Genomic DNA, 45,549 nt, shown 5'->3' with positions numbered 1-45,549 from the left:
CCACACCATTATACCGCATTCCCTTTCCTTATACGAGAAAAAGACCACCGATAGGTGGCCTTTTTCGACAGGCTGAGGCCCCCGCGGGAAATATCCCGCGAGGGCCTTTTTTGTCTGATGAACCTTTTACTGAACGCGGCGGCGCAGCAGGCTGTAAGCAGGCAGCGCAGTTTCGCAGGGGATGGTGTATTTCATGGTGGCGTGGGGCGTGCTCTCCACCTCTTCACCCAGCTCATTTTTGATCCATTCCGGGGTCAGGGTGACGCGTTCGCCCAGCGGGGTGAGCGCTTCGATGGTATCGCCCAGGCAGAACTTGCCCCGCTGGCTGCACTGAGCCACGCCGTCCTGCCAGCTTTCCACCACGCCGATAAACTCCCAGTGGCGCAGGTAACCGCCGTTTCTGGTCTCCTGCTTGGCCTGTTGGCGGCCGAAGTAGAAGCCCGGCGAGTAGGGCCGGTGGCTGGTGCGATCCAGCTCTTCAAACACATCGTCCGGGCAGGTGTATTCCTCGGCGGTGGGGTCCTGCAGGAAGGCGTCCAATGCCTTGCGGTAGGCGCTGGTCACGCTGGCCACATAATAGGCGGTCTTGGCCCGGCCCTCGATCTTCAGACTGTCCACACCGGCCTGGCAGATCAGGTCGATGAAGGGGGCGGTGCACATATCGTTGGCGTTCAGGATATAGCTGCCCTCTTCGGTCTCACCGATTTCCATAAACTGGCCGGGGCGGGATTCCTCCACCAGATGATACTTCCAGCGGCAGGGCTGGGCACACTGGCCCCGGTTGGCGTCCCGCCCGGTCATGTACTGGCTGAGCAGGCACCGGCCGGACACGCTCATGCACATGGCGCCGTGCACGAAGGCTTCCAGCTCCAGATCGTCGGGCACATGGGCGCGGATCTCGGCAATGGCCCGCAGATCCAGCTCCCGGGCCAGCACCACCCGCTTGGCTCCCAGATCATAGGCAGCCTTGGCGGCGGCCCAGTTGGTGATGCCCGCCTGGGTGGAGAGGTGAATTTCGGTGTTCGGGGCATACTGCTTGACCATGGCCAGCACGCCCAGATCGGCCACGATGAAGGCATCCACACCGGCGGCTACCGCATTCTGGATGGCTTCAGGGATGCGCTCCAGCTCCTCGTTGGTGGGCAGGGTATTCATGGTCAGATAGATCTTCTTACCCCGGGCGTGGGCGAAGGCGGCACCTTCGGCCAGCTGCTCCGGGGTGAAGTTGCCGGGCGCGGCACGCATGCCGAACTCGGTCAGACCACAGTACACCGCATCCGCGCCGTAGCGGATGGCATATTGCAGTCGCTCCAGATCCCCCGCGGGGGCCAGTAATTCCGGAATGGGAAGCATAATCGTTTTCCTTTCTCGTTTTCACAGCCGGGGGGGGGCGCAGAGAGATTTTCTCCCGCGCCCCCGCCGCTTTGTTTCCTTGTTTATTTTACGCTGAATGCCTTGGACACATTGGCATCGTGCTCGGCTTTGGTCTTGGCATAGTAGTACACGCCGTTTTTATCGGTCACGAAGAAGTAGTACTTGCCGTCCAGATACTCTGCATCCGGGTAGAGGGCTGCCTGGATGGCATCAATGCCCGGGTTGGAGATGGGGCCTGCGGGCAGGCCGTTCAGCTCATAGGTATTGTAGGCATTGTAGATATTTTCGGGGATGTTGTCCCAGCCACCATAGTAGGGGGCAATCCAGTTGTAGATGTAGTTGTTGTCATCCGGATTCTGCACATAGCTGCTGGCATTGCTCTCCAGCCGGGGATAGGGGGAATCCTCCGCCAGCCGGTTATGGAACACTGCGGACACCCGCGCATCCTCAGAATTGCCGGCCTCCTCCTGTACAAAGCTGGCCAGGGTGACAACCTCTTCCAGCGTCATGCCCAGCTCGCTGGCCCGCTGGCGCATCTCCGGGGTAACCTTTGCGTCGAACTCGGCATAGAGCTTGTCCACATAGTTATAGACCGTATCGTCCACAAAGAATTCGTAGGTATCCGGGAACAGGTAGCCCTCGCACTTCATGAAGCGGTTGGGATCCTCCGGAATCTCGTTCCAGAACTCATACTGGCTGAAATCGCCGTTGTTGGCCACATCCAGGAATTCCTCAGCGGTGCACAGGCCGGCTTCCTCCATCAGCTGGGCAAACCGCTGGGCGGTGATGCCCTCCGGGAAGGTGACACTCACGGTTTCCCTCTTGGCATACTGGCTCATGGTCTCAATGATGGAATCGTAGCTCTGGCCCTGCACCAGTGTGAAGTCGCCGTATTGCAGATTGGCGCTCTTGCCGGTGTACTTCAGGTAGTAACGGAAGATGTTGGGATATTTGATGACGCCTGCATCCTTCAGGCTGCGGGCAATGGACGCGCTGTTTTCGCCCTGCTGCACGGTGACCAGAACCTCATCGCCAAGCTGGTCGCGGCCGTTCACATCCTGCATGATGCTGAAGGCCCCAAAAGCGGCCGCAGCCAGCAGCACAACAACCAGCACAACCAGCACGAGGCAGCCTTTGTGGCCGCGTTTGGGGGGCTGATCCGGGTTTTGGTAGGTTTCACGACGGTATTTAGCCATAGTAACTTCCCTGCACTTTCTTATTCCCTGAGCGGCGCGGGGTGCGCCGCCCTCTGATTCACTCCATGTCCAGCATCAGGCGCATATAGCCTTCCTGCACGTCAAAGGGCCGATCAAAAAACTGGATCATGCCGTAATCCCGGGCCACGCCCTCACCCAAAAACAGATTCTGCTGGACGCCCAGGGTAATGTGGGCCTGTTCCGCGCCGGTTTTATCCCGTGCGGCTTCCATCAGTTTTTCCGCGGCCCGGTCGCCCTCCGCAAACAGCTCCACAAAATCCAGCGTCTGATCGTCCTTTTTAAAATAAATGCCGTAGCCGTCCTCACTGGACACAATGGTTCCACCCAAGGTGTAAAGATCGGTGAGCACCAGAATATAGCCCGCATTGTTCAAAAAGACCGCATCCGGCGCAAAGCGGCGGCGCAGCGCCTCCAGCCCCTTGGCGGTGACGGAATCAAAATCCGCCTGGGCCCACAGATTGCGGCGGATGGGGCGGGTGAATTCCCGCAGCCCGAACGCCTTCTGAAAGCCCCGCTGGGCATAAAAATCAAACAGGCTGGCACCGGCGGGGATGAGCACCGCGAAGCTCCATCCGCGCAGCAGCAGCTGGCTTCGGGCGTAGTCCATCAGTTCGGTCATCACACCCTTGCCCCGCTGCTCCGGCCGGGTGCACACGCCGTAGTAGTAGGCGCCTTTCCGGCCCTGCAGCGTGACGGGCACTGCGCACAGGCTGGCAATGACCTGGCCCTCTTCTTCCGCCAGAAAAACGTTTTCATACCCGGCAAACTTTTCAAAAATATTGGCGGCAACCGGTTCCGGATCCCCGAACACCGCCGAAAACAGCCCGGTCAGCTGGGCTGCATCGCTTTTCTCTGCCACACGAAACATGGCTTCTTTTCCCTCCCCCTGGCCGCATGCGCGGCGAAGGTCATTTATTCAGTACCGCCCGGTACTTGGGCTCGATGATAATGGGATTGTAGGACAATTTTGCCTTGCGCAGGCCTTCCGAACCCACATCGTCCTCCCGGTTGATCATCTCATAACCGGCGCAGACCTGACGGGCCATTTCCCGGTTAATAATATTGTACGCGCCGTTTACCTCATACAGTGCCTTCTCCACGTTGGTGTCGAAGATGCGGTCGTTGATGGCGCTGCCGAAGGAGTAGGCCACAATGCGCCCACCGGCGGTGATATAACCGCCCTCAATGGGCAGCTCGGTGTAATGGTCGAATACCATTTCGATGGCCTCGTGCTCCATCTGGATGCCCGGGTCATCCTTATTGTCGGCCAAAGCGGCCCACTCCCGGTTGAACTGCCGCACCAGAGGCAGCGATTCCTCGGTGATGGCATGGAACTCCCAGTCCGGGTTTTCCCGGATAAAGCGGGACACATGGTTGCGCTTTTTCTGGAACTTTTTGCCCGGCAGATCGGCCAGCTCGGACCGGTCATAGATGTATTCGTAGTCGTCGCGGACCGCTTCAATGGTGAACAGGCCCGGGTACCACTGCTCCAGCCGCTGTTTTGCCTCCACTGAAACGCCGTAAAGCCAGGCGGGCTCGCTCTGGGCTCTGGCATCCGCGATGATGGCATCCACGGTGGCTTTTTCGTCACCGTGGCCGGAGGGGTACAGATAATGGAAAATACCGCCCCGGTGGCTGCGTGCGATCACATGATCGCCAAAGCGGGCCACCTGGGTGTCGTACGCCCTGCTCCACAGATAGAGGGTCACAAAGGCGTAGGTACTGGTCATATAACCACTGGCATGCAGCAGCGGGGTCACCCACTGGGCATCCTGCGGTTCGATGGGTTTGAATGTCAGCATAAAATCTCCTTGGTCGCACACAGCACATCCTCATGAATCTGCTGGATGGTGCGCATCCCGCCTGCCTCACAGCAGGCAACGGTCACCCAGCCCAGCGCGGCGGCGCAATGCTTGGCCGCCCGCTGGCTGCGTGCCAGATACTCGGTATCCTTTTCGTGTATGTCTTTCTTTGCTTCGTCGCCCTGATAGCGACCGGTCATCAGCGCCTGGCTCACCGCCGGGTCCACTTCCAGATAGATCACCCGATCCGGGGCGGGAATTCCGATTTTATTATACTCAAAATCGAACAGCCAATCCAGAAACGCCTGCCACTGCTCCGGCGGCAGCTTGGAGCACTGGTGCACCGCATTGCTGGTGGTGTAGCGGTCGGCGATCACAATGCCGCCTTCGCGGTAGAACTCGCCCCACTTCATCTTGTAGCTGGCGAACCGGTCTACCGAATAGAAGGCGGAGGCCGCGTAGGCGTTTACATCGTCCGGATGGCTGCCGAACTGCCCGCCCAGATACATCCGGACCAGAGCAGAGGAATCGCTGGCATAGTCCGGAAAGGTGATCTGCATCACGTTTCTGCCCTGGGCCTGAAGGGCTTCGGCCAGCGCCCGGGCCTGGGTGGCCTTGCCGCTGCCGTCCAGCCCTTCGATCACGATCAGCTTGCCGTTCAACGCTCCAGCGCCTCCTTTTTCAGCGCGGCGTACTTTTCCCGCATGGCCAGAGTTTCGCCGCAGCTCATGGCGCCTTCCGGGCAGGCACCCTTCACGCAGCCGGGGCCGGACATCTGGAACAGAGACGGGGCGATGGGATACACCAGCCGCAGCATCTCGTCCGCCAGCGCCCGAATCTCCCACTGGGCCCGGTTGCAGCACCGGTGCCGGAAGAAGTTCTGCAGGCTGCGGGCGTTCATGGTCACCACCATCTTGGTGTCGCAGGCGTTGGGCAGCACGAAACGGGCATCCTCAATGGCCATCTTCTCGGCCTTCTTGGCGGCCTCGGCCTCGCTCATGCCCTGCGCGGTCAGCCGGCGGATGTGGCCGTCCTTCAGAAGGGCGGCGATGCGCTTGTAGTTCTCGTTCTCCTGCGCCATGGCGGTCTGGAATTCCTCCAGCGCCGCCGGATCCGCCTCGATCTCGGGCGGGGTTACATATTCAAACTGATCCAGCCGCACATAGCGCTGGCTCTGCACACTGTAGCTGGCGATGCGGTGGCGGGTAATCTGGGCCAGCAGGCTGCGGGACACACCCTCAATGGCAAAGGTGAAGCTCACATGCTCGGTGGGGCTTTCGTGGCCCAGCTTTGCCAGCCGCTCCACAAACTCCCGGCTTTTCTCCGGGGTCAGACCCGCCAGCAGATCGTCGATGCGGGCGTTGGAGTAGCACAGCTTTGCCGCCGCGGCCACCACCTTTTCCGGTTCCGGGGTATATGCGATCAGAGATACGTTCAACATTGGGTTGCCTCCAAAGGTTATTTGATCAGGGTCAGGGGAGCGTAGTTCGCCATGGTCTTTTTCACGCCGGCCTTTTCAAACCGGATTTCCACGATGGTGTCGCCCGCAGCGGGGGTCGCCTTGAGCACCACGCCCCGGCCGAACACCTTGTGCTCCACCACGTCGCCGGGCTTGAAGCTCTTGGAGCCTGCACCGGCAGACGCCGCCGGGCGGGCGGGTGCCGCCGCGCCCACAGTGGACGTTCCGAACCGGCCGGAGGGCGAAGCGCCGAACCGGCTGCCGCCGCCCGTGGATGCCGCTGCACTCCGGCCGCCGAAGCCGCCGGACGCGCCCCACTCCCGCCGGGGAGCAGCCGCAGCACCACCGCCGAAGCCCGCGCCGGAGCCAAAGCCATGGCCGCCCTCGCGGGATGCGCCGCCAAAACCGCCGAAGCTGCCGAAGCCGCCGCCCCAGGAAAGCCCGCCGGACACCGCCGGGCTTTCCTCCATATCCAGCAGATCCGAGTCGATCTCATCCAGGAAACGGGAGGGCGGGTTGCGCTGGGTGCGCCCGAAGATCATCCGGCTCTGGCTGGAAGAGAGATACAGCTCCTTCTTGGCCCGGGTGATGCCCACATAGCACAGCCGGCGCTCCTCCTCCAGCTCCTCATCCGAGAAGCGGCACATGTCGCTGGGGAAGATGCCCTCCTCCAGACCGACAATAAACACATAGTCGTATTCCAGGCCCTTGGCAGAGTGCATGGTCATCATGACCACCACGTCGTTTTCCTCGTCGTAGCTGTCCAGATCCGAGATCAGGGCAACCTCTTCCAGAAAGCCCGCCAGCGTGGCCTCCTCACCCTTCTGGTCCGCGTAGGTCTTGACGCTGGAAATCAGCTGGCCAAGGTTTTCCAGACGGGATGCGCCCTCGTCGCCCTGGGCCTCCAGCATCTTCTTGTAGCCGGTGATTTCCAGCAGGCGGCTCACAAACTCGTCCAGCGGCAGGGTCTCGCTGGCCTGCACCAGCTTCAGATAGATGCCGTAGAAGCCGTTCAGCGCGCTGGCCGCCCGGCTGATGGCCGGGTAATCCTTCGCGTTTTCGCACACGCTCAGCAGGTTGACTCCCAGCCCGGCGGCGATCTCGCTCATCTTGTCCAGCGTGGTGGCGCCGATTTTGCGGGCCGGCTCGTTGATGATGCGCTTTAAACGCAGGTCATCGTTGGGGTTTGCCACGATGGACATATAGGAAATGATGTCCTTCACTTCCTTACGGTCGTAGAACCGCTGGCCGCCCACGATCTTGTAGGGGATGCCCGCACGGGCGAAGTAGGTTTCCACCGGGCCGGACTGGGCGTTCATGCGATAAAGCACCGCGTGATCCCGCAGACGGGCGCCCTCCTTCAGATGCTGACCGATCACAGTGGCGATGTGGGACGCCTCGTCCTGCTCGCTTTCCGCCAGATAATGATGCACCCGGTCGCCTGCGCCGTTCTCGGTCCACAGGGTCTTGCCCTTGCGGCCCTGATTGTTCTTGATTACGCAGTTGGCAGCGTCCAGAATGTTGGAGGTGGAACGGTAGTTCTGCTCCAGCCGGATCACCTGCGCGCCGGGGAAATGCTGCTCGAAGTTCAGGATGTTTTCGATGGTGGCGCCGCGGAACCGGTAGATGCTCTGGTCGTCGTCACCCACCACGCAGACGTTCTTGTAGCCGCCGGCCAGCAGACGCACCAGATGGAACTGGGCCACACTGGTATCCTGATACTCGTCTACCAATACATAACGATACTTCTGCTGATAATACTCCAGCACATCGGGATTTTCCCGCAGCAAAAGCACGGTGTAGTAGATCAGATCGTCAAAATCCATGGCGCCGGCCTTTTTCAGTCGGGCGGAGTAATTCCGGTAGACCTTGGCCAGCAGGCCGGCCTTGGTATCCTGCGGGGCTTCCATTGCCTCGTCCGGGCTGATGAGCTGGTCCTTCATCCGGCCGATCTGGCCCATGGCGGACTTGATGGGCAGGAACTTGTCGTCCACCAGCAGCTCCTTGTAGACCTCTTTCATGGCCCGTTCCTGGTCGCTGGTGTCGTAGATGGTGAAGCTCTTGGGGAAGCCCAGCCGGTCGGCGTCCCGCCGCAGCATCCGCACACAGGCGGAGTGGAAGGTGGAGGCGTTCACGTCCGCGCCCGTCTCCTCGCCCAGCATGGCAGCCAGACGAGCCTTCAGCTCCCCTGCCGCCTTGTTGGTGAAGGTGATGGCGAGCACGTTCCAGGGGCGGGCGTTCTCGTACCGCAGCAGCCGTTCCAGCCCGGGGGCAAGGGGCGCTCCGGTTTCCACCGCAGCCTTCAGAGCGGCCAGCTCCCCTTCGCCCACCGGCCCGGGCAGCCAGTCGGAGCCGTGGGCCTTGCCGAAGCGGATAATGTTGGCGATGCGGTTGACCAGCACCGTGGTCTTGCCGCTGCCCGCGCCCGCCAGAATGAGCAGCGGGCCCTCGGTGGAAAACACGGCCTTTTTCTGCACCGGGTTCAGCCGGCCGAACTGCTTTTCAATGTAGGCGTCGCGGTATTTCAAAAACTCGTTGGTCACGTTCATGGAAACTCCTTGTCCCGATCGGGCCGCAAAACCGGCCAATCGCACAGATATGCACTATCGGTTTACATTATAGCACAAAGCCCCCGCCAACAAAAGACGGGTTTGCCGGGAAATCGGCGACATGATCACAGACGACCAGCATACCAGCCGGAAAGGCCGTCTGTCTGTGGCCGGGGCAACAGCCTTTTTTCCCACGCAAAACGGCAGCCCTCTGCCCCACGTGCGGGACAAAGAAGGCTGCCGCAAAATTCAAATGGTTCAGCGCCGGCCCAACCGGGGGGTGGCGTCCTGGAAGCCGGTTTCCAGATCCTCACCGATCACCAGGCAGTGGGCAGTGCCCAGGGCCACGCAGTTCACGGGATCGGGAGAAACCCGAACCTTCACCTTCAGCTCCTGGCTCATGTATTCGTCCAGACCTTTCAGCATGGAACCGCCGCCGGTGAGCATGATGCCGTCGGTGAAGATGTCGCCCGCCAGCTCCGGGGGAGTTTTCTCCAGCACCTGATGAGCCGCCACGGTGATCTGCTCCACCAGAGGCATCACCGCCTCATACAGATCCTCGGTCTTAACCGTGAACTTCTGGGGCAGACCGGTGAGCAGGCTGCGGCCCTTCACTTCCATGCTGGAGGTGAAGGTGCTGGGCTTGCAGCAGGCCACCTGCTTTTTCAGCTCCTCGGCGGTACGCAGGCCGATGGCCACATTGAACTTGGAGCGCACGAACTTCATGATCTCGTCGTCGAAGGTGTTGCCCGCCACGTTCACGCTGGTGGCCCGAACCTTGCCGCCCAGGCTGATCACAGCGATATCGGTGGTGCCGCCACCGATGTCCACCACCATGTGGCCGGTCGGCTCGCGGATGTCGATGCCGGAACCGATGGCCGCGGCCATGGGCTCGTCGATCAGGAATACCTGCCGGGCGCCTGCAGCCACCACGGCCTCCACCACAGCATCGCTCTCGATGCCGGTGATGGCGGCGGGCACGCACACCGCAACCCGGGGCTTGATCAGGCGGGAATCGTAGACCTTGTTCACAAAGCGGCAGATCAGCTCACGGGTGAGCATGTGGTTGGAGATCACGCCGTCCTTCAGGGGGCGGATGGCCGAGATGTAGTTGGGGGTACGGCCCACCATGGCCAGCGCCTCGTCGCCCACCGCCAGCACCTGATCCTTGCGGTTGTCCACCGCGACCACGCTGGGCTGATTCAAAATAACACCCTTGCCCTCCACCGCGATGATGATGGTGGTGGTGCCAAGGTCGATGCCAATGTCATACTGTGCCATATCTTCATTCCCTCTCTATCTGCAAAGCGCGATTCTATCGCGCAAATTGTGTCTCTGCCAATGTGACCGCAAAAACGTCCAGCGCACCGGCGGTGCGCAGCGCCTTGGCGCAGTTGGACAGGGTGGCCCCGGTGGTGATCACATCGTCCACCAGAAGCACCCGTCTGCCCTCCACCGCAGCCGGATTGGTGGCTCGGTAGGCATTTTTCACGTTTTCCATCCGCTGGCTGGCGGTTTTGCCCTCCTGCTTTTCGGTGCGGCGGGTCTTTTGCAGCGCGCCGCAGTCCAGCGGAGTGTCCAGAGCCCAGGCCAGCTGACGGGCCAGAAGATCCGGCAGGTTGTACCCCCGTTCCCTGCCGGATGCCGGCACCGGAACCACCAGATCAAACCGGCGCAGCACCGGGCTCTGTTCCAATCGTATTATACCACGCTGCTGCCGGAAAGTACATCCAAAAATCTCGGCGGCCATCCAGACGCCCAGCTCCCGGACACAGTAGCCCTGACCGCCGTTTTTCATCCGCAGAATGGCCTCGCGCACACAGCCGTCGTAGCGGCAGACCGCCGCCGCACCGCTCAGATGCTCCATACAATGTTCGCTGTCGGGCAGGCGCGGGATCATCAGCTTCAGCTGTTTCAGCTCCGGCTCACAGTCCGGGCAGCGGGTGAGGAACCCCAGCACCCGCCCGCAAAAGGGGCAGCGCCGGGGAAAAACCAATACCCGAAGCTGCTCGGCCCACAGCCACCGTTCGCCCCTCACAGGCTGGCCCCGTTGCGCAGCAGGTCTGCAAGGCAGCTGTACCGCAGATTCTGGCGGATGTTCTCGGTCATACGGGCCACGGTATCCGGCCGACCGGCCAGAATGCACAGCCGCTTGGCACGGGTCACGCCGGTATACAGAAGATTCCGGTAGCACAGCTTTTCCGGCAGATCGCTCACCGGAATGACCACCGCGGCAAACTCGCTGCCCTGGCTCTTGTGCACGGTGACCGCGTAGGCGATCTCCAGCTCGGGGATATTCTCGGCGGTGTACACCAGCTTGCGGTCGTCCATCTGCACCAGCAGCGCCCGCTCGCCCGGATCCACCCCCAGAATCACGCCCAGGTCGCCGTTGAAGGCGCCCACACCCGCTTCGCCGCCGTCCCGCTCGTAGGGGATCAGGTAATTGTTGCGCACCTGCATCACCTTATCGCCCAGACGGAACACCTGCCCCGCCATTTCCAGCTGGGGCTTGTCCGGCGAGGGAGGATTGAGCATCTCCTGCAGGCGCTGGTTCAGCGCTGCGGTGCCCACCGGGCCGATCTTGGTGGGGCAAAGAACCTGAATGTCCCGGATGGGGTCCAGGCCGTAGCTTTTGGGCAGGCGGGTGGCCACCAGATCGCACACCAGCTGCTGGCAGGCTAGGCCGCTTGCCTGTAAAAAGAAAAAGTCGCTGTTCCGGTCGCCCCGCTGGGGCACCAGTCCGTGCACGATGCGGTGGGCGTTTTCCACGATCATGCTCTGATTCTGCTGGCGGAAGATGCGGGTCAAACAGACGGTGGGCACCACCCCGCTGCGAATCACCTCGCTGAGGATGTTGCCCGGGCCCACGCTGGGCAGCTGATCCGCGTCGCCCACCATGATAATACGGCAGCCATGCTTCAGGGCTGCCAGCAGGCTCTGGAAGAGCTTGGCGTCCACCATACTCATCTCATCCAGCACCACCACATCGCACTTGAGCAGGTTTTTCTCATTGTGGATGAAGCGCAGCAGATGAATCTGGGGGTCATAGTCCACCTCCAGCAGCCGGTGGATGGTCTGGGCCTTCTGGCCGGTGAGCTCGCTCAGCCGTTTGGCGGCCCGGCCGGTGGGGGCGCACAGCGCCACCCGGTCCGCCTGATTCTGGAACAGGGCCAGAATGGCATTCACGGTGGTGGTCTTGCCGGTGCCGGGGCCGCCGGTGAGCACCATCACGTTGCTGCACAGGGCCGTTTCGATGGCTTTGCGCTGCTCCGGCGCATAGGCAAAGCCCTGCGCCCGCTCCAGCGCCCGGATGTTCGCCTCCAGATCCCGGGGCTGGGTGGCCGGGTAACGGGTCAGCTCCCACAAGCGGGCGGCAATGTCCTGCTCGGCCCGCAAAAGATCCGGCAGATACAGATATTCCCGCCCCTCACAGATGTAGCGGGCCACCTCGCCCTCAGCGATGGCCGCGTCCAGCTCCCGGTCGATGGCGTCCTCGCCGATCTTCAGAAACTTCGCGGTGGTGGTCAGCAGCTGGGGCCGGGGCAGGCAGGTATGACCGTTGCCCCCGTTGTGACGCAGCACATACAGAATACCCGCCCAGAGACGCAGGCTGCCGTCCTGCGCCAGCTGCATTTCGGCGGCGATGGCGTCCACCTGGGCAAATTTCAGCCGCAGCGGCTCGCCGCACAACAGATACGGATTCTGCCGGATGGCCTCCACGGTGTTCGGCCCCAGATGGCGGTAAACCTCCACCGCCCGCACCGGGCTGATGCCAAACCGGCCGAGATAGGCCACCGCCTCCCGCACGCCGAACATACGGCGGAACTCGTTGCTGATGGCCATGGCCTTATCCGAGGTGATGCCCCGCAGTACGGTGAGCTTTTCCGGCTGGTTGGCAATCACCTCCAGCGTGTCCGCTCCGAAGGTTTCCACCAGCTTTTTGGCGGTGGCCGGCCCGATGTAGGGCAGCGCGCCGCTGGAAAGATAGGCCAGCGTGGCGGCTTCGTCCTGAGGCATGGTGGCCTCGCAGGAAGTGGCCTTGAACTGGGGGCCATGGGTGGGATGGTTTTCAAAATGGCCGTAGAGGGTGACGCTTTCACCCACATTCACCTCGCCCAGCACACCGGTGACCACATGCAGCTCGCCCCCGGCATTCACCTCAAACACCACATAGCCGGTGTCCCGGTTTTCATAGATCAGATGCTCGATGGTACCTTCCATCCGCAGCAGCTGCTGTTCCTGTTCCATGGCCTCTGCCCTCCTTTCGCCGCCCCTGGCATTTTTCCTTATTATAATATGGATCAGGCTTCCGCCTTTTTCTCCGGCGGGTCGCCCAGATGTTCGAAAATACTCCGCAGCACCAGCACCGCCGCAATGCTCAGAATGACCTCGGCCACGGTCTGCGCATAGGCAAGGCCATACAGAGGCCAGATCAGGTTCAGGATTACCAGCGCGGGGATCTCCATCACGATCTTACGCAGCACCGCGAACAGCAGCGCCTGCCGCCCCATGCCACAGGCCTGGAACACACCCACCGCCAGAAAATCCATGCACAGGAAGGGCAGCGCCAGGCACATGCCGTGCAAAAAGCGGGAGCCGTAGGCCACGGTCTCGGGGTTCTCCATAAACAGGGTGATGAGCAGGTCGCTGTTGAACCAGTACAGCACACTGAGCATTGTCAGGAAGGAAAGCGCCAGCCGTGCTGCAAAGAAGAAACACCGCTTCATGCGGCGGTAGTTGCCGGAAGCATAGTTGTAGCTGACCAGCGGCATAAGCCCCTGCGAAAGACCCAGCGCCACATAGAAGGGCACCTGATTGATCTTCTGGGCGATACCCATGGCGGCGACCGCGTTGGAGCCGTACGCAGAAGTGAAGTTGTTCAGCACGGTCATGCCGGTCACGTTCAGAAGGTTCTGAATGGCGGCGGGAATACCCACGCCGCACACGCCCAGCACCACCTGCCGGTCCGGCTTACAGGGCCGCAGACTGATGCAGCTGCTCTTGCGCCGCACCACCATCAGCACCAGAAAATAACAGCATGCCACACAGTTGGACAGGAAGGTGGCAAGGCCCGCACCCGCTGCGCCCATGTTAAAGCCCCAGGGCAGAATGAACACAGGATCCAGCAGAATATTCAAAAAACAGCCGCTCATGGTACCGATGCTTGCATGCAGTGCCGCGCCTTCGCTGCGCACCATGTGGGCAAGCACCACGTTCAGAATCGCGGGCACCGCACCGCAGCAGGTGGTCCAGAACAGATATGCCTGTGTGGCAGCCGCATTTTCCTCGCTGGCGCCCAGCACCTGAAGAGCCGGAGCGGAAAAGAAGAGGAAAAGCAGCGAGATCAGCGCCCCGCAGAACAGTGAGCACCAGAAGCCAAAGGACGCACTCTGGCGGGCGGTTTGTTTATCGCCCCGGCCCAGCGCCCGGCTCATCATGCTGGAGGATCCAACGCCGAACAGATTGTTGATGGCATTAAAGGCCAGCAGCACCGGCGCTGCCAGTGTGACCGCCGCGTTCTGCACCGGGTTATTGAGCATGCCCACAAAGTAGGTATCCGCCAGATTATACAGCACCATAACCAGAGAGCTGGCAATGGTTGGCATGGCCATGGAAAGGACAGCCTTTGACACCGGAGCCTGTTCGAATAAATAGGTGCGATCGCTCTGCATAATACCCTCCCCGCCTGTCGCGGCGGGAGCATTTTCCCGGCGTGGGGCGTTCTGGACAACATCCGAAATTTCGGCAGCCGCCCCTTCTTTCACCCCGCAGGGCAAGAAGGAGGCAACGCCGCCGCAATACATTTTATCATAGCACAGCGGCCGGCTTTTTTCAACGCCGACGGCCCGTGTGGTCAAGCCGCTACAGACGGCCCGTGTGGTCAAGCCGCTCTTACCATCTGCCGCTCGCTGTGGTACAATGGCAGCAGAACCACAAAAACACCCCAGGAGGTACACAGAATGTTCCGACCGATGCGAAGAAAAAGCAAGGAGATTGACCCGCAGGCAACCCGGGAGCTGCTGCACAGCGCCCGGATCGGCGTGCTGGCCGTTCAGGGCGACGAGGGCTACCCCTATGCCATTCCCGTTAATTATCTGTATGAGGAGGAAACCCGGCGCATCCTGTTCCACGGCGCAGGCGCAGGCCACAAGGCGGACGCCCTGCGGGCCTGCAGCAAGGTCTGCTTCACCGTGGTGGGCAGCGAAACGGTAAAGGCCGAGCCCTGGGCGCCGTTTGTGCAGAGCGCCGTGGTGTTCGGGCAGTGCCATATGGTGGAGGATCGGGAGGAAACGCTGCGTCTGGTTCGGAAAATGGCCATGAAATATTACCCGGACGAAGCCACCGCCGACGGAGAAATCGCCGCATCCGGCGCAGCGGTGCGAATGTTCGCCATTGAGATCGAGCACCTGAGCGGCAAGGAGATCCAGGAACGCTGAGGCACAGCCGATCAGCGTTTTTCGCCCGCCGCAATAAAAGAAAACCGCCCGCCAAAAGCCCTCAAGGCCCTTTGGCGGACGGTTTTCTTTCGTTTTTTCTGTTTTACCGGCGCTTCGATCAACCAATGAATCCCCGGATCAGTACCAGCGCGAACACAATCTGGCAGGCGCCCACGCCCACGCCGTAGAGCATGGCACGGGGCCCTTCGGCGGCAAGATCCCGGAACTTCACCCGCATGCCGATGGCAGCCAGAGCAATGATCTCGAACTGCTGGCTCACCAGCTTGGCCGCATGGCTGACCACCGGAGGAATCACGCCCACGCTGTGCAGGATGGCCATGATGAAGAATCCGATGATGAACCAGGGCACGCCTGCCTTCACCGCACCGTGGGCACCCGCCTCGGACTTGGAGAACAGCGGGGCGTCATCCGTTTCCACATTCATGCGGGAATAGACCAGTGCCACCAGCACAATGAACACGATGCGGATGATCTTGAAGATGGTGGCGGTCTCCACCACCTCGCCGCCCACCAGCTGGGCGGAGGCGATTACCTGACCGATGGACTGCAATGTGCCGCCAATCATGGCGGAGGTGTGCAGCACCTCGTGCTGGTAAACCACGCCGGTGAGAATGGGCAGCACCACCATCAGAATGGTGCCGGTCACGTTCACAATGGTGATGGAGATGCCTTTATCCTTGCTGTCAGCCTTGACCACCGGCGACACGGTGGCAATGGCGGAGGAGCCGCACACCGCGTTGCCCGCGCCCATCAGCAGGCTGAACTTTTTGCCGAAGCCCATCTTGCGGCCGATCAGGTAAGCCACCGCAACAGTGAGCGCCATCTGGCAGGCGATGAAAGCCAGGCCACTCAGACCCAGAGCCAGAATATCGCTGAGCAGCAGGCTGGCGCCGGTGAGCACGATGGAATATTCCAGCAGATTCCGCTCGGAAAATTTGGTACCCGCATCAAAGCAGGGCTTGTTCAAAAAAGTGTTTCCGCACAGGATACCCAGACCGATGGCGAACAGAGCCGCGCCAATGCTGGGGAAAAACTTTGCGATGCCCTGGGCGATCAGTGCCAGTACCAGGCAGACCAGAAAGCCGGGAGCGTGTTTGGTGACGAACTGTTTCATAATATAGCCGCATTCCTTTCGTAGTTACAGGTTCCGGAAGGCGGCTGCTGTTACACGCCGCCCGGCGCCGGGAAATGCTGCCTTGCATGTCAACATTTCTCTGCCCGCACTTGATTATACGGCCGATTTCATATAAAATCAAATTAGTATTTATCGCCAATTCATAAGTTATATTTATAGGAAGTGTGATTGTATGCTGGATCCCAAGCTCCATACCTTTTTGCTGCTGGTGCAATGCCAGAGCACAACCCGCTGCGCCGAGCTGCTCCATCTGACCCAGCCCGCTGTAAGCCAGCACATCAAGGCGCTGGAAACAGCCTACGGTGTGAAGCTGTTCGTGAAGGAAGGGCGGCGGCTTGTTCTTACCCCTCAGGGGCAGCGTCTGGCCCAGCTTTGCCGCCGTCTGGCCACACTGGATGAACAGATTGCCCGGGAAATGCATCAGGCAGACACCCCTACCCTGCGCTTCGGGGCCACCCTTTCCATCGCGGACGGACTGATGCCCTCGGTGCTGCCCCGTCTGGTGGATCAGTTCCCGGAAATTCAGTTCCACATGGTGGAGCAGAACACCCATGCCCTGCTGGAACAGCTGGAAAACGGGCTGCTGGACTTCGCTCTTATTGAAGGCAACTTTGACCATCGCCGCTACGACTACTCCCCCTTTTTCGTGAGCCGTTTTGTGGGCCTGTGCAGCCCCACCAGCCCCTACCGGGTGTTTCGCCGCCTGCGGGATACCCTGCAGGCCCCGCTGATTCTGCGGGAGAGCGGCAGCGGTACCCGGGATATTTTTGAAGGGGAATGCCGGGCGCATAATCTGGCGGTGACCGACTATGTGAGCCTGTGTGAGATCGAACACATTCCCACCCTGCTGGGCCTTGTGGCCGCGGGCAAGGGCATCACCTTTGCCTACGAGGCCGCCGCCCGGAGCCTGCTGGCGCAGAACCGGCTGCAGGTGATGGAATTGGAGGATCTGCAGCTGGAGCGCCCCTTCCACTTTGTCTGCCTGCCGGGCAGCCCCCGCTCCGAGCTTCTGGCCCGGATGGCCCGGGCGGTAACACAGGCCGCCGAAACCTGTGCCGGAGCAGCTCTTTAATTAAAAAGACACCCGCCCGCCGGAGACTACCGGCAGGCGGGTGTTCTTTATGCGTATGGATTGAATCAGGCCAGAGCGGCTTTCAGGGCCTCCACCCGGTCAGTGCGCTCCCAGGTTACACCCAGATCCTCACGACCCATGTGGCCATAGGCAGCCACCGCACGGTAGCCGGGCTTGCGCAGCTCCAGCGCGCTGATGATGGCGGCGGGGCGCAGATCGAACACCTTGCGCACCGCGGCTTCCAGCTCCTCGCTGTTGTACTTGCCGGTACCGAAGGTATCCACCAGAATGCTCACCGGCTCGGCCACGCCAATGGCGTAGGCCAGCTGGACCTCGCACTTTTCCGCCAGACCGGCAGCCACGATGTTCTTGGCAACCCAGCGGGCGGCATAGGCAGCGCTGCGGTCCACCTTGCTGGGATCCTTACCGCTGAAGGCGCCGCCGCCATGGCGGGCATAGCCGCCGTAGGTATCCACAATGATCTTGCGGCCGGTCAGGCCGGAGTCACCCTGCGGGCCGCCCACCACGAAACGGCCGGTGGGGTTGATGTAATACTTGGTGTTCTCGTCCAGCAGTTCAGCGGGAATCACAGGGCGGATCACCTGCTCCATCACGTCACGGCGCAGCTGCTCCATCTCCACATCCGGGCTGTGCTGGCTGGAGATGACCACTGCATCCACGCGCACGGGCTTGCCGTCGTCGTATTCCACGGTTACCTGGCTCTTGCCGTCCGGCCGCAGGTAAGCCATCTGGCCGTTCTTGCGCACCTCGGTCAGGCGCTTGGCCAGCTTGTGGGCCAGACTGATGGGCAGCGGCATCAGCTCGGGGGTCTCGGTGCAGGCATAACCGAACATCATGCCCTGATCGCCGGCGCCGCCCACCTGATCGTTGGTGCCCAGTGCAATGTCCGGGCTCTGCTCGTCGATGTTGGTCAGCACGGCGCAGGTGTCGGCGTCAAAGCCGTACTTGGCGCGGGTGTAGCCAATGTCCCGGATCACATTGCGGGCAATGGTCTGAATATCCACATAGCAGCTGGTGGTGATCTCGCCCATCACATGCACGAGGCCGGTGGAGCAGGTGGTCTCGCAGGCCACGCGGGCATTGGGATCCTTTTCCAGAATGGCGTCCAGCACAGCGTCACTGATCTGGTCGCAGATTTTGTCGGGATGGCCCTCGGTTACGGATTCAGAAGTAAAGAAACATTTCGGCATGGTGTTGCCCTCCTTGGTTTGTATGCGCCCAAAGCGCAGGATTTGGCTGAAAAGCAACTTGCCGGAAACTGCAACAAAAAGCGCCCAAAGGCCCGAAAGCCTTTGAGCGCCGTTACGCTTATCTTTCGGTTTCCCGCAGGATTTGGCACCTTGCATCATGCAGGTTGCCGGACTTCACAGGGCCTGTTCCCTCCGTCACTCTTGATAAGTTGCTATTCAATTTTCGAGACATACTATAACACACCCAAAAGGGTCTGTCAAGCACTTCTTTACCGGTTACGGCCGTGCAGCACCGGGCTGAGGGGCTTGTAGATCAGGAAGGTGATCAGCGAAACGATCAGTCCCTTGACCAGAGTAAAGGGCATGTTGAAGATCAGCAGGCATTCCAGCAGGCCGTTCACGCTGGGGCGCAGGGCACGGTAAGCGTCGATGATCAGGTCGATGCCGCCGAACATGGCGCTGTAAACCGGGTAGCTCAAAAAGTAGTTCACCGGCACAGAGATCACAGCCATGACCACAGAGCCCACCAGAGCGGCGATTACCGCGCCCATACGGGTCTTTTTGTATTTGTAGATCACGCCGGCGCTGCCCACAAAGGCTGCACCCAGCAAAAAGTTGCACACCTCGCCGATGCCGCCGGTGGAGCCGTGGAAGATGGCGGCCAGAATGTTCTTCACCAGGCAGACCACCACGCCGGACACGGGGCCCATGCTGAAAGCGGCCAGCAGGGCGGGCAGCTCGGAAATATCCATCTTCACGAAGCTGGGAATGAACATGGGCAGGCTGAAATCAAAGAACATGAGCACGGCCGCCACAGCAGACAGCATGGCGGTAACGGTCATGTTGCGTACCCGCCGGGTAGAGCGGGCCATGGTGGTGGGTTCAGCGGTTTTTGCGGTTGTCATAATCATTTTCCTCCCGGGCATATTGCCCAACATATTTTGGAAAGTCGGCCCCAGTGTGTTGCCCGGCAGGTAAAACAAAACGCCCCTTTGCAGATGGAATACACCTGCAAAAGGGCGAACAACAAACCTAAACGCTGCCGTTTCTTTCATCCGGACTATACCGTCGGCTCTGGAATTGCACCAGATCAGCACCCGGAAACACCGGATGGTCGCGGGCTATACCGCCGGTGGGGAATTTCACCCCGCCCTGAAACTGCTTTCTTAAGCATTATTATATGCGTGCCCGCTGAAAAATGCAAGTGTTTTGTGAATTTTGTTTTGCAAAAGCTGCATATAACTTTTTTGAAAGCGGGGTGTGTGATATACTATGAATGTACCCGTGTTCGACAATCTGCACGGGATAAAAAATTCAACAGGACGGATCACTGCTATGATCGAAAAAATCACAGAATATATCCTGAACACCGACGGCGCGCTCTTTCAGCTGGTTATCAGTCTGATTGTGTTCGTTGTATCTTACCTGATCAGTCGGCTTGTGCGCCACAAGATCATGCCCTGGCTGATGAACCTTTTAAACAAAAAGGAAAAGAAGGGCCCCTATGTGCTGGCCAAGGGCTTTTCCCGCCCGGCACCGGTGGCGGTATGGACCACCGGCATCTTCCTGGCCTGCGCTCTGCTTCCCCTGCCCGCAGACCTGGGCGGCGCTCTGACCAGCCTGATGAGCAAGCTGCTGCGGGTAACCATGATCTGCCTGCTGGCCTGGGGCCTGATCGGCAGCAGCGACCTGGGGCCGGTGCTCTTCCACGATGTGCGGGGCAAGCTGGACCTGGATGTGGACAACACCGTTGCCAACTTTCTGAACAAAGTTCTCAAGGGCACCATTCTGGTATTCGCCATTCTGATGCTGCTGCAGGAGCTGGGCTTCCCGGTGGGCAGCCTGATCACCAGCCTGGGCATTGTAGGCCTGACTCTTTCTCTGGCAGCCAAGGATTATGCCACCAACTTCTTTGGCGGGCTTGTGGTTATTTTTGAAAAACCCTTTGCCATTGGCGACTGGATCTGGTGCTCCGCCGGTGAGGGCGAGGTGGAGGATATTGCTTTCCGTTCCACCCGTATTCGCCAGCTGAACGACTCGGTTCTGGTGATTCCCAACAGCATTCTGGTGAGCAATGCCATGATCAACTACAGCCAGATCAACCGCCGGCTTGCCAAGTTCAGCCTTGGCGTCACCTACGATACCACCCGCAGCCAGTTGGAGAGCCTGATGGCCGACATCCGCGCCATGCTGGCCGCCCGGGAGGATGTGCACAAGGACACCATCCGGGTGCAGCTGACCGGCTTCGGCGCTTCCAGCATCGATATTCTGATTCAGTTCTACACCACCACCGGCGCGCTGGCTGAGTTTTTGAAGATTCAGGAAGCCATCAATCTGGATCTGATGGATCTGGTATACAAAAACGGATGCAGCTTCGCCTTCCCCTCCACCAGCGTTTACATCGAAAAAGCCCCGGCCTCCGCGCCTCGGGCCTGACCGGAAAACAAATGCCTCCGGGCGGTTTCCCAACACTAGGAATCCGCCCGGAGGCATTCTTTTTTACTGCTTTTCCGCCTGCTGCCAGCCGCGCAGAATCTCCAGCGCATCGGCAAGGCTTGCGGCCGCGGTAACGCCCTGCGGCACCGGCCGGCCCTCGGTATTCAGCCAGATGGTACGGATGCCCAGCTTCGCCGGGCCCAGTGCGTCGCCCTGCAGCGAATCGCCAATGTGCACCACCTGATCCGGGGCAAGGCCCGACAGCTCAAGCGCCAGCTGATAGATGCCCGGATGAGGCTTGGGGCAACGGGCCATCTCGCTGGTGACGATGCCCGCCGGAACAATACCGCACTGGCGCACCGCCTGCTCCACATATCCGGTATCGCTGTTGGTCACCAGCCAGACCGGCAGACCGCACCCGGACATAAACTCCGCAGCGCCCTCACACAGGCCCGGCGCGGCCCAGTGCTCGGCCATTTTATCGCACAGCGCTTTCGCATCCTCGCTGGAATGATACTCTTCCAGCAATTCCTGATAGCTTTCCAGCGCCAGTTCATACTGGGTGCGGAAGGTATCCCCCCAGGCCGCCTGCTGCTTTTCGCCGTAGCGTTTCCACCAGGCGGCAACCACTGCCTTCGGGTTCTTTTCGCTGCCGCTTTCGCAGACGCGCCGGATCACCTCGTAAGAGGCGGGGCCGTATTCCGGCACAAGCGTGCCGTAAAAATCACAAAAAATTGCCTGAATCATACGAAACCTCTCTTTCGGCTTTCAGCGCGTCCAGTCTGCGCCGAAACTGCTTTGCAGCCCCGGCTGCCCCGCGCCGCTTTCAGGAACGCTCAAACACGGATTTGTCCAGCGCCTTGTTCTGATGGGCCACAATGGTGGTGCACACCGCGTCGCCGGTGATGTTCACCGCGGTGCGGGTCATATCCAGAATGCGGTCGATGCCCATGATCAGGCCGATGGCCTCCACCGGCAGACCCACCGAGTTGAACACCATGGTCAGGGTAACCAGACCAACGCTGGGCACGCCCGCCGTGCCCACCGACGCCAGGGTGGCAGTGCCGATCACGGTGATATAATCCATCATATCCAGATGGATGCCGAAGGCCTGGGCCGCGAACACCACCGCCACGCCCTGCATGATGGAGGTGCCGTCCATGTTGATGGTGGCACCCAGAGGGATGGTGAAGGAGGAGATTCGCTTGGACACACCCATCTTTTTGGCCAGCGTATCAATGGACAGAGGAATGGTGGCATTGGAGGTGGCCGTGGAGAAGGCAAAGGCCATGACCGGGAAGAAGTTCTTGATGAACTTGATGGGGTTCAGCCCGGTGAACAGCTTCAGCATGCTCAGGTAGACCACAAAGCACTGGATGCCCAGCGCCAGGAACACCGCCACCATGTATTTTGCCAGCGGCAGAAAGGCGCTGAAGCCGATGGTGGCAAAGGTGCGGGAGATCAGGCAGAACACGCCCACCGGAGCCAGCGACATAACCATCATGGTCATTTCCATCATCACGTCGTTGAACTGGCTGAAAAAGCTGCCCACGGTTTCGGCCCGCTCGCCCAGCTTCGCCAGAATCACGCCCACAATCAGGGCGAACAGAATGATCTGCAGCATCTCGCCCTTGGCCAGCGCGCCGATGGGATTGTCCGGAATGATGTTGAGCAGCGTCTCGGTGAGCGATGTGGCCTGCATGCTTTCCACCTGGGTATTGGTGCTCTGCAGCACGCTCAGATCCAGCCCCACGCCGGGGTTCAGCAGGTTGCCCACCAACAGGGCCACCGTGACCGCGCAGGCGGTGGTGCACAGGTAGAAGATCAGACTGCGCACACCCACGGTACCCAGCTTTTTGGTATCACCGATGGACATGCTGCCGCACACGATGGAGCAGAACACCAGCGGCACCACCAGCATTTTCATCAGCCGGATGAAGCCCTGGCCCACCACATACAGCACGCCCTCCACAAGAATATCATTCTTGAAGGAGCCGTCCGGCACCAGATAGCACAGTGCCACGCCAAAGATAACACCCGCCAGCAGTGCAATGAAAATGCGGGTGGTCAAACCCATCTTTTTTGTTTTCTTCAAGCCGCGCTCCATCTCAGCCCTCCCTTTCGTTCAGATATTCCGTCAGCGATGCCTGCCAGTCGGGCATCTCGTACAGATCAATGATCCGCAAAATGAAATTGTCCAGCACAGCGTAAGCCGGGCGGGCCAGATAATGCTCGGCCTCGCCGGTGGCCGCGGCGCGCAGCTGCCCCTGCAGCCCTGCCTGACGCAGGATCTCCCGGGCAAACTCGTACCGGCTGCACACGCCCTTGCAGGTGGCATGATAGGTACCGTACTCGTTGGTGTGGATCAGATGCAGAATCAGCCGGGCCAGATCCTTTGCGCTGGTGGGGCTGCCGTACTGATCCTGAGGCACGCTCAGGCTTTCGCCCTGCCGGGCCGCGGCCAGCACCCCGTTCACAAAGTTGTTGCCCTTTCCGTACACCCAGCTGCTGCGGAGGATGAAATGCTTGTGGGTGAACTCCTTCACATAGTTCTCGCCCGCCCGCTTGGACGCACCGTATACGGTCTGGGGATTGGTATCGTCGAATTCACTGTAAGGCTTTTCGGCATGGCCGTCGAACACATCGTCGGTGGAGAGCTGAACCATCTTGGCACCCACCTTACGGGCCACCAGGCTCAGATTGCGCGCGCCCAGCGCATTGACCCGATAGGCCAGCTCCGGGTTCTGCTCACACAGGGCAATGTCGGTGATGGCCGCGCAGTTGATGATCACGTCCGGCCGGTTGATCTCGCCGAAGCTGAGCACCTCGTCGGTATTGGTAATATCCAGTTCAGCCCGGTCGGTGTTGAAGGTCTCCATTTCCAGAGGATCCAGGATTTCGTTTATCGCCGTGCCGATCTGGCCTTCCGCACCGGCTATCCATACTTTCAGCATCGCTAAGCTCCTTTCGCTGTTTGGTATGCGGGCCGCCTGCCCGCCTATTGTACACAATTATCGTATACAATCCTTTTTATTATAGCAACGGTTCTTTCTTCCTGTCAAATCAGGCTTTCCAACACTGCAGGCAGAAGGAGCCCGCCGTTAACCGGCGGGCTCCTTCTGCCTGTTATTCCGTTTCTTCCAGCGAAAGCGTAACGGTGACTGCTCCATCCCCCAGCAGTTCCTGCAGCCGGGCTTCATCCGCATCGTCGATGTGGCCCAGCCGGGTAAGGTTCCAGGAATTGGTATCGTAGTAGATCACAAAGGAGCTGCCCTGATACAGAATAAGATCCCCGGGGCCGGTGACCATCTGCTCATTGTTCTGAGGCAGTGAGGTACCCAGCGGGCCCACCTTTTCCATGCCCGCGTAATCCTCCAGCGTAAGGGTGAGCGGCCCCTCCTCCAGCAGCTCGGCCAGTGCCCGGGCGGAGCTGTTGTCCGCCAGAGTGGCCGTGAGCGTTGTATCACCGATTTGCAGATTCATTCCGGTTGCCTCCTCCTGTGTTTCCGATTCCACCGGCTCCGGCGTGGGAGCCGGTTCCGGCTGGCTCTGGACACTTTGTGCACTTTGTACGACCGGTTCCGATGCGGTATCCGCAGCGGGCGCAGACTGCGCGCAGCCGCAGAGCAGCGCACACAGGACTGCCGCAAGCAGCGCCTTTCCCCGGATTTTTTCGCCCCATCGCTTCATGCCTGTTTCCTCCTCCGGCGCCGCTTTACCGACCGCTGAACACCGGGAAGATGCTGAATTCCCCGTAATCCCGGATCGGCGGCAGCTGATTCAGCCGCTGCATATCCTCCGCCGAAATCTCGAAGTCCACCATTGCGTTTTCCGCCAGATGGGCCCGGTTCGCAGTTTTGGGCAGGGGCAGCATACCCAGCTGAAGGGTGTAACGGATGCACAACCGGGCGGCGGTGACGCCGTATTTCTTCGCCATGGCCACAACCTCGGGGTGATTCAGAATCTGGCCGTGAGCCACCGGGGAATACGCCTCCACCAGAATGTTCTTTTCCCGGCAGTAGTCCGCCAGCTCAAAGGGCAGGTTGCCGATGTGGGCCAGCACCTGATTTACCATGGGCGCCACACGGCAGCCGGCCAGCAGGTTTTCCAGATCCGCCTGCAAAAAGTTGGACACACCAATGGCCCGCAGCTTGCCGGCCTGATACGCATCCTCCAGCGCCCGCCAGGCTTCCCGGTTGCCAGTAAAACAGGGGTCCGCCCCGCGGAAATCCGCCCAGGGCTGGGGGCTGTGAATGAGCATCAGATCGATGTAATCCAGCTGCATGGCGTTCAGGGAGCCTTCGATGGCCTTCACGGCCTCGTCGTAGGTTTTGATCTCGGCGGCCAGCTTGGTGGTCACGAACAGCTGCTCACGGCTCAGCCCGCAGCTGCGCACGCCAAGGCCCACGCCCGCCTCATTTTCATAGGCCTGCGCGGTGTCGACGTGGCGGTAGCCAAACTCCACCGCATCCCGCACCACCTGAGCCGCGTTTGCATTCTCAATGAACCAGGTGCCCAGACCCAGCCTGGGGATCTGCACGCCGTTGGAAAGGATATAGTATTCCGATCGAATCATGGTGTTCTCCTTTTTCTGTTTCGCGTCATGCGCAGTGGCTGCCCGCCGGGCTCTGGATGCAGATTTCCGCCTTGGCAGCAGGGTCATCCCGAACAATTTCCCCCACCTGAGGAACCTGAATCCGGCCCTGATAGGGATTTTTGATGCTGATCAGCGGTGCGGTGAGCTCTGCCTGCACCTCGCTCTTTTCAAAGGCAAGGTCTGCTTCGTCCATCCGACAGTTGATAAGCCGCAGCCCCTTGCAGTAGCACAGCGGCTGGGTGCCGATGATGTGGCAGTTTTCAAAGGTGACGTTCTCGCAGTACCAGGCCAGATACTCGCCCTTGACCACGCTGTTTTTCACCACCACATTTTTTGCATGCCAGAAGGCGTCCTTCGTGTCGAAGCGGCAGTTGTCGAACACCGCGTCCTCAATGTACTGGAAGGAGTATTTGCCCTGAAAGGTCACGTCGGTGAAGTGCAGTACCCGGGAGCGCATCATGAAATATTCGCTTTGGGCGGTGCAGCGGTTCATGGTGATGCCATCCACCGACCAGCCGAATTCCGGCGAGACAATGTCGCAGTCCTCCATGGTCACATCGGCGCATTCCCGCAGCGCCTTGATGCCGTGGAGCCTGCTCTGGCGAATGGTAATGCTGCTGAAATACCACAGTGCCGCCCGGCAGTTTTCGGTGAGCTCGCAGCCGGTAATCGTCAGGTTCCGGTCGTGCCAGAAGGGGTAGCGCAGATCAAAAAAGCTGTTTTCCACCCGGATATTCCGCCCCTCTTTAAAGGCGCTTTCGCCATCCGCCGGGCCCTGAAAGGCGCAATCCATCACACAAAGATCCTGTTTGCCATAAAGAGCGCGTTCCTGATCGAAACGCTGCCCACGAATCGTTTCCATATCGTATTCCTCCATTTTTCCATGGGTCAGATTGGCTTGTTTGCCCTGATCTGATGTACCAGATAATCCAGGCAGGTAATCTGGCGTTCCTTTTTATGGACCTGCTCCAGAAGGAGCGCACGCTGCTTTTCCAGCAGGCGCAGCTCTTCCGCCTTCTCGCCCTGCTGCCGGCAGCACAGGAGCTGCTGGATCAGCTGTGGACCGCAGCCCGCCGCCCGCAGTGCCTGCGCCCATGCCTGGCAGTCTGCCTGTGTATCCATCGCCTCATCTCCCGCTTTGTATCTGCTTTTTGTTGTTTTCTGCCCTCAGTATACTCCCCTGCCATTCACATAGCAAATACTTATTTGTTATGCCTTATCATTCGTATTTTCTATACTTAAAGCCCGCATGTTTCCATGCGGCAGCTGCGTTCCATACCTTTTATGGCAAAAAATGCCCCGGCCATGGGCGATGCACGCAGGCCGGGGCTTGTTCTGTTTTTTGTTCTGCAGGCCGGGCGTTATTCCTCCTGCGCGAGGGTGGTCTCCGCAGCCAGCATCAGCAGGCGGATGAACTCCTGCTTTTCCTGCGCGGTCATCCTCTGGGTCATCTGGGCAAGGCCGTCGTCGATCTGCTGCTGGATAAACGGGTAGACCTGCCACGCCTTTTCGGTGGGAAGGATGTTATAGGTTCGCTTGTCTTTTGGGTTTTGCTCCCGCACAAGGAACCCGGTCTCCTCCAGTTTGTTCACCGTTTTCGCAATCACACTTTTGTCCAGCGAAAGTCGTTTGGTGATTTCGTCCTGCGTGAGTGTTTTAAAATCACAGACAATCAGAATCACCACCGCCTGGGCAGCAGTCAGATCATAACGGGCGCAGCTGTTGTTCAGCCAGATGTGAGATTTGCGATACAAAATCGAAATTGCCTTGAAGGGGCTGTCGGCAATGTTGGGCATAACATGGGCCTCCTGATTCCGTTTTTGTTATTATAGCCCGATCTGGTGGCATTTGCAACCAGTTATTGACGCGGCGCATTTCTCGTGTTATTCTATAAATGGTGGCAATTGCCACCATTTTAAATTATGCAAAGGAGCTTTTCCATGAAATCGAGTGAAAAAATCTGGAATCGGCGGTTCATTCTGCTGTTCATAACGAACCTGCTGGTTCTGGCCGCGTTTTATGCGTCCATCCCCATCATCCCCATTTATTGCCAGGAAATCGGCATCACCGGCTCCAAGGTGCGCATTGTGCTCACCGCCATGTCGGTGGCAACCATCCTGTTCCGCCCGGTGGCCGGTTATCTGCTGGACAACTTCAACCGTTATCGGGTGTATCTGGTATTTCTGGCGCTGTTCTGCCTTTCCTTCCCGGCGTTTCTCGCCTTCCCGCTGTTCGGCGCGCTGATCGTGATCCGGCTGTATATGGGCGCGGTGTACTCGGTGTGTGGCTCCGCCACCATGACGCTGGCCGGCGATGTGCTGCCCGCCGCCAAAATCACCGAGGGCATCAGCCGGTTCGCCTTCACCGTACCCATCGGCATGGCGGTGGGCCCCTATGTGGGCCTGCAGGTGCAGAGCCACATGAGCAGCGCCGCCTCCTTCTGGACCATCTTCGGCATCACCGTGGCGGCGCTGGTGTGCGTATCCTGCTGCCGCATCCGCTACCCCAAGGTAGAGCGGAAAAAGTTCTCCATCCGGGACACCATCTATGGCCCGGCGCTGCCCTTCATGTTTAACATGATGTTTCTGATGATCCCCTACGGCGCGGTGATCGCCTATTCCTCCATCTTTGCACAGGAAAAGGGGCTCTCCGCCTTCCTGCCCTACTTCTACATCTTCCTTGTGGCGGGCATGCTGGTATCCAAACTGTCCACCCAGAAGATGATTGACGCAGGGCATCACCGGGTACTGGTGTACCTCAGTCTGGCGGTGCTGATCCTGACCATGCTCAGCTATCTGTTCCTGAACAGCGGCGTCCATCTGCTGGCCGCCGGCTTCTTCTTTGGGCTTGGCTACGGCATTTTGCAGCCGCTGTTTCAGTCCTTCGTCACCGGAACCACCCCGGCACCCCAGCGGGGCGTGGCCAACGCCACCTACATGCTTTCCTACGATGTGGGCATCGGCATCGGTTCGCTGCTGATGGGCTTCATACAGGAGAGCATCGGCCTGCCCCTGGGCTTCGCCCTTACCGCCATTGCCTACGCCATCGGCGGTGTGGTCTACCTGTGTTATGTGGACGGTTACTCTCGCCGTTTGCATAAATCCTGAGCTTTCCCCATTCCTTCCTATCGAAAAAGACCCGGCTGATTTTCAGCCGGGTCTTTTTCATTGCGTCCCCCTCGTTTTGGGGCATCGCCTTGTATTGTTCGCTCAATCCTCCGGCTCCTGCCGGTACCCTGCAAACCGGGCTTCGCTGCATTCGCTGCCGTCCCGATCCCGGAAGATCTGGAAATAATCATTCTCCTCCGGCTGGCGGTACACAAAGCCCATGCGGCAGCTCTGAGCCACAAACACCGCTTCCAGCACGCCCTGCGGCCCCTCCTCCGGGGTGTGGGTCAGCCAGTCGCCGCTGTCCAGCCGATCTTTGAACCATTGCAGCCAGTCCGCGCTCAGCTTGGACAGACCGGCCTCGTTCATCCGGAAGGAAACCACCACCTGCCGCTCCCCGACGGGATAGGGGAACTGGCAATCGGGATCGTTTCTGGTGTAGCCGTACTGCTCCGGGCGGAACATCCGGTAAAACGCCGCAAGGCCTGCTTCGTTCACGGTGACGCAGGCAATGGCATTCTGCTTTTCCTCTGCGTCCGCGTCGTTTCCTGCCTGCAACAAAGAGTCCGCCTCCGGGTTGATCCAGTGGCACAGCATCTGTTCCAGCGTGGCGCCCGCGCGAATCTCCTGCTCCAGCGTCAGGAATTCGTAATCCCCCGGCACCAGGGCAAGGCCCTGTTTCACCGCCTGCAATGCGCCGGCCGGATCGCCAAAATGGGCCCGCAGCTTGCCCACCTGCAGCCAGATCCAGGGGTAGTCCGGCTCTTCCCGTGCGCCCCGTTCCGCATATTCCAGCGCTTCCTCCAGCCGGTTGCAGTACATCAGCGTCACCGAATAGCGGTAATACCAGGTACCGCAGCCGGCGGCGTTCCGTTCCGAGTCCTTCATCCACTGGGCAGCCCGGTAATAATACAGATATTCGTCCAGATTGGTGCAGGCGTAGGCATACCAGAGGGCGATCTGCAAATCCCGCCGGGCCTGCTTTTCGGTGAATCTGCCTTCCTCCACACCAGTTTCCACAAACTCCTGCAGCCAGTGGAGCATCTTGCCATAATAGCCGGTGTTATCCTCCACAAAGGACTCCAGCGTTTCGATGTTTTCTGCCGAGAGCAGCGAGCCCGTTTCCGGGCAGATTTCCGGTTCCTTTTCCTCTTCCCGGTTCACCAGCGTCACACCGCCCACATCACGGCGGAAGCTGTGAAACTGCGCCCAGGGAATGCCGCTCTGCTCCAGAAAATCCTGCCCCGCCTGCAAAACCGCGTGCAGGTCCCAGCCGATAAAATCCAGATAGCCGCAATACAGGCCGGTGGCTCCGCCCAGGAAGGTCACCACGTCCTCCCCGGCCTGTTCATATACCGCATCCTCCAGCGCATCCCGGAAATCCAGCGCCTTTTCGGTGGCATTTTCCCCGCCAAAGCCCTGAATGGGATACAGAAAGAACCCCGCCGCAATGCCATTCCGATGATAGTCGTCCACCGTTGCGGAGCGGGCGCTCAGGTAGTCGTTGATCAGGGCCGGCAGGCAGGTGGTGCCCGCCACCACATCCAGCCGCCAGTCCGCACTCGGATCCTCCACCGGCTCCAGCTCGTAGGAAAGATAGCTGGCATCCAGATATTCCGCCGCATCTGACCAGAGGCGAAGCCCCATGCGCCGGAGCGCTTGCGGCAGCTCCGCCAGCAAAACGGGCGGCTCATCCTTCGGCGCGGTGTAAACCTCCATCCCGCCAATCAGAGCAATGGCGGCCACCTCGCCCAGCGTCTGATCCGTGAGGGCGGAAAGCATCCACCAGACCTGATCGGAATCGGTTTCCAGCAGGGGCAGAAGCTTCTCGCAGAACAGCGTTAGCCGAACCTGACCGTTGTGGATGGGCTCCAGCCAGACCTGCACGTCCCGGGCGCTCACCTGCTGCCCGCCGCAATCCAGCGTAAAGTCCGCATCCGCCGGCTGCCGCCCCACCCAGATGTTCCAGTGTTCCAGCACCGATGCCGGGGCATGCTGCTGGAAATAGACCAGCGGAAACAGGCGGGACCGGTTGCCTTCCGGGCTGAGAATCAGCTCGTACTTTTCGCCGTTAAACCCCAGCTCAAAGGCCACATCCTTCAGCGCGATTTCCAGCGGCCTGCGGCATTTTGCAAGAATTTCCCCGCCCTTTTCCCGTAGCGTGTCCGCTTCAATCATGGTCCGCAGCTCCGCTTCGATCCCCTCGAACACGGCCCAGGCCTGCCGGGTGCGCTGCCGGAAGGTTTTCTCGAACCGGGGCAGCGTCAGCCGGTCCATGCAATCGTCGATGTATTCCTGCGTGTCCTCGTCGCCGGGGCGGGCCTCCAGTGCCTTTTTGAAGTAGTAGAGCGCCGGGCCCTCTTCGTCCAGATAGTAATAGGCAGAAGCAATGCGGTAGTTCCAGCAGTGGTCTTTTTCAAAGTATTCCTCATGAGGTCTGAGCAGCTCCAGCGCCTTTTGATACAGCTCCCGCTGCCCCTCGCCCGCAAGGCCGTTGTAAGCCCGGCCCAGCTCGCTGTCCATTTCCGGGGTGCGCTGCCCGGCCGGAATGGCTTCCAGCGTGTCCACAATGGCCTGATAGTCGCCCTGTTCACACCAGAGCTGGCACTGTTCCAACAATTCCATAGGGGGTTTCCTCCTTTTCTGAACAAAAAAAGCCCCGCGTATCACCGCCGCACAGGCGGAGAGACACAGGGTAAAAAAGCCGCAGAAAACCAGAAGCTCTGCATTCCATGCCATGCAAAGCGGTTTTCCATCTCGTTCACAAATCCGTTGGCACAGCTGTGCCGGGGCTGGGATCGTTTCATAACAACCTCATCCTTCCCGGAATTCCTCATCCGGAATGCACCGGGGCGTTTTCTGTTCTTTGCGGGCCTGCTCCATGGAATCCACAATGGCCCTGATCTGGAACTCCACCATATCCCCGGCAATTTCCGGGAACAGAAAGGGCATTCCCTCCGGCATGGCCCGGTACACCATCATCATGGTCAGGGCCATATTACCGAACAGGCGGGGATCCACCCGTTCCACCGGGACTTCAAAAACGGTCAGCAGCTGGCTGTAAAACCAGAGCTGCCTTTGCTGGAAGGCCCGGTAATGCTCCGGGGTAAGGCAGCGGAAGATCGCCTGCTCCTCCTCAATGGAAAGCACCGCCACATTTTCCTGCCGGCCATAGCAGCAGCTGCGAAGAAACCGTTCCACCCCTTGCCGCCAGCTGAGCGCCGGATCCTCCATCAGGCTTTGGGCATAGTGCAGCAACCGCGGCTGCTGGTGGCAGAGCGCCTGCAGCACCAGCTCTTCCTTGGAGGGAAAGAAGGTATAGAAAAAGGTTTTGGAGATGCCCACCTCACGGCACAGGCTGTCCACGCTGGTGTGGATCAGGCCGTTTTGGGCAATGCACCGCAGCACGGTGGCCAGAAGGGCCTGCCGGATTTCTTCCCGCTCCTGAGAGGAATAGGATTTACGCGCCACGGTTTCACCTCCCCATACCAATAAAGAACAAATTCACAAAATAGTCTTTATCCATATTATATTCCTGCATGATAGGAATTACAAGCCTGTTCCCTGTGCCAAATTCCAGCAGCATAAAAAATTTTGCTTTTTCTCTTGACTTTACCGTACCGTCAACGGTTATGCTTGTTCACAGGGAGGGATTTTCATGGAATATTCCATTCAGGAACTGGCGAAGCTGGCCGGGGTGACCACCCGCACCCTGCGCTGGTACGACCAGATCGGCCTGCTGAAGCCCGGCCGGGTGGCCGAAAGCGGCTACCGCTACTACGGCGACGCTCAGGTGGACCGCCTGCAGGACATTCTTTATTACCGCGCCCTCGGGGTGGAGCTGGCGCAGATCAGAGAATGTCTGGATGACCCCGCCTTCGATCGGCTTGCCGCGCTGCGCAGCCATCTTGCCGCACTGGAGACAGAAAAGGAACGGCTGGACGGGCTGATCCGCTCGGTAAAAGCCACCATCCACGCAGAGGAAAGGAATGAGACGATGAACGACGAACAGAAATTTGAATGCTTTAAAAAGCAGGCTGTGGCGGAAAACGAAACACGCTACGGAAAAGAGATCCGGGAAAAATACGGCGACGAACAGGTAGATCAGGCCAACGCCGCCATGATGGGCATGAGCCGGGAGCAGCACAGCACCTGGACCGAGCTGGGCGAAACAATCCAGCAAAAGCTGGAGGAAGCGGTGCGCTCCGGCTGCTCGCCGGAAAGTGAAGAAGGCAAGCTCATTGCCCAGCTTCACCGCCAGTGGCTCACCCTCACCGGTACGCCCTATACCCCGGCCAAACACCGGGGCATTGCAGAGCTCTATGTGCTGGACGAACGGTTTACCGCCTATTACGACAAACAGCTGCCCGGCTGCGCCCGTTTCCTGCGGGACGCGGTCGTCTGCTGGATCAAGTAAATGACAAAGGGGCTCCCGGCAAACCTCCGGGAGCCCCTTTTGCATTTTTTACAGGATTTTCCGCACCGGGTGGCGAATCACGGTTTTCAGCCGTTCCGGCTTGCAGCGCCGCACATCGCTCAGGTAGATCTCGTGGTGGAACCGTTCCTGCCCGAAGTCCTCCGCATAGCCCTGCTCCTGTGCGTACCGCTGCATGGCAGCCACGGTGGCGGGTTCTTCATCGTAGGGGCCGATGTGCATGCACTGGACGCAAAGCCCCTCCTCCCAATGGAAAAACTCCACCGGGGAAAAATCCTGCTGTTTTTTCTCCGTCGCTTCCCGGATGGCCCAGTCAAAGACCTCGCGGGTAACGAACCCCGGCAGGCGGATGAGCGAAATCCACCGGAAATCCTGCTTGCGGGAATAGTCTACCCCGTGCAGGCCCTCCTGCCACCACAGGCCTTCCAGCGGCGGAACCACATAATCGAAGTAGCCTTCCAGTTTGTGCCCGCCCTTTTTGCTCATCTTGATGGTAAACGCCACCGCATACAGCAGCCCGATGGCCTGTTTGTATGCGCCATCCTCCTGATTGGGGTCGCCCTCACCCCGCACGGCAAGAAAATCCATGGCTGGCACCGTGACGATTCCCGGCGTTTTGGGCGGCAGATAAAACTCCTTATATTCTTTTTTGTAGTCAAAGGGCATGGTCATTTCCTCCGTTTCTTTGTCGGCTGCTGCCTTAATCCATCACAGGTGATCTGCACAAGCGCGGTGAGCCGTTCCCGGTCATCCACATCCTCCACAAGGAAACTGTCCCGTGCGCCCGGATAGGGCGGCGCCTTGGGCAGATCCGGAAACGCCGCCTCTCCCTGTGGCGTGATCTTCACAAACAGCTGGTCATCGCAGATTACTGCAAAAAACACACCGTCGCAGTAAAGGCCGTATTCTCCAAACATCTTTTTGCTGCGGATGCTGCCCGCCTGCTGCATCTGCTCCGCCACATATTCCACAAAGTCTGCCCGAGATGCCATCGTTCAATTCCTCCGTTCATATTTCTGCTGCAACCGGCGCCCCAACTGCGCCAGCTTTTCCCGCAGCTGGGGCGGCTCCAGCAGTTCTGCCCCGTCGCCAAAGGTCAGAATCCAGCTGAGCGCACTGGCTTCATCCGGGAAAAAGCCTTCAAAGCGCAGCAGACCGTCCGGCTGCTGCGTAAAGCTGTCCGCGCCGTATTCCTCCACCAGCCGCCACTGGTGTTCCGGCTGAAACACCACCGTTACCGGATACCGGGGCGGAAAAATCCGCTCGGCACGCAGATCCGGACGCGGGGCCGGACGCGGAACAAAGGGTTCCCCGGTGGCAAGGTCGGTCATCCGACCCAGCTTGAACAGACGGAAATCCTGCCGGGTCAAACACCAGCCCCACACATACCAGGCCGACCAGTGGAAAATCAGATAATAGGGTTCAATGGTTCTTGTGGATTTCCCCTTGGGTGAGAAATACATGAATCGAATGGTCTGCCCCTGCGCAATCGCTGCCTGAATGCACTCGATTTTGGGCGCAAGACTGCTTTTGTACCAGGAAGAAAGATCAATGAGCATACAGGCCCCGCCGGGCAGCAGCTCCCCCGCCCCTGCCGAGAGCTTTTCCATCAGCCGGGCATACTGCCGGTTGCCGCTGACGCTGTCCAGACTGCGCAGCCCCGCCAGAATGGCCTGCATTTCCGGCGTGGTGAGCAGGGTACGGTCCACCCGATAGCCTTCCATGATGGAGATGCCGCCCCCTGCGCCCTGGGTGGTCACCAGCGGAATTCCCGCACGGCACAGCGCGTCTATATCCCGCTGGATGGTTCGGCGGGAAACCTCAAACCGCCGGGCCAGCTCCGGCGCGGTGACCCGCTCCTGCTGAAGCAGAATGGACAAAATGCCGATCATTCGCTCCATCTTCACGACCCTTCCCCCCTTCCGATGCCTGTATTATAGCACAGGAAACGGACAGCTGTGTGTCATGTTTGCACCAAATGCTTCTGGAGACAGGAAAAGCTTCCTCCGAACCTTTTGCCATTTCGGAGGAAGCTTTTTTGGCGAAGCGGACACAGTCACCCTGCTCCGCTATCTTACTCTGCCGGTGTGGAAATTATTTTTTCTCCACCGGAATCCATACCTCGCAGTAGTATTCCTGATCCTGTGTGCCCTGTTCAAACCTGCTGGCGTCGCTGTACAGCTCCACGTTGATGCCGGCGGCAATCTTGTAATCCGGGTTCGTGGGCAGCCACTGGGAGAAAATCTGCTGGTTCAGCCCCTGCAATGCCTGGGGCATCCGCCCGGTGCAGGGAAACACCGCCCAGGTATGGGCCGGGATGGTGCGGGTGGTGAATCCGTCGGGAATCTCCCGGGCGGGGTCGTAATTGTCGGCAATGAGATACTCGAACTCGTTGCCGCCCATGCTCTCGTCCAGATTGATGCCATACATGCCGCACACCACCTCGCCGCCGCCCACGGCGAAATGCTCAGCCCAGAACCGGGGAACTGCCACCGCGCCGTCCTCATATCTGAATGTTTTCGCCCGGCACAGCACGGTGAATGCCTCTTTTTTCATGATTTTGCAATCCATGTTTTGACCACCTTCCAATGTCACTTTGATCCGAAGCGGAGCAAAGGAACGAACCGCGCCTCCGCTTTTTCGCAGTGCGGCGGGTGTGAGCCCATGGAAGCGGGCAAAGGCTTTGGTGAAGCTGTCCGGCGAATCGTATCCGAACTCCAGCGCGATGTCGATGATCTTCCGGTCCGTCGTGAGAACCTCCAGCCCGGCGACTGAAAGCCGGCGCTGGCGGATGTAGTCGCCCACCGTCATACCGCACAGCATGGCAAAGCCCTTTTGAAAGTAAAAGGGCGACAGAGCCGCCTGCTGCGCAATATCCCGGATGGTCAACTCCTCCCGGAGATGCTGCTCGATATACTGAATTGCCCGATGAATGCCTGTTACCCAATCCAGGTCACACCGTCCTTCTGGATTCAGCATACCGGAAAACAGCCCTCTTCGCCCGATTTTCCGTGCTCATTTCTGTCCGGCAGCCGGGCGCTTCAGGATGAACTCCTGCACCGGGCAGCCAAATTCTTCGGTCAGCCGCCCCTCGGAAAAGCCCAGATTTTTATAAAATGCACGGGCGGCGGCCCCGTTGGGGTCACTCTCCCGATAGGTGGTCACGGTAATGTCCTTGCCTTTCTCCATCCGGAGCAGCATAAAATGCACCAGCTTCTGGGCAATGTGCTGCCTGCGGCAGGCCGGGTTCACCGCCAGAAAGCAGAGCATGCTGTTTTCCTTCGAGAACAGCAGTGCGCCCAATATGCATCCCTCTTCTTCCGCGCAGACTGCGGAAGAGTTCTGGATAAAATTCAAAACAGTAGCCCGATGCTCCGCCATCGCCTCGGCAGTTTCCAGGCCCGGGAACGCATCCCGTACCTGTTCCACCAGCATCATCCAGCCGTCAATATCCGTTTCGTGGGCAAGTCTGATTTCCATAACCGGATTCCTTTCTCCTAAAATTACAGCGACGTTTGCCTCAGCAGTTCTCTTCGCAGATCATCCAGATATAACTTCTGCTGGCGTTTCAGATAGCCGGGTACAAAGGGATGCATCCACCAGCGTTTGGCGGTGACGGTTTCCGTGCAGGTCAACCGGGTTCCTCTCTCTGTTTTTTCAAAAACACCCTCCCAGCTGCCGGACATGTTCTCGTTCTCCATGGTGAAGGCCCAGAAACGAATTGGCTCGCAAGCCGTAACGACAAAGTTCGTGGTATAGCCGCTTTTGGTATGCTCCACAAAATGAACTTCATCCAGAACCTCCACCTGCGCAAGATCACTGCGCCAGGCGGTATGGGCGAGGTCGGTCACCGTATGCCACACCTGTTGCACCGGGCAGGAAAAATGAACAGTCACTTTGGAAGTCGCCATGGGATCACCCTTTCTTTGATTTCTTGTTCAGCTTCAAACTGATGCCCCGATGGTCCGCCGCCTCCTGCAGAAGCTCCACGGCGGCCAGTGCCCGCTCCTTAACGGGCTGCTCCGTCCGTTCCGGCTGGCTGGTCAGTGTGACCATCACGGTGCGCAAATCCTCCAGCGGCAAAAGGTACACCGCTGTGGTAAAAAGTGTTTTGCGGCGGCCGTCATTGTAGCCTTCCAGAAGCGCGTCCAGAATGGTACGCTTTTCCTCCAACCGTTCAAGATATACTTCCAGCCCCAGCTCCCGGGCGCTGGCAATGTCCTGCGTCCGGTTCCGGTGCGGGACAAAGGAATCCCCGTCATCGAAGCTCTCGTAACGGGAGCACGGATATTCCGGGCACTCCCAGCAGAACTGGATGCCGCCATGCTCCAGCGAGCATCTGGCCAGTGCACAGCTCTGGTTGCCCGCCCCACCGCCGCAGCCGGGACAGTAGCCGCCCAGCCGCATGGAACACAGGGCGCAGTTCAGCCCACACAGAGAGAATCGGGTTTCTGCACGGGTAAAGCCTTTCATGTTGCTGCCTCCAGATTCTTGTTTCACAAATGCCGGAACGCGTTTTCCGCTGCCCCGGCCTCTATCGTTTTGCCTGTGTGTATTATAGCACAGGAGCGGGGCAGATGTCCGTTATGCCTCACTCATCTTGTGCGTTCCGCAGCCTTTGGATACAATAGACAGAAAGGAGCGTGCAAATATGGGAAACGTTGTTTTATATCTCGCCATGAGCGTAGATGGATATATTGCCGATGAGCAGGGCGGTGTGGACTGGCTGGGCGGCGACGGCAGTCAGCCGGATGCCCCCGGCAGTTATCCGTCGTTTTACGAAACAGTGGACGCCATTGTTATGGGCTGGTCCACCTATCACCAGATCGTCACCCAGCTTTCCCCAAACAGCTGGCCCTATGAAGGCCGCCCCTGCTATGTGGTAACCCATCGGCAGGAAGCGGCCCGGGAGGGCATCTGCTTCTGGAAGGGTGAGCTCACCGCACTGACAAACAAGCTGAAAGCAGAATGTGCAGGCAATGTCTGGATCTGCGGCGGCGCGTCGGTGGCCGGGCAGCTGCTGAAAGAGGGCCATATTGATCGGCTGTGGCTTTCCATGATTCCTGTGGTGCTGGGGAAAGGCATCCGCCTGTTTCCGGAGCTGCCCCACCCGCTGCCGCTGAAACTGGTAAAAACGCAGCAATACAACGGGATTGTGGATCTTGTTTACGAAAAACGGTGACGGACTTTTTAACGCCACACAACAAATGCCGCCCTCTCTGCATAAGCACAGAGGGCGGCATTTGTGATTGTTCTCTTACCTGTTTAACAGCCAGCAGATCCCTGCGGCAGTCCGCTCCGCCGCGTGGTCGTAGTGGTTGCCCGGATTCAGCTGGAACACGGTGTCAATCCCCCTGGCTTGATAGAACCCCTGAATCTCCTCCGTGTTCTGGCCCACGGTTTTCAGCATGGGATTTCGGGTTCTGCTTTCTCTGTCGCTAAGGGAAAAGTATATGCAATCTGGCTGTTGCTTCGGTTCATGGGAGGCAACATACTCTTTGATGCCGGGAAACCACAGCGAACCGGACATACTGGCCACGCGGGAAAACCGGTCCGTTTGGTAGATGGAATACAACGCGAACAGCCCGGCCAGCGAATAGCCTGCAATTCCACGCCACTTCGGTGTACAAGGGAGCTCATTTTCCACCATGGGAATGATCTGCTCCGTCAACAGCCGCAGATAGTCATCCGCACCCCCGGTGCAGGGCTCAGCGTTTTTGAAAGCAGGCGGACTGTTCCAGGGGGCCATGTCGTGGTTCCAATTCAGATCGCTGACGGCCACCAGCGTAAACGGCGGGCAGCCCAGCATGCGGGCAGCTTCGAACACCTTCTGACCTTCATTGGAAAACGTATTCAGATAAATAATGGGAGTTTCTGGCTCAGCTGCCGAAAAAACAGTGATGGTTTTGCCGCCTGCTGTAAAGGATTTCACTATGAGCGCCCCCCGCTTTCGATTCGAACTGTGTTTATTGTACCGCGCCGGAATGAAGTTCTCAACCGATTTTCGCCTGAATCTGCCCGATTGAACGACCATTTCTGTTCGTTTATTTGTTAGTTTATTTGTTAGTTTATCACGGTTTTCCAGGTGTTTTCCGGTGATGACCGGCAATTTGAAAACAACAAAAAAGCCCGCAAACGGCTCAACAAGGCCATTCACAGGCTTTTAAAATTGATGTACGGCTATGTGGCATGGCCGCAGAGTGGGGCCCCCGCAAAAGTTTGCACAGCAAAGTTTTGTGGGGAAAAGGAGGAATGACGGAGCGGTATGAAAAAAGCCCGGGCAAGCCCGGGCTTTTTGAATGGAGCACAGTCCATTCCGACGTGGAGCTGGAGATCGGACTTGAACCGACGACCTGCTGATTACGAATCAGCTGCTCTACCGACTGAGCCACTCCAGCAAATTACTCAACCGAATTTCCAGCTGAGCAACAATAAATATGATACCGAAAAATCGGCGTTTCGTCAAGAGGCAATCGCGCAAAACAGGCGGGATGTGATAAAATAAAACCATATTCCCTGTTTTGTGATTTTCTCTGCCGGGCTTTTTGGTATTCGTTTTTTCGTTTCCGGCGGAAAGGAGGGTTCCATGCTGCTGAGCGTCAGCCGTCGCACCGACATTCCCGCCTGGTATGCGGACTGGTTTTTCCGCCGCCTTGCACAGGGCTTCGTGCTCGTTCCCTCGCCCCGTGCGCCGCACCAGCTGCACCACATTCCACTGAACCCGGACGTTGTGGACGGCATCGTTTTCTGGACGAAAAATCCTCTGCCCATGCTGCCCCGTCTGAATGAGCTGGAACGCTATCTCACTGTTTTCCAATTCACCCTCACCGGTTACGGCCCGGAGGCTGAGCCCTCCCTGCCGGACAAGGATACCGTGCTTATTCCGGCCTTTGGGCAGCTTTCCCGCAAACTGGGCCCACGTCGGGTGATCTGGCGGTATGACCCCATCTTTTTCACCCGGGAGTACAGCGAAAACTGGCATCTGACCCGCTTCGAACAGATTGCCCGCCGCCTGCAGGGATACACCGAAACCTGTGTGATCAGCTTTCTGGATGAATACCGGGGTACCCGTGCCCGGATGCGGCCGCTGGTTCCGGCAGCCTTTGACCCGCAAATTGCCGCCCGCCTTGCCCGCGGAATTGCCGAAATTGCCGCCAGCTGCGGCATGCGTGTGCAGAGCTGCGCCGAGGCACTGGATCTGCGTGCGGCAGGCATTGCCCATGGAAGCTGCGTGGACGGAGCGCTGTTTGAATCGCTGCTGGGGCAGCCGCTGCACTGGTCGCCCGCCAAAGGGCAGCGGCCGGAATGCGGCTGCGCGGCCAGTGTGGACATCGGTATCTACAACACCTGCCCGGGTGGCTGCAGATACTGCTACGCCAATTTTTCGCCCGGTCAGATTGCGGCCAATCATGCGGCACACGACCCCTGTTCCCCTCTTCTGGTCGGCTGGCCCGGCCCGCAGGATCGAATTCTTCATCCCACCTTTTCCTCGCTTCGAGTTGATCAGCTGCGCATGGACGGGTTTTAATTGACAAAAAAGCTGCCTGCTTGAAAAACAAACAGGCAGCTTTTTTCGTTGCAAATTACTGTTGCTGAGCCGACAGATACTCCTGCGGGCCGGTCTGGTACAGGTTATTGCCCAGGGAATCGATCACCACCGTGAGGGGCATCTCCTCCACCTCCAGCCGGCGGATGGCTTCGCTGCCCAGATCCTCATAGCAGACCAGCTGGGCGGTTTTTACCCGGGATGCCATGAGTGCACCCGCACCGCCAATGGCCGCCAGATAAACCGCACCGGTTTCTTTCATGGCTTCCACCACCTGCTCGCTGCGCTTGCCCTTGCCGATCATGGCCTTCAGGCCAAGGTGCAGCAGCCGGGGAGCGTAGGCGTCCATCCGATAGCTGGTGGTGGGGCCGCAGGCGCCGATGGCCTGCCCCGGCCGGGCGGGGGTGGGTCCTGCATAATAGATGGCCGCGTCCTTCACGTCGATGGGCAGTTCCTCGCCCCGGTCCAGACATTCGCACAGCCGCTTGTGGGCCGCATCCCGGGCGGTATAGATCACGCCGGACAACAGTACCGTATCCCCTGCCCGCAGCTTGCGGGTCACCTCTTCGGTGAGGGGTGTTGTGAGCTTGTATTCCATTACAGTACCGCCTCCTTGTGCCGGGTTGCGTGGCAGTTGATGTTCACCGCCACCGGCATGCCCGCAATGTGGGTGGGATAGGTTTCGATCTGCACGCCCAGCGCGGTGGTCTCGCCGCCGAAGCCCTGGGGGCCGATGCCCAGCTGATTGATCTTTTCCAGCAGCTCCTGTTCCATGGCTGCATAGTAGGGATCCGGATGGTGGCTGCCCACCGGGCGCAGCAGAGCCTGCTTGGCCAGCAGCGCGGCTTTTTCAAAGGTGCCGCCCACACCCACGCCTACCACGATGGGCGGGCAGGGGTTGGGCCCCGCCAGCCTGACGGTCTCCAGCACGAAGTCCTTCACACCCTGCTCCCCGTCCGAGGGCTTGAGCATGCCCAGACGGCTCATGTTCTCGCTGCCGAAGCCCTTGGGAGCCACGGTGATTTTCAGTTTGTCGCCGGGAACAATGCGGGTGTGGATGATGGCAGGAGTGTTGTCGCCGGTGTTGCCCCGGCGGATGGGATCCTTCACCACGGATTTGCGCAGAAACCCTTCGGTGTAGCCCCTGGCCACGCCCGCATGGATGGCGGCTTCAAAGTCGCCCTGAATGTGCACCTCCTGGCCGATCTCGCAGAACACGCAGGCCATGCCGGTGTCCTGACAGATGGGCAGGCCGGTATCCCGGGCGGCATCCAGATTGTCGCACAGGGTTTTCAATGTGGTTTTGGCGATGGGCCATTGTTCCGTTTCAAAGGCGGAGCGCACCGCGTTTTCCATATCGGCGGAAAGCCGGTTGTTGGACTCCATGCAAAGGCGGGCCACCGTTTCGGTGATGGTCTGGGCACTGATCTCTCTCACAGTCGGGCCACCCCCGTTTCCCGGGCGGCTTTTGCCACCGCATCCGCCACGGCCTGCGCCACGCGGGGATCGAATGCCCCGGGGATGATGTAATCCTCGCTGCGCTCCTCATCGCTCACCAGATCGGCAATGGCGTGAGCCGCCGCCACCTTCATGGCGGTGTTGATGTCCCGTGCGCGCACGCTCAGTGCGCCCTTGAATACACCGGGGAAGGCCAGCACGTTGTTGATCTGGTTGGCAAAGTCGCTGCGGCCGGTGCCGATGACCCGCACGCCAACGGCCTTGGCCTCATCCGGCAGAATTTCCGGGGTGGGGTTGGCCATGGCAAACACGATGGCGTCTTTCGCCATGGTCTTTGCCATCTCCGGCTTCAGAGCGCCCGCCACCGACACACCGATGAACACGTCTGCACCCTTGATGGCATCCGACAGATCGCCCCGCAGATCCTCCTTGTTGGTGATCTCGCAGAGCATCTTTTTGTGATCCTGAATGCCCACGCCCCGGTCCTTATAGAGAATACCGTTTTCGTCGCAGGCAATCACATTCTTCACGCCGGCGGCCAGCAGCATCTTGATGATGGCGGTGCCTGCGGCGCCGGGGCCGTTCACCACCACCTTGATGGAACCGATGTCCTTTTTCACCACACGCAGTGCGCCCAGCAGCGCGGCGGTGACCACGATGGCAGTGCCGTGCTGGTCGTCATGGAACACAGGGATATCCAGCTCTTTTTCCAGCGTCTCTTCAATGTAGAAGCAGTTGGGGGAGGAAATGTCCTCCAGATTGATACCGCCGAACACCGGAGCCAGCAGGCGCACTGCCTCGATGACCTTATCCGGGTCCTGGGTATCCAGGCAGATGGGGAACGCATCCACGCCGCCGAATTCCTTGAACAGGATGGCTTTGCCCTCCATCACCGGCTGGGAAGCCGCTGCGCCGATATTGCCCAGGCCCAGCACTGCGGTTCCGTTGCTCACAACCGCCACCAGATTGCCCTTGGCGGTGTAGGTGTAGGCCGCTGCCGGGTCCTTTGCGATCTCGCGGCAGGGCTCGGCCACGCCGGGGGTGTAGGCGGTGGAAAGGTCCTCCCGGGTCTTTACCGGAACCTTGCTCACCACTTCGATCTTGCCCTTGTGCTCCTGGTGCATTTCCAGTGCCTTTTTATAATAATCCATCAGGGTTTCGCCATCCTTTTCTTAGGTTTTTTCCTGTTCCAGTATACAAAAGTTTCGCGGGCTTGTACAGTCCGCCGGGCATAAGTAACACTACTGTTTTGCCGCTTTGGCGCATACCATTTTATCAAAAGCGTGCACAGATTTTACAAAAGCAGGCTATCGCCCCGGCCGTTCACTCTGATACACTGAAGGCAGGATACCAGAGGCGGCACGCCTTACGGGCGGCCGACTGCTTTGCCCTGAAAGGAGTTGCATCGTTTATGATTCCCTGCCGTTCCTCCTGCCCCCATTATGCTGAGGGCTGCCACAAAACCTGCGCCTACTGGAAAAGCTACCAGCGGGAGCTGCAGGACCAGCAGCGCAAAAAAATGCAGTGGCTCAAGGCCCAGAACGAGGTTTGCACCACCGTTCTGCGGCAGTATCTGGCCATGAGCACGGTGCGCCCCGTTTATTACTGATCCGGTTCCTCCTTTTAAAAACGGGCCGGGCCCCAGACCGCTTTACGCGGCTGAGAGCCCGGCCCTGATTTATTGTTCCGGTAAGATCCACCGATCAATGGCATAGGCCACCCCGTTGTTCCGGTTGGTTCGGCTCACCTGGCTTGCCTGCTCCTTCAGCTGAGGCACCGCATTCCCCATGGCGATACGCAAACCTGCCGCCTCAAACATGGGCAGATCGTTTTCACCGTCACCGATGCAGGCGATCTGTTCCTTCGGAATGTTCAGCCGGGCAGCCAACGCCGCCAGCGCAGCGCCCTTAGAGGCGCTGGCCGAAAAAATCTCCACATACTGGTTGGTAAAGGCCCAGCGGCAGTCCAGCGCATGGCGTTCCAGCATGCAGCGCAGCTTCCGGCCGGTACGTTCGGTAAAGAAGTAGAACTGCAGCTCTTCCACGTCAGCTGCATGCTGCCGCAGTACCCGGTTCATATTCTCCACGCAGATACTGGCGGCGGCATCCGGCCCGAACACAACCCGGCCAAGCAGCCAGAATGCGCGGCCTCGCACCATATATTCCCGCTCCACATGGGCAGTGATGCTCACCGGCAGGCTCTGGGCCAGCTGCACAAGACGCATGGCGCGCCGCTTGGGAATCAGAGCCTGAAACAGATCCTCGCCGGTATACAGGTCGGTGACCTGAGCGCCATTGGAGGAAATCACATAACGAAAAAACTTCTCGCTGCGCAGCCGGTACGGCAGGCAGGAAAGGCTGCGCCCGGTGGTGGGCACCACCAGAATGCCCGCCTCAGCCGCCCGGCGCAGTGCCGCCAGATTTTCGGCGCTCATGCGGCTTCGGCCGTCCAGGCAGGTGCCATCCATATCCACGGCAAGCAGTTTAATCATGGGATATTTCCTCCATTCAGATGGGTATTTGAATTCACTCTACTCCCCCTGCAGGGTTTTGTCAAGGGGGTGTACACAACCGGAAAAAGGCCTGTGTACACAATCAAAACCACCGGCTTAGCCGGTGGTTTGAGTAAGCCCTATAAGGGCATTATACTAGCAAAGCCCCTTAAGGGGCCACGAAAAATTCTGCCATCTGCATTTCTTGCCCTACGGCTCGTAAACGAGCAAAATCCCAAAACCATATTTTCTCTCTATATGGTAGGCAATTAGTTTGTCATCTCGCTTCGCTCGCAAACTAAATGCTAAAGCAAGTAATTCGCACCAGCGTAGCTGGTGGTTGCTTTACACTCAACCGGAAAAAGGCCTGCGCTTTTTGAAAAGCGCAAGCCTTTGCTCTATGGTTCAATCGGGATGGATTACAGATGGTTTGCCACTTCAAAGGCATCCCAGATGGCGTACATGATGTTGGCCACCTTGCGGGCATCGCCCAGGCAATACAGCTCGGGAACGGAGAACTCCAGCTCCTTATACAGGCTGTCCTCCTCCTTGTAGCCCACGCAGAGGATCACGTCGTCGGCTTCCAGCTTGCATTCGCCCTCCGGAGTCTGAGCAGTGAGCACGCCGTTCTCGAAGTGCTGCACCTTGGCGCTGGTCACAACCTGAATGTTGTTGTAGGGGATCAGGGCCTCCAGCATCTCGCTGTTGGCATGGCACAGGGGGCCGTTCACTGCCAGCAGCTTGTCCAGAGCTTCCACAATGGTCACCTGCTTGCCCTGCTTTGCCAGCCACAGGGCGGTTTCGCAGCCAACCAGGCCACCGCCCACGATGGTCACCCTGTCGCCGCAGGTTACCTTGCCGTTCAACACGTCCGCCGCGGTGTGCACTTTGGCGTCGTCGCCCAGAGAGAATACCTTGGGGGTGGAACCGGTGGCAACAATCACAGCGTCGTAATCACCAGCCAGCACCTCAGCGGCAGTGACCTTATGGTTCAGGGTCACGGGAACGCTCAGGCGCTCCAGCTCACGGCCGTACCAGGCCGCCAGTGCGTGGTCATCCTCCTTGAAATCGGGAGCGCCGCCGGGAATCAGGTTGCCGCCCAGCTGGCTGCCCGCCTCAAACAGATGAGGTTCATGGCCACGGATGGCCAGCACCCGGGCTGCCTCGCAGCCGGCCACACCACCGCCCACGATCAGCACCTT

Annotated in this window: 45 protein-coding genes, 1 tRNA gene and 2 riboswitches (1 of these 48 cut by a window edge); of the genes, 8 read left to right on the top strand and 38 right to left on the bottom strand. The window is 59.3% G+C overall.

Features of this window, described 5'->3' with window-relative positions:
- Nucleotides 1-126 precede the first annotated feature (126 nt).
- From ACESYO_RS07305 to ACESYO_RS07255, 11 genes are all read right to left on the bottom strand, one after another.
- Nucleotides 127-1,353, bottom strand: a complete 1,227-nt coding sequence (locus tag ACESYO_RS07305; RefSeq protein ID WP_058965171.1) for a peptidase U32 family protein — start codon at nt 1,351-1,353, stop codon at nt 127-129.
- 83 nt (nt 1,354-1,436) lie between these two features.
- Nucleotides 1,437-2,570: an endolytic transglycosylase MltG gene (gene mltG / locus ACESYO_RS07300; RefSeq protein WP_276871933.1), complete on the bottom strand. Its 1,134-nt coding sequence runs from the start codon at nt 2,568-2,570 to the stop codon at nt 1,437-1,439.
- A gap of 58 nt (nt 2,571-2,628) precedes the next feature.
- Nucleotides 2,629-3,459 carry a GNAT family N-acetyltransferase gene (locus tag ACESYO_RS07295; RefSeq protein WP_346672310.1) on the bottom strand — a complete coding sequence of 277 codons (831 nt, stop codon included), beginning with the start codon at nt 3,457-3,459 and terminating at the stop codon, nt 2,629-2,631.
- 40 nt (nt 3,460-3,499) lie between these two features.
- Nucleotides 3,500-4,393 carry a DUF2156 domain-containing protein gene (locus tag ACESYO_RS07290; RefSeq protein ID WP_276871930.1) on the bottom strand — a complete coding sequence of 298 codons (894 nt, stop codon included), beginning with the start codon at nt 4,391-4,393 and terminating at the stop codon, nt 3,500-3,502.
- Complete coding sequence (locus tag ACESYO_RS07285; RefSeq protein WP_058965175.1) at nt 4,387-5,055, bottom strand: dTMP kinase; 669 nt, start codon at nt 5,053-5,055, stop codon at nt 4,387-4,389. The genes ACESYO_RS07290 and ACESYO_RS07285 overlap by 7 nt, the downstream gene beginning before the upstream one ends.
- The gene (thyX, locus tag ACESYO_RS07280; protein WP_058965176.1) at nt 5,052-5,834 is read right to left on the bottom strand and encodes an FAD-dependent thymidylate synthase; all 783 of its coding nucleotides are present in this window, start codon (nt 5,832-5,834) and stop codon (nt 5,052-5,054) included. The genes ACESYO_RS07285 and thyX overlap by 4 nt, the downstream gene beginning before the upstream one ends.
- A 17-nt stretch (nt 5,835-5,851) precedes the next feature.
- Entirely contained in the window at nt 5,852-8,401 is a 2,550-nt protein-coding gene (locus tag ACESYO_RS07275) for an ATP-dependent helicase (RefSeq protein WP_373209644.1), read from the bottom strand.
- A 258-nt stretch (nt 8,402-8,659) separates the two neighbouring features.
- Nucleotides 8,660-9,682 (bottom strand): rod shape-determining protein, encoded by a 1,023-nt coding sequence (mreB, locus tag ACESYO_RS07270; RefSeq protein ID WP_058965178.1) that lies wholly within the window; start codon nt 9,680-9,682, stop codon nt 8,660-8,662.
- Between the two features lie 34 nt (nt 9,683-9,716).
- Nucleotides 9,717-10,439 (bottom strand): ComF family protein, encoded by a 723-nt coding sequence (locus ACESYO_RS07265; protein ID WP_373209645.1) that lies wholly within the window; start codon nt 10,437-10,439, stop codon nt 9,717-9,719.
- Nucleotides 10,436-12,649, bottom strand: coding sequence for an SF1B family DNA helicase RecD2 (gene recD2, locus ACESYO_RS07260; RefSeq protein ID WP_058965180.1), 2,214 nt, complete (start codon nt 12,647-12,649; stop codon nt 10,436-10,438). The genes ACESYO_RS07265 and recD2 overlap by 4 nt, the downstream gene beginning before the upstream one ends.
- A gap of 53 nt (nt 12,650-12,702) precedes the next feature.
- Nucleotides 12,703-14,073, bottom strand: coding sequence for an MATE family efflux transporter (locus ACESYO_RS07255; RefSeq protein ID WP_373209646.1), 1,371 nt, complete (start codon nt 14,071-14,073; stop codon nt 12,703-12,705).
- Nucleotides 14,074-14,361: 288 nt separating this feature from the next.
- On the opposite strand from ACESYO_RS07255, the gene ACESYO_RS07250 reads away from it, so the two are divergent.
- Nucleotides 14,362-14,838, top strand: a complete 477-nt coding sequence (locus ACESYO_RS07250) for a pyridoxamine 5'-phosphate oxidase family protein (RefSeq protein WP_283128347.1) — start codon at nt 14,362-14,364, stop codon at nt 14,836-14,838.
- Nucleotides 14,839-14,956: 118 nt separating this feature from the next.
- On the opposite strand, the gene ACESYO_RS07245 is transcribed toward ACESYO_RS07250, so the two are convergent.
- Nucleotides 14,957-15,973: a YeiH family protein gene (locus tag ACESYO_RS07245; protein ID WP_373209647.1), complete on the bottom strand. Its 1,017-nt coding sequence runs from the start codon at nt 15,971-15,973 to the stop codon at nt 14,957-14,959.
- Between the two features lie 193 nt (nt 15,974-16,166).
- Here ACESYO_RS07245 and ACESYO_RS07240 point away from each other — a divergent pair, with 193 nt between their 5' ends.
- A complete protein-coding gene (locus ACESYO_RS07240; RefSeq protein ID WP_058965183.1) occupies nt 16,167-17,066 on the top strand; it encodes a LysR family transcriptional regulator in 900 nt (299 codons plus the stop codon).
- A gap of 65 nt (nt 17,067-17,131) precedes the next feature.
- Here ACESYO_RS07240 and metK read toward each other — a convergent pair whose 3' ends face one another.
- Entirely contained in the window at nt 17,132-18,277 is a 1,146-nt protein-coding gene (gene metK, locus ACESYO_RS07235; protein ID WP_283128349.1) for a methionine adenosyltransferase, read from the bottom strand.
- 115 nt (nt 18,278-18,392) lie between these two features.
- Nucleotides 18,393-18,488: riboswitch (SAM riboswitch) on the bottom strand.
- Nucleotides 18,489-18,546: 58 nt separating this feature from the next.
- Nucleotides 18,547-19,182, bottom strand: a complete 636-nt coding sequence (locus ACESYO_RS07230) for an ECF transporter S component (protein ID WP_242868399.1) — start codon at nt 19,180-19,182, stop codon at nt 18,547-18,549.
- 134 nt (nt 19,183-19,316) lie between these two features.
- Nucleotides 19,317-19,441: riboswitch (FMN riboswitch) on the bottom strand.
- A 171-nt stretch (nt 19,442-19,612) separates the two neighbouring features.
- On the opposite strand from ACESYO_RS07230, the gene ACESYO_RS07225 reads away from it, so the two are divergent.
- A complete protein-coding gene (locus ACESYO_RS07225; protein ID WP_058965185.1) occupies nt 19,613-20,713 on the top strand; it encodes a mechanosensitive ion channel family protein in 1,101 nt (366 codons plus the stop codon).
- A gap of 63 nt (nt 20,714-20,776) precedes the next feature.
- Here ACESYO_RS07225 and ACESYO_RS07220 read toward each other — a convergent pair whose 3' ends face one another.
- The 8 genes from ACESYO_RS07220 to ACESYO_RS07185 form a co-directional block, all read right to left on the bottom strand.
- Complete coding sequence (locus tag ACESYO_RS07220) at nt 20,777-21,460, bottom strand: HAD family hydrolase (RefSeq protein WP_058965186.1); 684 nt, start codon at nt 21,458-21,460, stop codon at nt 20,777-20,779.
- Between the two features lie 79 nt (nt 21,461-21,539).
- Nucleotides 21,540-22,790 carry a dicarboxylate/amino acid:cation symporter gene (locus ACESYO_RS07215; protein WP_346769756.1) on the bottom strand — a complete coding sequence of 417 codons (1,251 nt, stop codon included), beginning with the start codon at nt 22,788-22,790 and terminating at the stop codon, nt 21,540-21,542.
- Nucleotides 22,791-22,821: 31 nt separating this feature from the next.
- Nucleotides 22,822-23,667: a dTDP-4-dehydrorhamnose reductase gene (gene rfbD / locus ACESYO_RS07210; RefSeq protein WP_058965188.1), complete on the bottom strand. Its 846-nt coding sequence runs from the start codon at nt 23,665-23,667 to the stop codon at nt 22,822-22,824.
- A 172-nt stretch (nt 23,668-23,839) separates the two neighbouring features.
- Nucleotides 23,840-24,403, bottom strand: a complete 564-nt coding sequence (locus tag ACESYO_RS07205; RefSeq protein WP_373209648.1) for a cyclophilin-like fold protein — start codon at nt 24,401-24,403, stop codon at nt 23,840-23,842.
- Between the two features lie 25 nt (nt 24,404-24,428).
- A complete protein-coding gene (locus tag ACESYO_RS07200; RefSeq protein ID WP_373209649.1) occupies nt 24,429-25,289 on the bottom strand; it encodes an aldo/keto reductase in 861 nt (286 codons plus the stop codon).
- 25 nt (nt 25,290-25,314) lie between these two features.
- The gene (locus ACESYO_RS07195; protein ID WP_373211228.1) at nt 25,315-26,187 is read right to left on the bottom strand and encodes a DUF3737 family protein; all 873 of its coding nucleotides are present in this window, start codon (nt 26,185-26,187) and stop codon (nt 25,315-25,317) included.
- A gap of 11 nt (nt 26,188-26,198) precedes the next feature.
- Entirely contained in the window at nt 26,199-26,432 is a 234-nt protein-coding gene (locus tag ACESYO_RS07190; protein WP_058965192.1) for a hypothetical protein, read from the bottom strand.
- A gap of 239 nt (nt 26,433-26,671) precedes the next feature.
- Nucleotides 26,672-27,106: a MarR family winged helix-turn-helix transcriptional regulator gene (locus tag ACESYO_RS07185; protein WP_283128355.1), complete on the bottom strand. Its 435-nt coding sequence runs from the start codon at nt 27,104-27,106 to the stop codon at nt 26,672-26,674.
- A gap of 144 nt (nt 27,107-27,250) precedes the next feature.
- On the opposite strand from ACESYO_RS07185, the gene ACESYO_RS07180 reads away from it, so the two are divergent.
- Nucleotides 27,251-28,417: an MFS transporter gene (locus tag ACESYO_RS07180; RefSeq protein WP_373209651.1), complete on the top strand. Its 1,167-nt coding sequence runs from the start codon at nt 27,251-27,253 to the stop codon at nt 28,415-28,417.
- Between the two features lie 102 nt (nt 28,418-28,519).
- On the opposite strand, the gene ACESYO_RS07175 is transcribed toward ACESYO_RS07180, so the two are convergent.
- On the bottom strand, nt 28,520-31,042 hold the full coding sequence (locus ACESYO_RS07175) for a tetratricopeptide repeat protein (protein WP_373209652.1): 2,523 nt from the start codon (nt 31,040-31,042) through the stop codon (nt 28,520-28,522).
- Between the two features lie 189 nt (nt 31,043-31,231).
- Entirely contained in the window at nt 31,232-31,888 is a 657-nt protein-coding gene (locus tag ACESYO_RS07170) for a TetR/AcrR family transcriptional regulator (protein ID WP_346671667.1), read from the bottom strand.
- A 187-nt stretch (nt 31,889-32,075) separates the two neighbouring features.
- On the opposite strand from ACESYO_RS07170, the gene ACESYO_RS07165 reads away from it, so the two are divergent.
- Nucleotides 32,076-32,834, top strand: a complete 759-nt coding sequence (locus tag ACESYO_RS07165) for a MerR family transcriptional regulator (RefSeq protein ID WP_346671668.1) — start codon at nt 32,076-32,078, stop codon at nt 32,832-32,834.
- A 48-nt stretch (nt 32,835-32,882) separates the two neighbouring features.
- Here ACESYO_RS07165 and ACESYO_RS07160 read toward each other — a convergent pair whose 3' ends face one another.
- The 7 genes from ACESYO_RS07160 to ACESYO_RS07130 form a co-directional block, all read right to left on the bottom strand.
- Entirely contained in the window at nt 32,883-33,518 is a 636-nt protein-coding gene (locus ACESYO_RS07160; RefSeq protein WP_346671673.1) for a GyrI-like domain-containing protein, read from the bottom strand.
- Between the two features lie 2 nt (nt 33,519-33,520).
- Entirely contained in the window at nt 33,521-33,844 is a 324-nt protein-coding gene (locus ACESYO_RS07155; RefSeq protein ID WP_058965198.1) for a TfoX/Sxy family protein, read from the bottom strand.
- Between the two features lie 3 nt (nt 33,845-33,847).
- On the bottom strand, nt 33,848-34,759 hold the full coding sequence (locus tag ACESYO_RS07150; protein ID WP_058965199.1) for a helix-turn-helix transcriptional regulator: 912 nt from the start codon (nt 34,757-34,759) through the stop codon (nt 33,848-33,850).
- A 187-nt stretch (nt 34,760-34,946) separates the two neighbouring features.
- Entirely contained in the window at nt 34,947-35,804 is an 858-nt protein-coding gene (locus ACESYO_RS07145) for an AraC family transcriptional regulator (protein ID WP_346671674.1), read from the bottom strand.
- 63 nt (nt 35,805-35,867) lie between these two features.
- Nucleotides 35,868-36,332: a GNAT family N-acetyltransferase gene (locus ACESYO_RS07140; protein WP_346671669.1), complete on the bottom strand. Its 465-nt coding sequence runs from the start codon at nt 36,330-36,332 to the stop codon at nt 35,868-35,870.
- 23 nt (nt 36,333-36,355) lie between these two features.
- Entirely contained in the window at nt 36,356-36,763 is a 408-nt protein-coding gene (locus ACESYO_RS07135) for an SRPBCC family protein (RefSeq protein ID WP_058965202.1), read from the bottom strand.
- Between the two features lie 4 nt (nt 36,764-36,767).
- Nucleotides 36,768-37,325: a DUF3795 domain-containing protein gene (locus ACESYO_RS07130; RefSeq protein ID WP_346671670.1), complete on the bottom strand. Its 558-nt coding sequence runs from the start codon at nt 37,323-37,325 to the stop codon at nt 36,768-36,770.
- 178 nt (nt 37,326-37,503) lie between these two features.
- On the opposite strand from ACESYO_RS07130, the gene ACESYO_RS07125 reads away from it, so the two are divergent.
- A complete protein-coding gene (locus ACESYO_RS07125; protein WP_276870921.1) occupies nt 37,504-38,034 on the top strand; it encodes a dihydrofolate reductase family protein in 531 nt (176 codons plus the stop codon).
- 75 nt (nt 38,035-38,109) lie between these two features.
- Here the strand turns inward: ACESYO_RS07125 and ACESYO_RS07120 are convergent, their stop codons facing one another.
- Nucleotides 38,110-39,009, bottom strand: a complete 900-nt coding sequence (locus ACESYO_RS07120) for an alpha/beta hydrolase (protein WP_373209653.1) — start codon at nt 39,007-39,009, stop codon at nt 38,110-38,112.
- A 165-nt stretch (nt 39,010-39,174) separates the two neighbouring features.
- Nucleotides 39,175-39,250 (bottom strand) — tRNA-Thr (locus ACESYO_RS07115).
- A gap of 188 nt (nt 39,251-39,438) precedes the next feature.
- On the opposite strand from ACESYO_RS07115, the gene ACESYO_RS07110 reads away from it, so the two are divergent.
- Nucleotides 39,439-40,380, top strand: a complete 942-nt coding sequence (locus ACESYO_RS07110; protein ID WP_373209654.1) for a DUF1848 domain-containing protein — start codon at nt 39,439-39,441, stop codon at nt 40,378-40,380.
- 55 nt (nt 40,381-40,435) lie between these two features.
- On the opposite strand, the gene ACESYO_RS07105 is transcribed toward ACESYO_RS07110, so the two are convergent.
- Genes ACESYO_RS07105 through ACESYO_RS07095 form a run of 3 tightly spaced genes read right to left on the bottom strand, consistent with a single transcriptional unit; the run spans nt 40,436 to nt 43,007 of the window.
- Nucleotides 40,436-40,996, bottom strand: a complete 561-nt coding sequence (locus ACESYO_RS07105) for a Fe-S-containing hydro-lyase (protein ID WP_058965207.1) — start codon at nt 40,994-40,996, stop codon at nt 40,436-40,438.
- The gene (locus ACESYO_RS07100) at nt 40,996-41,835 is read right to left on the bottom strand and encodes a fumarate hydratase (RefSeq protein ID WP_058965208.1); all 840 of its coding nucleotides are present in this window, start codon (nt 41,833-41,835) and stop codon (nt 40,996-40,998) included. The genes ACESYO_RS07105 and ACESYO_RS07100 overlap by 1 nt, the downstream gene beginning before the upstream one ends.
- Nucleotides 41,832-43,007 carry an NAD(P)-dependent malic enzyme gene (locus ACESYO_RS07095; protein WP_373209655.1) on the bottom strand — a complete coding sequence of 392 codons (1,176 nt, stop codon included), beginning with the start codon at nt 43,005-43,007 and terminating at the stop codon, nt 41,832-41,834. Before ACESYO_RS07095 ends, ACESYO_RS07100 begins: the two co-directional genes overlap by 4 nt.
- Before the next feature lie 260 nt (nt 43,008-43,267).
- Here ACESYO_RS07095 and ACESYO_RS07090 point away from each other — a divergent pair, with 260 nt between their 5' ends.
- Nucleotides 43,268-43,465, top strand: a complete 198-nt coding sequence (locus ACESYO_RS07090) for a hypothetical protein (RefSeq protein WP_058965210.1) — start codon at nt 43,268-43,270, stop codon at nt 43,463-43,465.
- A gap of 69 nt (nt 43,466-43,534) precedes the next feature.
- On the opposite strand, the gene ACESYO_RS07085 is transcribed toward ACESYO_RS07090, so the two are convergent.
- On the bottom strand, nt 43,535-44,347 hold the full coding sequence (locus tag ACESYO_RS07085) for an HAD family hydrolase (RefSeq protein ID WP_373209656.1): 813 nt from the start codon (nt 44,345-44,347) through the stop codon (nt 43,535-43,537).
- A 419-nt stretch (nt 44,348-44,766) separates the two neighbouring features.
- Nucleotides 44,767-45,549, bottom strand: partial view of an oxidoreductase gene (locus tag ACESYO_RS07080; protein WP_283129449.1) — the final stretch only. 1,212 nt of this gene lie beyond the right edge of the window; only the last 783 of its 1,995 coding nucleotides appear in the window; its start codon lies off the right edge, out of view — the gene reads right to left on this strand; its stop codon occupies nt 44,767-44,769.

Origin of the sequence: Allofournierella massiliensis (assembly GCF_964241245.1) — a bacterium.
Taxonomy (GTDB): Bacteria; Bacillota; Clostridia; order Oscillospirales; family Ruminococcaceae; genus Allofournierella; species Allofournierella massiliensis.
Note: the sequence above shows the minus strand (reverse complement) of the source record. Positions and strands in the feature narration are given on the sequence as shown.

What these genes read in the sequence shown, in the direction of transcription:
- ACESYO_RS07195 (WP_373211228.1), bottom strand. Translation starts at nt 26,187, where the DNA reads ATGGAGGAATACGATATGGAAACGATTCGTGGGCAGCGTTTCGATCAG.
- metK (WP_283128349.1), bottom strand. Translation starts at nt 18,277, where the DNA reads ATGCCGAAATGTTTCTTTACTTCTGAATCCGTAACCGAGGGCCATCCC.
- ACESYO_RS07095 (WP_373209655.1), bottom strand. Translation starts at nt 43,007, where the DNA reads ATGGATTATTATAAAAAGGCACTGGAAATGCACCAGGAGCACAAGGGC.
- ACESYO_RS07155 (WP_058965198.1), bottom strand. Translation starts at nt 33,844, where the DNA reads ATGGCATCTCGGGCAGACTTTGTGGAATATGTGGCGGAGCAGATGCAG.
- ACESYO_RS07215 (WP_346769756.1), bottom strand. Translation starts at nt 22,790, where the DNA reads ATGGGTTTGACCACCCGCATTTTCATTGCACTGCTGGCGGGTGTTATC.
- mreB (WP_058965178.1), bottom strand. Translation starts at nt 9,682, where the DNA reads ATGGCACAGTATGACATTGGCATCGACCTTGGCACCACCACCATCATC.
- ACESYO_RS07290 (WP_276871930.1), bottom strand. Translation starts at nt 4,393, where the DNA reads ATGCTGACATTCAAACCCATCGAACCGCAGGATGCCCAGTGGGTGACC.
- rfbD (WP_058965188.1), bottom strand. Translation starts at nt 23,667, where the DNA reads ATGCTGAAAGTATGGATAGCCGGTGCGGAAGGCCAGATCGGCACGGCG.
- ACESYO_RS07245 (WP_373209647.1), bottom strand. Translation starts at nt 15,973, where the DNA reads ATGAAACAGTTCGTCACCAAACACGCTCCCGGCTTTCTGGTCTGCCTG.
- ACESYO_RS07200 (WP_373209649.1), bottom strand. Translation starts at nt 25,289, where the DNA reads ATGATTCGATCGGAATACTATATCCTTTCCAACGGCGTGCAGATCCCC.
- ACESYO_RS07125 (WP_276870921.1), top strand. Translation starts at nt 37,504, where the DNA reads ATGGGAAACGTTGTTTTATATCTCGCCATGAGCGTAGATGGATATATT.
- ACESYO_RS07160 (WP_346671673.1), bottom strand. Translation starts at nt 33,518, where the DNA reads ATGCCCTTTGACTACAAAAAAGAATATAAGGAGTTTTATCTGCCGCCC.
- ACESYO_RS07295 (WP_346672310.1), bottom strand. Translation starts at nt 3,459, where the DNA reads ATGTTTCGTGTGGCAGAGAAAAGCGATGCAGCCCAGCTGACCGGGCTG.
- ACESYO_RS07085 (WP_373209656.1), bottom strand. Translation starts at nt 44,347, where the DNA reads ATGATTAAACTGCTTGCCGTGGATATGGATGGCACCTGCCTGGACGGC.
- ACESYO_RS07240 (WP_058965183.1), top strand. Translation starts at nt 16,167, where the DNA reads ATGCTGGATCCCAAGCTCCATACCTTTTTGCTGCTGGTGCAATGCCAG.
- ACESYO_RS07205 (WP_373209648.1), bottom strand. Translation starts at nt 24,403, where the DNA reads ATGAAGCGATGGGGCGAAAAAATCCGGGGAAAGGCGCTGCTTGCGGCA.
- ACESYO_RS07305 (WP_058965171.1), bottom strand. Translation starts at nt 1,353, where the DNA reads ATGCTTCCCATTCCGGAATTACTGGCCCCCGCGGGGGATCTGGAGCGA.
- ACESYO_RS07165 (WP_346671668.1), top strand. Translation starts at nt 32,076, where the DNA reads ATGGAATATTCCATTCAGGAACTGGCGAAGCTGGCCGGGGTGACCACC.
- ACESYO_RS07225 (WP_058965185.1), top strand. Translation starts at nt 19,613, where the DNA reads ATGATCGAAAAAATCACAGAATATATCCTGAACACCGACGGCGCGCTC.
- thyX (WP_058965176.1), bottom strand. Translation starts at nt 5,834, where the DNA reads ATGTTGAACGTATCTCTGATCGCATATACCCCGGAACCGGAAAAGGTG.
- ACESYO_RS07230 (WP_242868399.1), bottom strand. Translation starts at nt 19,182, where the DNA reads ATGACAACCGCAAAAACCGCTGAACCCACCACCATGGCCCGCTCTACC.
- ACESYO_RS07180 (WP_373209651.1), top strand. Translation starts at nt 27,251, where the DNA reads ATGAAATCGAGTGAAAAAATCTGGAATCGGCGGTTCATTCTGCTGTTC.
- ACESYO_RS07190 (WP_058965192.1), bottom strand. Translation starts at nt 26,432, where the DNA reads ATGGATACACAGGCAGACTGCCAGGCATGGGCGCAGGCACTGCGGGCG.
- ACESYO_RS07135 (WP_058965202.1), bottom strand. Translation starts at nt 36,763, where the DNA reads ATGGCGACTTCCAAAGTGACTGTTCATTTTTCCTGCCCGGTGCAACAG.
- ACESYO_RS07175 (WP_373209652.1), bottom strand. Translation starts at nt 31,042, where the DNA reads ATGGAATTGTTGGAACAGTGCCAGCTCTGGTGTGAACAGGGCGACTAT.
- ACESYO_RS07220 (WP_058965186.1), bottom strand. Translation starts at nt 21,460, where the DNA reads ATGATTCAGGCAATTTTTTGTGATTTTTACGGCACGCTTGTGCCGGAA.
- ACESYO_RS07140 (WP_346671669.1), bottom strand. Translation starts at nt 36,332, where the DNA reads ATGGAAATCAGACTTGCCCACGAAACGGATATTGACGGCTGGATGATG.
- ACESYO_RS07275 (WP_373209644.1), bottom strand. Translation starts at nt 8,401, where the DNA reads ATGAACGTGACCAACGAGTTTTTGAAATACCGCGACGCCTACATTGAA.
- ACESYO_RS07255 (WP_373209646.1), bottom strand. Translation starts at nt 14,073, where the DNA reads ATGCAGAGCGATCGCACCTATTTATTCGAACAGGCTCCGGTGTCAAAG.
- ACESYO_RS07250 (WP_283128347.1), top strand. Translation starts at nt 14,362, where the DNA reads ATGTTCCGACCGATGCGAAGAAAAAGCAAGGAGATTGACCCGCAGGCA.
- ACESYO_RS07105 (WP_058965207.1), bottom strand. Translation starts at nt 40,996, where the DNA reads ATGGAATACAAGCTCACAACACCCCTCACCGAAGAGGTGACCCGCAAG.
- ACESYO_RS07185 (WP_283128355.1), bottom strand. Translation starts at nt 27,106, where the DNA reads ATGCCCAACATTGCCGACAGCCCCTTCAAGGCAATTTCGATTTTGTAT.
- recD2 (WP_058965180.1), bottom strand. Translation starts at nt 12,649, where the DNA reads ATGGAACAGGAACAGCAGCTGCTGCGGATGGAAGGTACCATCGAGCAT.
- ACESYO_RS07130 (WP_346671670.1), bottom strand. Translation starts at nt 37,325, where the DNA reads ATGAAAGGCTTTACCCGTGCAGAAACCCGATTCTCTCTGTGTGGGCTG.
- ACESYO_RS07090 (WP_058965210.1), top strand. Translation starts at nt 43,268, where the DNA reads ATGATTCCCTGCCGTTCCTCCTGCCCCCATTATGCTGAGGGCTGCCAC.
- mltG (WP_276871933.1), bottom strand. Translation starts at nt 2,570, where the DNA reads ATGGCTAAATACCGTCGTGAAACCTACCAAAACCCGGATCAGCCCCCC.
- ACESYO_RS07110 (WP_373209654.1), top strand. Translation starts at nt 39,439, where the DNA reads ATGCTGCTGAGCGTCAGCCGTCGCACCGACATTCCCGCCTGGTATGCG.